Below are 55,128 nucleotides of genomic sequence, written 5' to 3'. Positions count from 1 at the left end.
TCATGCCCAGGTCGTCGGCGACGGCCTTCAGGGTGACCGAGTCCGGCCCGCCCGCCAAAAGGCGCGCGCGCGCGCAGGCCAGAACCTCCAGGCGGGCTTCTTCAGGGGTGCGACGACGGCGACGAACGCGCTCTATTGACATTGTTGTTAGTTACATCCATGTAGATAGCACTGGTTAAGCTCAGCGCCCGGAGAGAGCAAGTGACGGCTGAACTGATGATGGACGACGCCCTGGTCGACGCGCGCCCCCGCAGCGACAGTCTGGGGCGGCCCCGGCGGATCGAAATCGGCCGGGCCTTTCGCGCCCTGCGCCGCCTGATCGCGAACAAGGAAGACACCACCCAGGTGTTCGAGATCATGAACGCCCTGGCCGGAAACTCGGTGCGGCGCGGCTATATGCGCATGTTGGAGACGCCCGAGGGCGCGCGCCAGGCCTTCAAGATGGTCGAGCTGGCGGACCGGCTGCACGACCGCCCCTGGCTGGAATCCATGCCCGCCGGCTCGGTGGGCCGCGCCTATCTGGACTTCATCGACGAACGCAATCTGTCGGCCTACGGCCTGGCGAACGAGAGCCGCAAGGTGGCCGACAGCGACATAGAGGCGGCCCACCCCTACGCCTGGTACGCCCGGCGTCTGCGCGACATCCATGATCTGTGGCACGTTCTGGCGGGCTATCGCACGGATGCGCTGGGCGAGGCCTGCGTGGTCGCCCTGTCCCTGCCCCAGACGGGCAGCAAGGGCTTCGGTCTGATCGCCATCGGCGCCGCCGTCGAAATGACCAAGGCCCGCACCGGCTATCCCTGCGCCCGCGCCGTCTTCGAGGCCTGGCGCCGGGGGCGCAAGGCGGCCTGGCTGCCGGCCCTGGATTATGAGGCCCTGATGTCCGAGCCGCTGGATCAGGCGCGGGCGCGGCTGGGCTTGGGAGGGCCGACCCTCTACGACCGCATCCCGGTCGAGGTCCGCAACCGCCTGCTGGTCCGGGGCTGATGCGTCGCCCGACCTGGCCCGCCGCCTTGACCCTGGCCGGCGCGACCCTGATCGGCGGCGTCGCGGCCGCCGCCCCGGCCTCGGCCCAAGACAGTCCGCTGCTGGGGCGGTGGCGCACCGCCGCCCAGGGCGGGGTGGTCGAAATCCACCGCTGCGGCGCCGCCCTGTGCGGCCGAGTGGTGGACGCCGCCCCCCTGCGCCGCAATCCCGATCAGACCGATGTGCGCAACCGCGACCCGGACTTGCGGAGCCGGCCGCTCAGGGGCCTGCGCGTTCTGGACGGATTCACCGGCGGCCCCACGACCTGGTCCGGCGGCCCCCTCTATGATCCGGACAGCGGCCAGCGCGCGTCGCGCGGAACCCTGACCCTGGTCGAGAACGATCGTCTGTCCGTGCGGGGCTGTATCGCCCCCCTTCTGTGCCGCACCCAGACCTGGACCCGGCTGCGTTAGATCAGCCTGCCCGCTCCGCCATCGCCCGTCCCGCCGCCCGTCCGGTGAACAGACAGCCGCCCAGGAAGGTGCCCTCCAGGGCGTTGTAGCCATGGGCGCCGCCCCCGCCGAACCCCGCCGCCTCGCCCGCAGCATAGAGACCCTCCAACACCGATCCGTCGCCCCGCAACACCCGGCTGTCCAAATCCGTCTGCACCCCGCCCAGGCTCTTGCGCGTCAGGACGCTCAGCTTGACGCCGATCAGGGGGCCGGCGGCCGGGTCCAGCAGACGGTGCGGCCGGGCCACCCGCGCTAGCCGGTCGCCCAGATAGCGACGGGCGTTGTGGACGCCCTGGATCTGCAGATCCTTGGCGAAGGGATTGGCGATCTGGGCGTCGCGCGCCTCCACCACCCGCCGCACCGCCTCCGTCTTCAAAAGGGGCGTCGGGGTCAGGGCGTTCATGCCCGCGACCAGGGTCTCCAGCTCCTGGGCCACCACGAAGTCCGCCCCCTTGGCCTTGAAGGCCTCGACCTCGGGCGAGGCGCCCTTGCCCAGCCGCGTCTTCAGCACCCGCAGCCAGTCGCCCGAGGTGATGTCGCCGTTCTGCTCCGAGCCTGAGAGGGCGAACTCCTTTTCGATGATCGACTGGGTCAGGATGAACCAGGAATGGTCGTGCTCAGCCAAGTCCGGCGTGGTGCGCAGATAGCGCAGGGTGGACAGGGTGTCATAGCCCGGCAGGGCGGGGAAAGGCAGCCGCCGCCCCAGGGCGTCCAGCCACAGGGACGAGGGGCCGGGCAGGATGCGGATGCCGTGTCCGGGCCAGATCGGGTTCCAGTTCCGCAGACCCTCGACATAGTGCCACATCCGGTCGCGGTTCACGAGCCGGGCGCCCGCCGCCTCGGCGATGTCCAACCCCCGTCCGTCGACATAGGCGGGCACGCCCGTGACCATCGTCCGCGGCGGCCGTCCCAGCCGTTTGGGCCAGAAGCGGCGCACCTTGTCGTGGTTCCCGCCGATGCCGCCGGTGGCGATCAGGACCGACGGCGCCCGCAGGGTGAAATCGCCCACGACCTCGCGGCTGGAGGCCGCGCCCCGCGGAGCCTCGCTGGGCGCCAGGCGGACGCCCGACACGCCGGTCACACGGCCCGCCTCGACGATCAGCTGATCCACCCGACTGCGGAAATGGAAGGTCAGCCGACCCTGGGCCTGGGCCTCCAGGGCGCGGGCGGCGAATGGGCCGCTGACGCCCGTGCCCGTGCCCCAGGCCACATGGAAGCGCGGGACGGAGTTGCCGTGCCCCTCGGCCCGGCCGTCGCCCCGCTCGGCCCAGCCCACCATGGGCGTCAGCCGGATTCCGTGTCGCCGCAGCCAGTCGCGCTTTTCGCCGGCGGCGAACTCGACATAGGCCCGGCCCCAGCGGGCGGCCCATTCGTCCTCGGCCAGGGCGCCGTCCAGCCGGTCCCAGCCGGCGCTGCCGCGCCAGTCGGACCAGGCCAGGTCGAAACTGTCGCGCACCCCCAGACGCCGCTGTTCGGGACTGTCGACCAGAAACAGGCCGCCGAAGGACCAATAGGCCTGGCCGCCCAGATTGGCGGCGTTCTCCTGATCCACCACCGCCACCTTGCGCCCGGCCTGGACCAGTTCGTTCGCAGCGACCAGTCCAGCCAGCCCCGCCCCGACGATTATGGCGTCGCAGTCCATCGCGCCCTCTCCCGATCCGCGCCCTCAGCCCTCGCCGAAAGTCCGAAATCACACCGTCTGCGGATGGCCGTCAACCGACACAATTGTCAATAGGTATTGACATGAGAGTGAGTAGTGCGAAGCTGGCGACAACCGCCGGTGGCCCCGCCCCGCCGAGCGGAAACATCAGGCGGGAGGAAACGCACATCAGGACGCCGTCTCCGGTCGGCGTGCTCAGGGAGGATCACATGGTTTCAGCCGTCCGCACTCGCGCGCGCCTTGCGCTCTCGGTCTCCGTCACAGCCCTGCTGATGGCTGGAGCCCCCGCCTTGGCCCAGACGACGCCGCCCGCAGCCCCAGCGCCGCAGGCAGGTCAGACCTCGCCCGCCGTGGTGGACGACATCATCGTGACCGCCCAGAAGCGCGAACAGTCGGTTCAGGACGTGCCTATCGCCGTCTCGGCCCTGTCGGCCGAGGCCCTGGCGTCGCGGCAGATTGAAGGGGGCTCGGAACTGCTGCGCGCCGTGCCGAACGTGGCCTTCTCCAAATCCAACTTCAGCATGTACAACTTCTCGATCCGCGGGATCGGGACCAAGGCGGTGTCCGCCTCCAGCGACCCGGCCGTGGCCGTCAGCTTCAACAACACTCCCCTGATCCGCAACCGGCTGTTCGAGCAGGAATATCTGGACGTCGCTCGGGTCGAGGTGCTGCGCGGGCCGCAGGGTACGCTTTACGGCCGCAACGCCACCGGCGGGGTCGTCAACATGTTCCCCGAACTGCCCAAGTTCCGGTCGGAGGGCTTCGCGGCCGGGGAACTGGGCAACTATGACAGCCGGCGCGGCCAGGCCATGCTCAACGTCCCCTTCGGCGACACCTTCGCCGTGCGCGGCGCCTTCGGCTTCACCCAGCGCGACGGCTTCGACTACAACAGCTTCAACGACACCCATGTGAACGACCGCGACCTGTTCACCACCCGTCTGTCGGCCCGGTGGGAGCCGACGGCGCGGTTCCGCGCCAATGCGATCTGGGAGCATTTCGAGGAAGACGACCACCGCTCCCGCACCGGCAAACAGCTGTGCACCACCGATCCGGGCCCGACCCAGGTCGGTTCGGCGACGATCACCACCCCTTACAATCAAGATCAGTTGAGCCAGGGCTGTCTGCCGGGTTCACTGTATTCCGACGCCGCCTATGGGGCGCCCAACGGTGGTTCCTTCGGGCCGATCCGGCTGCTGTCCGGTTTCTTCAGCCTGGGCGGCTTCGACGCAAACGGCGCCAGCGTCTATCCGATCCCACAGGGCTTCGACCCCTATGAGGGCGTCGTGCAGTCGCGAGACCTGCGTGAGATCGCCACCAACTACGATCCCGTCTTCCGGGCCGAGAACGACGTCGTCCAGGTCAATCTCGAATTCGACCTGACCGACACCCTGACCCTGTTCTCACAGACCGCCTACGCCAAGGACGACTATTATGCGTCGCAGGACTATGCGCGCTACGTCTCCAACCCCGCCTTCTCGGACAGCAGCCAGGTGTTCGATTTCTTCGGCGACCTGATTCCGTCGCCGGCCGCGCCCGGCGGCGTCTACACCGATCCGCAACTGGGGCCGTCAAACCGGATCCTGTCGGCCGACATCAGCCAGTCCGACAATCGACAATGGTATCAGGAGTTCCGCCTTCAGTCCGACATGGCGGGCGATTTCAACTTCAGCCTCGGCGCCAACTATTTGGACTTCAAGTCGCAGGACGATTACTACGTTTTCAACAACACCTTCTCCTACCTCGCCGAATATTTCTACAACTTCGAGCTGGGTCCGGACGGAAGTTCGCAAACCGTACCCTGCGATGACGATCGCGTGTTCGAATGCGTCTATGTCGACCCCAATCCGCTGAGCGAAATCAACGGCGAAGGTCACAACTATTTCCGCAGCAAGAACGTCGTCCACACCCGCTCCTGGGCCGTCTTCGGCGAGGGCTATTGGGACCTGACGCCGGAACTGCGGCTGACGACCGGCCTGCGCTATACCGAGGACCGCAAGGACACGACACCCTATCCCAGCCAGCTGCTGCTGGGCGCGCCGCTCGGCGGCGGGTCCGGTCCGGGGTCGGGCGGATTCGTGCGTCGGGGCTATTACGCCCTGCCGGACATCGAACAGAAGTGGGAGGCGGTCACCGGCCGGATCGTGCTGGATTGGACACCCGATCTGTCCTTCACCGACGACACCCTGGTCTACGCCTCCTTCTCCCGCGGCTATAAGGGCGGCGGCACCAACCCGCCTCGCCTGGAGCTGGACCCCAAGGTCGTCCAGTATCAGCCCCTGGCCAGCACCTTTGAGCCCGAATACGTCAACGCCTTCGAAATCGGCGCCAAGAATACGCTGATGGACGGGGCGCTGCGGCTGAACGCGACCGGCTTCTACTATGACTACAAAGACTATCAGGTCTCCCAGATCGTCGATCGCATCTCATTGAATGAGAATTTCGACGCTGAAATCTGGGGTCTGGAGCTTGAAGCGGTCTACCGGCCGACGCCCAGTTTCCAGATCGACGGCAATCTCGGCTATCTGAAGTCCCGCATCGCCGACGGCGAGCGGTCCATCAACGTCATGGACCGCACCCAAGGCGACCCCGACTGGATCACCATCCGTCCCTGGATCCAGGTGCCGTCGAACTGCATCGCCCCGCGCGCCTACGCTGAGACCATCCTCAACAGCGCTTTCGGACCCGATGCGGCCAATCTGGCGCTGAGCGCCCTGTGCGCCGGCTCGTCGCGGTTCGGCACCTTCAACCCCAACTTCGAGTCCATCCTTCCCTTCTGGGCCCTCTACGGCTTCACCTATGATCCCCTGACCGAGGCGCCGAACGGCGGGCGGGGTTTCGAGGCCGACCTGGGCGGCAATGAACTTCCTAACTCGCCCAACTGGACCGCCAACATCGGGGCCCAGTACAGCTGGTTCCTGGGCGATTGGGACCTGACCCTGCGCGGCGACTATTATCGCCAGGGCGAGAGCTTCTTCCGCGTCTACAACACTGAATACGACCGGCTGGAGGGCTGGGACAATCTGAACCTCTCGGTGTCCCTGACCAATGAGGCGCGAGGCCTGAAGCTCCAGGCCTATGTCAAGAACGTCTTCGACGATGCGCCCATCGTCGACGCCTTCACCAACTCGGACGACACTGGGCTGACGACCAACGTCTTCACCCTGGACCCGCGGCTGTTCGCCGTGCGGCTGACCAAGTCGTTCTGAGGTTGACGACAGGCCGGTCTTCCCGGCCGCCCTGTGAGGCCGTCCCCGGCGTCGAGAGACGCCGATCGGACGGCCTTATGTCGTTTTATATCATTGAAAAATATACGTATTTCTCCTTGACTCCAACCTACCTTCCGCGTTGTAAGTACATCGCCCCTAGCGGGTGAACACACGCTCAACGGGTCCAACCAAGGACCCATTCAAAGGGAGGACTACCATGATCAAGACGCTTTCCATCGCCGCTGCGGCGCTCGCTTCCGTCGCCGTCGCTTCCCCCAGCTTCGCCCAATCCTTCTCGCCCAGTTCGGGCAGCGTATCCGGATCGGGTTCTGTGACCCTGTCGCAAACGATCAGCGTCACCTGCAACGTCTCCATCACCGCAAGCCCGCTGAGCGCGACCAGCGCGCCCATTCCGACGCGCAGCATCTCGCCCGGCGGCATCGCCTGCTTGGCCGTTGCGCCGTCCGGCGCCTGGAGCGCGGCCGTGGTGCCGGGATCGACCACCTCGATCGCACTGACCATCGGCGCCAACACCGTGGCCAACGATCCCTGCTACGGCACCGTGGTGGTCGCCTGGAACAATGCGACCAGCACGGCGACCTTCAACAACAACGTCCTGCCCCCCGTGAACCCCGGCGGTCGCAACTGCACCATCGTCAGCGGCTCGATCCGTATTCCGGGTCTGCAAATCCTCTAGGTACGGCTGGTGCCCGGATCCTAAACCTGAAAAAGCCTGGCCGGACGTCCGCGACGCCCGGCCTTTTTTCTTTCCGCGCGGCCCGGCTCGCCCCTAGTTTGTCCCTGTGATCTCCCTCTGTCTCACGCTCGCCGGGTTCGGCGCCGCCGTCCAGGCGACGCCGGCAGCGCCGCAGGCCGCCCCGCCTGCGGTGACCGTCCTGCCCGACGTGGAGGTGGCGGCCCGGCGCGGCGCGACGCGCGCCCCGCCCCAGTATGAATATGACGCCGCGCGGATCGACGCCCTGGCCGGCGGCAGCGTCAGCGAGGTGCTGGGCCAGGCCGTACGTCAGTTCAGCCCCGGCCAGCCGCCCGTGGTCATCATCAACGGCGTCCGCATGCCGGACCCCTCCGTCTTTCTGGACCTGCCGCCCGACGCCCTGGAAAGGCTGGAGGTCCTGCCGGCCGGTTCGGCGGCGGAGTACGGCGGCTCGCCGTCAGGCCGGGTCTTCAACCTGGTCCTTCAGCGCAGTTTCGCCAGTCGCGACGGCGCCATGACGGCTGCGACCCCGACCGCCGGGGGCTTTCGCGAGCTTTCCGCCACGGCGCGCCAGTCCCGGCTTCAGGACCGCAACGTCACCAACCTGACCCTGGCCCTGCGCGACGCCTCGGCCCTGCGGGCGGACGATCGCCCGGCCTATCTGCGTGACCACCCCGACAGCGGAGGCGTCAGCCTGACGCCCGAGAGCCGGTTCCTTTCGGCCAACGCCGCCTTCAACCGCAGCCTGGGCGACTGGGCCGCCAGCCTGAACGCCTCAGCGAGCCAGACCTCCAGCCGATCGACCACGCGGGACGCCGACGGCCTGACGGTTCTCTCCACCGACACCCGCCGTTGGGAGGTGCGCAGCGGCCTCAGCGGTTCAGTTCTCGACTGGACCGCCCAGGTCAATCTCCTCGCTACGGCCGATGTCGTCGAGGCCGAAGGCCCGACGCCTTCCCAGACCGACCTGATGAGCTGGAGCGGCGCGGTCGCCCTGAACCGCAGCCTGCCGGGCCTGGGCGCCGGCCCGATCGCCGTCAATCTGTCCGCCGATGCGAACCGGAACCGAACCCGGACGGAGGCTGTGGGAGAGGCGGACCGGCGCGCCACGACGGGCTCCGCCTGGCAGGGGCAGATCACCGTCCCTCTGTCCCAGCCTGCGCCGCCGCCCGGTCTCGAGGGCGAGGCGAAGACCCTGAAAATCGGGGGCCTGAGCCTGGGCGGACTGTCCGTCAGCCTGGGCGCCGGCGGCCGCGACACCGACGCCGGGGGCGGAAGCAGTCTGGACCTCGGCGCCGCCTGGCAGCCGCGCGACCAGATCAGCCTCAGCGCCAGTTGGAACCGCACCCTGACCGCGCCCAGCGACCTGGACCGCTTCGCCCCGCAGCGCCAGGGCCCGAACGCCGTCGTCTATGACTTCCGCACCGGTGAGGCGGTCGAGGTCCAGACCCTGGTCGGCGGAAATCCCGACCTGACCGTCGCCCGGTCCGAAGGCGCGGCTCTCAACCTGTCGCTGGGCCCCTTCACCCCTTGGAGCGTCGGCTTCAACCAGGGTCTGTCCCTGGCCCGCGCGCGCGACGGGATTTCGTCGACTCTTCAGCCGACGCCACAGACCGAGGCCGCCTATCCCGACCGGTTCCTGCGCGATGCGTCGGGCCGTCTCGTTCGGATCGACCTGCGCCCCTTCAACGCCACGGCTTCAGAGACCCGGTCTCTGACCACCAGTCTGAGCCTGAACCCGCCGGTCGATCCCAGCCAGGCCTCCGCCGCGACCTGGACGGTCAGCCTGTTTCACACCTGGCGGCTGACCGACCGGACCGAGCTGGGCCGGGGCCTGCCGGTCCTGGATCGTCTGGCCGGTGACGGCGGCGGCGTGTCCGGCCAGGACCTGGGATGGACGCTCAGCCGGATGAAGGGGCCGCTGAAGATCGACGTCACCGGCCGGTGGACGGCGGGCTATCGCAGCCGGGCGACCATCGGTGAAGACGGCCCGGCCGACCTGCGGATCAGCGACTTCGCCCGCCTGGACCTGAAGGCGACCTATCGCCTCTTCCGGGACGTGTCCGGGCGACGGGCGGAAGGGGCGCGGCTGGAGCTGTCGATCCAGAACCTGACCGACGAACGCCCCTCCGCCCGCCTCGCCGACGGCGCCCCCGCCCCCGGCTACGGGCGCGACAGCCGCGACCCCGTCGGCCGCCGCATCGAGATCACCTTGGGCAAGCGGTTCTAGATGTGCAGGCCCAACAGCGAGAGCCTGCATGTCGATGTCTATGAACACCCGCCCGGATAGCACGCCCGCCAGCAGCCCTTGACCGAAAGCTCGGGCATAGGGCCGAATCCAGCGCATTCAGCGCCTGGGGCCAGGGTGTCGGCCATCATTGGGCCTCCAGCGCGTCCAGCCGTCCGCGCAGCATCTGCAGCATGGCCGAGAAGTCGCGGCCGCCGTGGCCCAGGCCGTCGAACAGGGCGTAGAGGGCCTCGGCCTGGGCGCCCAGGGGGGTGGAGGCGCCGGACTTGGCCGCCGCGTCCTGGGCCAGTTTCAGATCCTTCAGCATCATGGCGGTGGCGAATCCGCCCTGATAGCCGCGGTTCGACGGGGCGGCGGGTACGGGGCCGGGCCAGGGATAATAGCTGGTCACGCTCCAGCACTGGCCCGAGGATTTGGAGGCGATCTCGAAGAAGCGCTCCGGGTCCAGACCCAGTTTTTCGGCCAGGGCGATCGCCTCGCACGCGCCCAGCATGGATATGCCCAGGAGCATGTTGTTGCAGATCTTGGCCGCCTGGCCCGCGCCGTGATCGCCGGCGCGGATGGTGATCCGGCTCATCGCCTCCAGCGCCGCCTCGACCCGGGCGAAATCGCCCTCGTCGCAGCCGACCATGAAGGCCAGGGTTCCCGCATCGGCCGCCGCCGTCCCGCCCGACACCGGCGCGTCGGCGAAGGCGTAGCCGGCCGCCTTGGCCAGGCCCGCCACCTTGCGCGCCGTCTCCACGTCGATGGTGGAGCAGTCCAGCAGCAGGGCGCTGGACGGCGCCGCCCCGATGATCTGTTCGGCATAGACCTTATGCACATGGGGGCCAGCGGGCAGCATGGTGATCACCACCTCGGCGTCGCGCACGGCCTCGGCGACCGAAGCCGCAGGCGTGCAGCCGGCGGCGGCGGCCCTGTCCAGGGCCGCCTGCGACAGGTCGAAGGCGGCGACGGCGTGGCCGGCCTTGGCCTGATTGGCGGCCATGCCGCCCCCCATATTGCCCAGGCCGATGAAGGCGATCTTGGTCATGGTCTCTCTCCCTATTGTCGCCCGCTCATCCCCGCGAAAGCGGGGGACGCGGTCAGGCCAGCGGCGTCCATTTTTCGTTGTCCGGCAAGGGCGCGAACAGGGCGTCCAGCGTCGCCTCGGTAACGCCCGACAGGTCCGCAGGGGACCAGCGGGGCGCATTGTCCTTGTCGACGATCACCGCGCGGACACCCTCCTGGAAGTCGTGGGTCCGCACCATCCGGGCGCCCAGGGCGTATTCCATCGCCATATTGTCGGCGAAGGCGGTCAGCCTCGCACCGGTGCGGATCTGGCGCAGCGAGACCTTCAACGACTGGGGCGACTTGGTCTTCAGGACCGCCAGCTGAGCCAGGGCCCAGTCCGAACCGTCCGCCTCCAGGGCTGCGAAGATCTCTTCGACCGTGTCGAAGGCGAACAGCCGGTCGATGGCTTCGCGCTCGAACGCGAAGCCCGGCGGAATCGGCATGTCGTGCTTGCCCACGGCCTCGATCGGCTCGCCGCCGTTCACTATGTCCGCCTTCAGCGCCTCAATCTGATCGGACGGAACATAGTGGGTGTGGATGCCCAGTTCGATCGTCTGTTGCGCCTTCAGCCGCGCCCCCGTCAGCGCCAGCCAGACGCCCGTCTGGCCCGGCAGGCGCGGCAGGAACCAGCCGCCGCCGACGTCCGGGAACAGGCCGATGCCCGTCTCGGGCATGGCGTAGGTGGTCCGCTCGGTGGCGATACGGATGGCGGCGGGTTCCGATATGCCGACGCCGCCGCCCATGACGATCCCGTCCACGATCGCCGTGATCGGCTTGGGATAGTCGAACATCAGATGGTTCAGCCGGTATTCCGCCAGGAAGAAGGCCCTGGCCTCCGACGCATCGCCCGCCCCGCTCTCGGCGAGCGTGCGGATGTCGCCCCCGGCGCAGAAGCCGCGCTCGCCGGCATGGTCGATCAGCACCGACGTGACCGCCGCATCGTCGCGCCAGGCCAGCAGGGCCTGGGTCATGACCTCGCACATCGGCCGGTTCAGCGCGTGGATCGCCTTGGGCCGGTTCAGGGTGATGCGGCCCACGCCGTTCTCGATGCGGGCGATGATTTCGGCTTCGGTGGTCATTCTCGGCTCAATCCCGCAAATCAAAAACATCGACGCCGACGGCGCGGCAGGCGTCCAACAAGGCAGCGTCTCGGGAGGCCAGCGCCCCCCCATTGCCCAAGGCATGAAGCAGATAGGCGGTGTCGAACAGGCTGAGTCCGTGCGTCACGGACGGACCGATCAGGGCCAACGTCGCCTCGCTGTCCCTGGGAGGCGTCACGCGAATGTCCAGCTGACCCAGCTTCTCGCGCAACGGGTCAAGATCGGCGCGGCCTCGCCCCACCCGCAATGAGATGAAGTTGCCGATCTCCCACGCGAACACATCCGGCGCCGTCCGATAAATCGCCTCGTCCAGCAGCAATCGATCCGCCGCCCGTGTGCGCTGTTCGGCGAACAGCCAGCTGATCGCGCAGGAGGCGTCAATCGTGACGGTCTTCATCGCGGATCACTTTTTTAAGCTCGTCCCAGCTCATCTCCGCCAGGGTCGAGTCTATGGGTTGGGCGTCGCGCCAGGCGATGATCTCCTCGGCTATGGCGCGGCGTTCTTCCGGCGACCGGGTCCGGCGCTGCGGCGACGCCGGCACGATCTTGACCGCCGCCCGCCCCCGTCGCGTGACCAGCACCTCTTCGCCCGTCCGCTCCACCTCGGCGATCAAGCTGGTGAACGAGGTCTTGGCTTCCAGCACTCCGATCTCACGCATGGCTCCGCCTCCTGACCATTATGGTCAGAACATAAACCGTCCAAGGGGCTGGAGCCATAGGCGGCGTCATGACCGCCCCATCTCCCGCGCGATGATCACCCGCATGATCTCATTGGTCCCTTCCAGGATGCGGTGGACCCGCAGATCCCGCACGATCCGTTCCAGCGGATAGTCCTTCAGATAGCCGTAGCCGCCGTGCAGTTGCAGGGCCTCGTCGGCGATGTGGAAACAGGCGTCGGTGGCCATTCGCTTGGCCATGGCGCACCATTTGGTCTTTTCCGGATGGTCGGCGTCGATGGCCCAGGCGCCGCGCAGCACCATCAGCCGCGCCGCCTCCAGGTCGGTCGCCATGTCGGCCAGGCGGAACTGCAACGCCTGGAACTCGCCGATCGGCCGACCGAACTGTTTGCGGGTGGCGACATAGTCCTGCGCCGTCTCCAGCGCCAGCCGCGCCCCGCCCAGGGAACAGGCGGCGATGTTCAGCCGCCCGCCGTCCAGACCGGCCATGGCGTAGCGGAAGCCCGCCCCCTCCTCGCCCAGCAGATTGGCGACGGGCACGCGGCAGTCGTCGAACTGGACGATGGCGGTCGGCTGGGCGTTCCAGCCCATTTTCCGCTCCTGGGCCCCGAACGACAGGCCGGGCGTCCCGGCCTCGACGACCAGGGCGCTGATCCCCTTGGGGCCTTCGCCGCCGGTGCGGACCATGACGACATAGAGGTCGCTGGTCCCCGCGCCCGAGATGAAGGCCTTTGAGCCGTTCAGCACATAGTGGTCGCCGTCGCGCACCGCCGTGGTCCGCAGCGCCGCCGCGTCGGAGCCGGAGCCCGGCTCGGTCAGGCAGTACGAAGCGATCTTCTCCATCCCGACCAGCGACGGCACGAACCGCGCGCGCAGAGCGTCCGACCCGAACCGGTCGATCATCCAGGTCGCCATATTGTGGATCGAGATGAAGGCCGCCGTCGCCACATCGCCGCGCGACAGCTCCTCGAAGATCAGCGCCGCCTCGACCCGGCCGAGCGCCATGCCGCCGTGCTCCTCGGCCGTATAGATGCCGCAGAAGCCCATCTCGGCCGCCTGTTTCATCACTTCGACGGGGAACTGCTTCTCCTCGTCCCAGCGGGCCGAATGGGGCGCCAGCTCGGCCTCGGCGAAGGCGCGCGCCGCGTCCTGGATGGCGCGTTGGTCGTCGGTAAGGGCGAAGTCCATCTATCGTCACTCCCCGCCCCGACCCCGTCACCCTCGGGCTTGACCCGAGGATCGGAGGCGGGCGCGTCTGTTCATCCGCGTCGGCGCACAAGCGCGGACAATCCGGCCCTCGGGTCAAGCCCGAGGGTGACGGCGGCGAAGGGTCAGCGCATCGTCGGAATGACGAACGAACTGTCCGAATGCTCCAGGGCGCTGTCGGGCCAGCGGGCGGTCACGGTCTTGGTCTTGGTCCAGAAGCGGACCCCTTCCATGCCGTGCTGGTTGATGTCGCCGAAGGCCGAACGCTTCCAGCCGCCGAAGGTGTGATAGGCGACCGGCACCGGGATAGGCACGTTTATCCCGACCATGCCGACATTGACCCGGGCGGCGAAGTCGCGGGCTGCGCGGCCGTTCTGGGTGAAGATGGCGACGCCGTTGCCGTACTGGTGGTTCGACGGCAGGGCCAGGGCCTCCTCGAAGGTTTCGGCGCGGACGATCTGGAGCACCGGGCCGAAGATCTCCTCCTGATAGGACGACATCTCGGGCTTCACATGGTCGAACAGGGACGGGCCGATGAAATAGCCCTTCTCATGCCCCTGCAGGCTGAAGTCGCGACCGTCGACGACCAGTTCGGCGCCTTCCTGGACGCCCTTCTCGATCCAGCCGGCGACGCGCTCGCGGTGCTGGGCCGTGACGACGGGACCGTAGTGGGCGCCGGCGTCGGTCGAGACGCCGACCCGCAGCGAGGGGATTTCGGCGACCATCCGTTCACGGAGTTCGTCCGCCGTCTTCTTGCCGACCGGCACGACCACCGGCAGGGCCATGCAGCGCTCGCCGGCCGAGCCATAGGCCGCGCCCGCCAGATCCTTGATCACCTGATCCATGTCGGCGTCAGGCAGGACGATCCCGTGGTTCTTGGCCCCGCCCATGGCCTGGACCCGCTTATGGTTGGCCGCGCCTGTCTGATAGACATAGTGGGCGATGTCGGACGAGCCGACGAAGCTGACGGCGTGGACCAGGGGATGGGTCAGGATGGCGTCGACCGCGGTCTTGTCGCCATGCACCACGTTCAGCACGCCGTTGGGCGCCCCGGCCTCCAGCATCAGTTCGGCCAGCCGCACCGGCACCGACGGATCGCGTTCGGACGGCTTCAGCACGAAGGTGTTGCCAACCGCGATCGCCACGCCGAACATCCACATCGGGATCATGGCCGGGAAGTTGAACGGGGTGATGCCCGCCACCACGCCCAGCGGCTGGCGCATCGAATAGACGTCGATGCCGGGCCCGGCCCCTTGGGTGTATTCGCCCTTCAGCGCATGGGGGATGCCGCAGGCGAACTCGATCACCTCAAGCCCGCGCTGGATGTCGCCCTTGGAGTCGGCGATGACCTTGCCGTGCTCGCTGGACAGCAGTTCGGCCAGTTCGTTCATGTTCGCCTCGACCAGGCGTTTGAAGTCGAACATGACCCGGGCGCGACGCTGGGGATTGGTGCTGGACCAGCCCTCGAAAGCGTTCTGGGCCGCCTGGACGGCGCGATCGACCTCGCCGGCCGTGGCCAGCTGGACCCGCGCCTGAACCGCCCCCGTATTGGGATCGAACACCTCGCCGAACCGGCCCGAGGCGCCCGCGAAAACGGCGCCGTCGATGAAATGGTTGATGTCGCGCATGAGCGTTCCTGCCTTTTTTATCTTGCCCAGCCCTAGACTGTTCATCTACAGACTTGAACTGCGTTTTTGCGTGTTTGAAATTGCATTTCCGCATGTTCGATTGGGACGATCTCCGAGTGTTCCTCGCCGCAGCCCGCAGCGGCTCCCTTTCGACAGCGTCCATCCGGCTCGGGATCGACGCGGCGACCGTGGGCCGCCGGATCGCGAGGCTGGAGTCGGCCCTGAAGGCCACCTTGCTCGTGAGGTCCAAAAGCGGCCTTCGGCTGACCGCCGCCGGCGCCTACCTCCTCGAAACGGGCGCCCAGGCCGAGGTGGCGATGGAAGCTGCGGCGAGCGTCGGCCATCCCGATCGCATCGCGGGCACCGTGCGGATCAGCGCCGCCGAGGGATTCGGCGCCACCATCCTGGCGCCTGCCCTTTCCGGGCTTCGCCGACAACATCCCCATCTCCGGATAGAACTGGCGGCCAGTTCGGGCTTTCTCTCTCCCAGCCGTCGCGAGGTGGATATGGCCGTCACCCTGAGCGCGCCCGACAGCGCTCGCCTGGTCGTGGAGCCGCTGACGCCCTATCAGCTCGGGCTCTACGCCTCGCCGGAGTATCTCGAGCGACACCCGACGCCCGACGACGCCAATGACCTGACCGGGCACGACATCGTCGGCTATGTCGAGGATCTGATCTATGCGCCGGAGCTCAGGTATCTCGATGAGGTTTCACCGGGTTTGAAGCCCGTCCTTTCCTCTTCATCCATCCGCGCCCAGAGGGAAATCATCGCCGGGAACGGGGGAATCGGCGTCCTGCCCTGCTTCATGGCGACCGGCCTCCAACGCGTGCTGCCAGACCTCTGGATAGAGCGTCGTTTCTGGCTGAGCACCCACAGGGAGGTCCACGGCAGTGCACGGATCAAGGCTGTTCACGCCTGGATAAAGGACATCTGCGACATGCACCGCACACGACTGTCTCCCCACGAGCGTCGCGGGTCCGATCAGGACCGTCCGGCTCGACAGGGATCGAAGCGGCGCTGACGGCCGCTGCCCCGCGGCCTCTTCAGTCGATGAACCGCCAACGCCCGAGGAGAGGGGGCGCGCGCCGTCCAGGCACTGGGATCGCCGAGCCGATTCCGCATAATGAACGGCTGCGCCGCCACGGAACCTCGCTAAGCGCGGCCAATGCGGCCCTCGGCCTCAGTCGCCCACCGCCGCGCATCATCGCGTTTGAGGACGGTCTCGCCTATATAGCGACCCTTCCTCCTGACCTGGACCCGCGATGTTCCGGACGGGAGCTTCGAATACCTCGCCATTTTCGTGTGCGCCCTGCGTGCGCTGAGATGTCGAAAAGCCGGAAACAACGTCGCAAACCGGCGCAAGATCGAGCGCACAGTCTGTCAACCAAAGTTTTGATATTACTGAACAATGTCTATAACCCAAGCGCGTAGGCTGTCCGTGGCCCCGATGATGGACTGGACCGACCGGCATTGCCGGGCGTTTCACCGCGCCCTCAGCGCGCGGGCCCTGCTCTATACGGAGATGGTGACGGCGCCGGCGGTGCTGCATGGGGATCGGGATCATCTGCTGGGGTTCGATGCGGTCGAACATCCGGTCGCCCTGCAACTGGGCGGGTCCGATCCTGAAGAACTGGCCCAGGCGGCCAGGATCGGCGAAGCCTACGGCTATGACGAAATCAATCTGAACGTCGGCTGTCCCTCGGACCGGGTTCAGTCGGGCCGGTTCGGCGCCTGTCTGATGCGCGAGCCGGCGCTGGTCGCCGACTGTATGGCGGCGATCCGGGAGGCCGTGTCCGTGCCCGCCACGGTCAAATGCCGGATCGGCGTCGACGACCAGGACCCCCAGGTCAGCCTGTTCGCCACCGTGGACGCCTGCGCCGCCGTCGGGATCGAGGTCTTCATCGTCCATGCGCGCAAGGCCTGGCTTCAGGGCCTGTCGCCCAAGGAGAACCGGGACGTGCCGCCCCTGGATTATGGACTGGTGCGCCGGCTGAAGCGCGAGCGGCCCCAGCTGAACATTTCGATCAACGGCGGGATCGCCGATCTGGATCAGGCCGAGGCCCTGCTGGACGACACCGACGGGGTGCGGCTGGACGGGGTGATGCTGGGCCGGGCCGCCTATCATGAGCCGGCCCTCCTGGGTCAGGCGGATCGGCGCCTGTTCGGGGCCGAGACGGTCGACGTCGACGCCTTTGCGGCCCTGGACCGTTATCGCCCCTATATGGCGGCCCGGCTGGCGGAGGGGGTGCGGCTGGCGGCCATGACGCGCCACATGCTGGGGCTGATGCACGGACGGCCGGGCGCGCGGGCCTTCCGCCGCATCCTGACGGTCGAGGCCATCCGGCCGGGCGCTGGGCTGGAGGTTCTGGACCGCGCCGCCGAGGCGGTGCGCGAGGCCGAGGCGCGGCGCGACGCGGCGGCCTGACGCCCAGCCGGGACGGGAACCGTCCGGGTCGCCGCGCCTTTCAGCGTCGAACCCTTTTCGCGACCGGAGTCCGCCATGAAGCTCATCGCCCTCGCCGCCGCCGCGGCCGCCCTCCTGCCCGCCGCCCAGGCCGCAGCCCAGACGCCCGTTTCCAGTGCGGAGCGGGGCCGGTTCGCCCTGGGCGCCCAGGTCGGCACGCCGGGCGCCGGGCTTCAGGCCCAGTTCGCCGTGAACGACTATCTGGTGCTGCGCGGCGGCTATGACGCGCTTCAGTGGGACCGCGACGACACCTATGACGGCATCGACTATGAGGCCGACATCGACTTCAAGTCGCCGGGCGCCTTCGTGGATCTGCACCCGTTCAAGAACCCCTTCTTCGTCTCGGCCGGCGCCTATTTCGGCACGCGCAAGGTCGATCTGAACGCCACCCCGACCGAGCCGGTCAATATCGGCGGCCTGGTCTTCACGCCTGAGCAGGTCGGAACCCTGACCGGCCGCATCGACCTGGAAAGCACCGCCCCCTTCGTCGGCCTGGGGTTCGACAACACCTTCACCCATGACGGGCGCTGGGGCCTGCGGCTGCTGGCCGGCGCGGCCTTCGGCGATGCGCCCCAGGTCGATCTGAACGCCTCGGGCGGGACCCTGTCCGACCAGCCGGCCTTCCAGGATCGTCTGGCGGAAGAGGAGCGTGAGATTCAGGCCGACGCCGACGACTACAAGGTCCTGCCCGTCGTGCAGATCGGGCTCAACTACCGGTTCTGATGGTGAAGGCGCCCCGCGCCTGCTAAGGGCGCGGCATGTTCGGCCTGCCCCTGTCTGAAATCGCCCTGCTGGTTCTGGCCCTGATCGGGGCGGGGCTGTTCGGCGGGATCATCGCCGGCCTGTTCGGGGTGGGCGGCGGCACGGTTCTGGTGCCGGTGCTGTTCTACGCCTTCACTGTCCTGGGCGTGGGCGGCGAGGGCGATCTGCACACCGCCATCGGCACCTCGCTGGCGACCATCGTGGTCACGGCCCTGCGGTCCCTGGCCGCCCACCGCAAGCACGGGGCCGTGGACGAACAGGTGCTGCGGACCTGGACGCCCTGGGTGGCCCTGGGCGCCGTGGCGGGGGCGGCCATCGCCGGCGTGACCTCCATGGAGGGGCTGGCCCTGGTCTACGGCGTCCTGCTGATCCTGGTGGCGGCCCAGATGGGCCTGCTGCCCGAACGCTACGTGCTGAGGAATGACATGCCCACGGGATGGACCCGAGGCGTCCTGGGAAGCCTGATCGGCCTGTTCTCGGCCATGATGGGCGTGGGGGGCGGCAGTCTGGGCGGCATGACGATGACCCTGTTCGGCCGGCCGATCCACCAGGCGGTGGCGACGGCCTCGGGCTTCGGGGTCGCGATCGGAGCGGCGGCGGCGGCCGGCTTCGTCGTCTTCGGCTGGGACGCGCCGGGCCGCCCGCCCCTGTCGCTCGGCTATGTCAATCTGCCCGCCGCCGTGATCATGGGGACGATGACGTCCCTGTCGGCGCCGCTGGGCGCGCGGCTGGCGCACCGGCTGGATCGGCGCGTCCTGAAAAAAGCCTTTGCAGTCTATCTGTTGGCGACAGCCCTATCGGTCGTCATCAAGGCGTTTTGAGCCGCGCCCCTTTCTGGCCACAAGTCCCGGCGACAAAACGCGCGCCGGCGGCGTTGGGAGCCGGCGCCTCTATGAGCAAATCGGATGATCGGCGCCTCCGCTGCCTTCGCCTTGTTGTGGACCGCTCTGTCCTCGGTTTCGAGCGAGCCAGTCCCTTACAATGTCGCTGTCGCGGCGGATGCAGCCAGGGTTGAAACCCCGGCGGACGACATCGGTTCCCCCGATCTGGAGGCTGCGGCCCTGACCGAGGAACAGGCCGAGCTGATGGCCGGCGATCCCGACTGGCGCGCCTCAGCCCGGCTCTATCATGCGGGCGGCGGCGGGGCGACGGGCAATGATTCCCTGGGTTGCCGTCCCATCGCCATGCGCACCGTGGCGGTCGATCCGCGCGTCATTCCGCGTCGCACCAAGCTCTTCATCCGCGAAACCGTGGGCATGCGTCTGGCCGACGGTTCGATCCATGACGGCTATTGGTACGCCTCGGACACCGGCGGGGCGATCAAGGGTGAGAAGATCGACCTCTATACCGGAAGCGGCCGCGGCTCGATGGCCCAGGCGCGCCGTCTGAACATGCGGACCCTGACCATCGCCGACGCCGGTCGTTTCGACGGCTGCCCCCCGGCCTGGGAAAGCGCCGGCCGCTAAATCACCGTCCAGACGTGAAAAACGCCGGCTCCGTCAGGGGCCGGCGTTTTCATGTGCGGGATCTGCGAAGGCTCAGTCCAGTTCGCTGACCTTCAGCGTCGACTGGACCATGTCGTCCCCATAGGTGCCGACCCAGATGTCATAGCGGCCGCTCTGCGGATTGGTGATCTGGACCTTGGGGTTCAGACTGCCGCCGCTGTCGTCGTCGCAGTACCAGCGGCCGTTCGGCGTATTGATCAACAGGGTGGTGTCTTCCGACGCCTCGACCAGGAAGGTCAGGTCCAGATTTCCCGCCTCGAAGAAGACCTGATAGTCGGGCGCCGCGCTGACCGAACCTTCACAGCCCGCCTTGGCGTTGGCGGCCGGGACCGAGCCGCCGGCCAGGATCGACTTTTCGTGGGGATCGGGGGTGAAGCCGGTGCGCAGGCGCACCGAGCCGTAGTTCGGCTCCTTATCCGTATCGGGGCTTTCGCCGCCGCCGCTGCTGGAGCCGCCCAGTTCGCTGACCTCCAGCGTCGCCTGGACCATCTTGTCATTATAGGTGCCCAGCCAGATGTCGTAGCGGCCGCTCTGCGGATCGGAGATCAGCACCTGAGGGTTCAGATCGCCGCCGCTGTCATCGTCGCACAGCCACTGACCGTCGGGCGTATTGATCAGAAGCGTGGTGTCTTCCGAGGCCGTGGCCCGGACGGTCAGGTCCAGTTCGCCGGCCTCATAGGTCAGTTGCAGATCCGGCGCGGCGCTGACCGAACCTTCGCAGCCCGAACGCGCGGCCGAGGCGGCCACGGAACCGCCGGCCAGGATGGACTTGGTCCAGGGATCGGGGGTGAAGCCGCTTTCCAGCTCCACCTCCCCATAGTTGGGCGACAGGGTGAAGTCCGGCCGGCCGCCCGACTTCTGGGCCAGGGCGACGCCCGGCGTGAGCATGAGGGCGGCGACGGCCGCGGCGGCGATGCGTTTCATGAAGCGTTTCCCCTTCCCTGCGGCCTCCCGCCGCACCTTCTGCATAACCCATTTTCCAGAAAGGCGCAGCTTCCGAAACCCAGGGCGCGCGGTCAGAATTTGCGTTTGCCGGACACCGTCTCGAAGAACAGGCGGAAGTCGCCCATCAGGCTCCACAGCGGATATTTGAAGGTGGCAGGCTTGTTCTTCTCGAAGAAGAAATGTCCGACCCAGGCGAAGCCGTAGCCGACCAGGGGCATGGCCAGAAGCCACCAGGGATTCAGGGTCACGACGAAGGCGAGAAGGGCCAGGATCACCAGTCCGGTGCCCACGACGTGGATGCGCCGACAGGTCCGGTTGGAATGCTCATGGATGTAATAGGGGTAGAAGGCCTCGAACGAGGCGTATCGGCCCTGGGGTTCGGACGGCGTGCTCATGGGCGAAGGGTGCGCCTCCGTCCAGAATCAATCAAGTCTCAGCCCTTGGGCTTGCCCTTGAAGCCGTCCTTCTTGAACCCGTCCTTCTTGAAGCCCGGCTTGGCCTTGAACGGCTTCTTGGCGAAGGGCTTGTCGCCCGCCGCATTCGACCGCGGATTGGCGGCGCCGTCGGTCTTGGGCGCCCAGGGCTTCTTCTTGAACGGCGGACGGGCGTCGCCCTCTCCGCCTTCGGCACGCTTGTAGGGCGTCTTCTTGAAGGGGCGGTCGCCGTCCTCGCGCGGCTTGCCGGCGAAGCGCGACGCCTTCATCGACCCCGGCGTGGGCGCCTCCGACGGCGTGATCTTCACCTCTTCCTTCGAAGCGGCGACCGCTTCGCGGAAGGCCTTTTCATGGGTCTTGGCGATCTCGAACCGGGTCTCTTCGGGGAAGGTGCGGATCGAGCCGATCTGGGGCTTGGAAATGCCGCCGATGCGGCAGATCAGGGGGATCAACCATTTGGGGTCGGCGTTCTTGTTACGGCCCACGTCCAGGCGGAACCAGACCACCTCATCGGCGCCCAGGCGTTCGCCCGGCCAGGGCTGGGCGGCGGTCCCGTCGTCGGTGCGGGCGGCGCGGTCGCGTTTGGCCGGCCCGCGATCAGCGCCTGGATCGGACAGTTCTTCCGGCGCCGGCTGTTCCTTGCGCAACAGGCGCACCAGGGCGGCGGCGATCTCGTCGGGCGTGCGCTCGGCGATCATCCGTTTGGCGACGATCATGTCCTCGTCCGACACCTCGGCCTCGAAATGCGACGGCGACAGCAGACGGTCCTCATCGGCCTTGCGGATCTCGTCGAAGGTCGGGGCGCCGGACCAGACGGCCTCGATCCCCGCCTCGTCCATCAGACGCTCGGCCTTGCGGCGACGCGAGTGGGGCACCAGCATGACCGAGACGCCCTTCTTGCCCGCCCGGCCCGTCCGGCCCGAACGGTGCAGCAGGCCGGCGCGGTTCATCGGCAGTTCGGCGTGGATGACCAGGCCCAGGTCGGGCAGGTCCAGACCCCGCGCGGCGACGTCGGTGGCGACGCAGACGCGGGCGCGGCCGTCCCGCAGCGACTGAAGCGCGTCGGTCCGCTCGCGCTGGCCCATTTCGCCCGACAGGCTGACCGAGGAGAAGCCGCGTTCCAGCAGCGACGATTGCAGATGCCGCACGCTGTCGCGCGTGGAGCAGAAGACCATGGCCCGCGGCGCCTCGAACCAGCGCAGGGTGTTGACCACCGCATGTTCGATCTCATTGGGCGCGATGCGATAGGCCCTGTATTCGATGTCGGCGTGCTGGCGCGACTTGTCGGTCGCGTCGATCCGCACCGCATCCTTCTGGTAGCGCTTGGCCAGGGTCACGATCTCGCGCGCCAGGGTGGCCGAGAACAGCAGGGTGCGGCGGCCTTCCGGCGCCTGGTCCAGAATGTGCTCCAGGTCCTCGCGGAAGCCCATGTCCAGCATCTCGTCGGCCTCGTCGAGCACCGCGACCTTCAGCTCGGACAGGTCCAGATTGCCCCGGTCGATATGGTCCTTCAGACGGCCGGGCGTGCCGACGACGATGTGGACGCCGAAGCTTAAGGCACGCGCTTCACGGCGCGCGTCCATGCCGCCGACGCAGGTGGCGATCTTGGCGCCGGAGTCGGCGTACAGCCATTGCAGCTCGGCGGCGACCTGCATGGCCAGCTCCCGCGTGGGCGCGATGGCCAGGCACAGGGGCGCGCCGCCGGGGCCGAACTGGGGACTGTCGCCCAGCAGGGTCGGCGCCGCCGCCAGGCCGAAGGCCACCGTCTTGCCCGATCCGGTCTGGGCCGAGACCAGCAGGTCGCGGTCCGCATGGCCCTCTTCCAGCACGGCGGCCTGAACCGGGGTCGGTTCGGCATAGCCCTTGTTGATCAGAGCGCGGTCGAGCGCGGGGTGAACGGCGGGAAAGGGCATCGGCTACCTGGAATGACGGACGAGGCGGTCGTCGAAACGACCGCGCCCGGCCGAGGACAGACCTCAGGCCGGGCGAATGATGGGCGCTCTATACACGGATAAAGGCTGAAGCGGGGCGGAAAACGCCGTTCACCCTGTTCCTTCAGGCGACGTTGACCTGAGGGCGACAGTCTGGCGATCAAACCCGCCTCGTTCGGAGCCTGTCATGCAAGCGCTTTCCATCGCCGCCGCCGGAATGACCAGCGCCCAGATGCGGTTCGAAAACAGCGCGCGCCGCACTGCGACCGCGCCGCTCGACAACCTCGCCGAGGAAACCGTCGAACGCCTCCAGGCCAAGACCGCCTTCAGCGCCAACGCCGCCGTGGTCCGCACCGCCGACGAAATGACGGCGACCCTGCTGGACATCCTGGCCTGAGCCGCGTCGCCGCTTAGAACTCTTCCCAGCCGTCGGCTTCGGGCGCAGCCTTGGGCGCCAGGGCCGCGCCGCCGCGCCCCAGGGTCTTCAAGGCCGCCGCCATATGGGGCGTAGACGCCCGCGCCGAAGCCGGAGCCGACGCCGCCGGACGTTGCGCCGCGGATTTGGCGGGCGAAGCCTGACCCACGGTCCCGACCTTGAACCGGGCCGCAGAGGCTTGCAGGGACTGGGCCTCCTGATCCAAGGCGTGGCTGGCGGCGGTCGACTGTTCGACCATGGCCGCATTCTGCTGGGTGACCTGGTCCATCTGGTTCACGGCCGTATTCACCTGGGCCAGGCCGATGGCCTGTTCCTGGGCCGAGGCGGCGATTTCCGACACCAGACCGTCGATCTCGGCCACCCGGTCGACGATCCGTTGCAGGGCCTCGCCGGTCTGTCCGACCAAGGTCACGCCGGTGCCCACCTGGCTGGTGGAGGTCGAGATCAGGGTCTTGATCTCTTTCGCCGCCTCCGCCGACCGCTGGGCCAGGGCCCGGACCTCGGAGGCCACGACGGCGAAGCCGCGACCGGCCTCGCCCGCCCGGGCCGCCTCGACCCCGGCGTTCAGAGCCAGAAGATTGGTCTGGAAGGCGATCTCGTCGATGACGCCGATGATCTGGCTGATCTGGCTGGACGAGGACTCGATCGCCTGCATGGCTTCGACCGCGTCGCGGACGATGACGCCCGACGTCTCGGCGTCGCCCTTGGCGGCGTCGACGACGTCAGCGGCCTGGCGCGCGCCCGCGGCGGTCTTGTTCACCGTGGCGGTGATCTCGTCCAGGGCGGCCGCCGTCTCTTCCAGAGAGGCGGCCTGCTGTTCGGTGCGGCGCGACAGGTCGTCGGCGGCCTGGGAAATCTCGGCCGCGCCCGAACGGATGCCCGCCACATTGCCCAGGACGACGCTCATGGCCTGTTGCAGCTGGGCGATGGCGGCGTTGAAGTCGGACTTGAGCTGGGCGGCCTTGGGCGCGAACTCGGTTTCGATCCGATAGGTCAGGTCGCCGTTGGACATGGCCGAAAGCCCCTCGGCCAGGGCCGTAAGCGCGATCCGATCCTCCTCGGCGATCCGGGCCTTTTCGGCTTCATTGGCGCGATGTTCGGCCTCGCTGACCGCCCGCTGCGACTGGGCCTCGGCTTCCAGCCGGGCCTTTTCGACGGCGTTGTCGCGGAAGGTGCCGACGGCCGCGGCCATCCGGCCGATCTCGTCGCCACGCTCCTGGGCCGGGATGGAGACCTTCAGATCGCCGCCGGCCAGCTGGGCCATGGCGCGGGTCATGGCGACGATCGGCTGGCTGAGCGCCCGGACCAGCCAGACCGTCATGGCGGCGGCGACCAGCAGGGCCAGGATCCCGCCGACGACCAGGGCCGCATAGCCCCGTCCGAAAGCCGCCTTCTTGGCGGCGCTTCTCTGACTCAGCACCGCATCGGCGGCCTGATCGACAGCGGTGACGGCGGCGCGAATGTCCTTCAGGTCCGCCGTCTGCAACAGCCGCGCTTCGGCCTGGAGCCGGGTCGCCGGATCGGCGGCCTGGGCCATCAGCCCCTGCGACTGCTGGTGAAAGGCGTCGCTGGCGGCCTTCAGCGCCTGATGCTGGGCGGCGTAGACATGATCGGCGTCGCTGGCGTCCAGGGCCTGGGCCGCCTGGTCGAAGGCGGCCTTGCGCGCCAGATAGTCCCGTCGCGCCGTCTCCTGGCCCGTCGCCACATAGGCGCGCAGGGCGTTTTGCTGTTCGACGGCGGCGGCCAGGGTCAGAGTGGCCGCCTCGCTGATCTGATAGGCGGACCGTTCGGCCGTGTCCGACCGTTGCAGCGTCACCAGGCTGAACAGGACGACCAGGGTCGCCACGCCGCACGCGCTCATCATCGCCCCGAGCGCGATCATCAGCTTGATGGATATGGACAAGGACTTGAACACGACCGGCTCCGAAAGCGGTTAACCCGTCGCAACTACCGGACAAGCCTTACCAAACCTTCTAAGGCGACGCTTCCAATCCGACCTTTTCTGGTAGGTGGAAATACCCAGTGAACTGTTCGAAGACCGCCCGGTCGCCGACGATCCTCAGCCCGCCTTCGGCCTCAAGCGCCGCCGTCGGAACCTTGCCGTAAACGGCCGCCGCGACCCGTTCGGGGCGGGTGGTCAGGACCACGGCGGCGTCGTCGATCGGCCCCCGCCGCGCGTCCAGACCGCCGTCCCGGATCTCAACCCGGAAGGTCTCGTCTTCAAAGACGAAGCCCAGGACCAGGGCGGCGTCGCCGGCCAGGGCGGGATCGAACATGGTCTTGAACGACAGCATGATCGAGACGGCGCTGATCGGCAGGGTCGGATCATGCTGGGGCGAGCGCGCCGCCCAGCGCCCCAGGACGATGAAGACCGGCTCGATCTCCAGCCCCCAGTCGGTCAGCTCATAGACCTGGACCGAGGCGGGCGGCGGCAGTTTGCGACGCCGCAGAACTCCCGACGCCTCCAGCCCCTCCAGCCTCTGGGTCAGGACATTGGCCGATATGCCGTGCAGATCCTTCTTCAGATCGCCGAACCGGCGCGGGCCCAGCATCAGCTCGCGCACGACCAGCAGGGCCCAGCGTTCGCCGATCAGGTCCAGCCCATGGGCGGCCCCACAGGCGTCATGATAACGGCGCCCCGGCTTTGCAGTTACTTTTTCTAACTTCATTATTGACTATTCTAACTATCAAAGGCACGGTTCGCAAAGAGGGAGAGGACCGCCGCATGACCCAACTGATCTTCATCAACCTGCCCGTCGCCGACCTTGACCGTTCGGTCGCCTTTTATGAAGCCGTCGGGGCGACGAAAAACCCGATGTTCAGCGATGAGACGGCCGCCTGCATGGTCCTGTCGGACGTGATCAACGTCATGCTGCTGACCCACGACAAGTGGCGCAGCTTCACCGACCGGGCCATTCCCGACGCCCAGGTCTCGGCCCAGATGCTGCTGTGCCTGTCGCGCGAGGACAAGGCGGCGGTGGATGCGACGGTCGCCCAGGCCGCCGGCGCCGGGGGTCTGCCCGACCCGAACAGCCCCCAGGATTACGGCTTCATGTACGGCCGCAGCTACGCCGATCCCGACGGCCATATCTGGGAGGTCATGTGGATGGACCCCACAGCCGTCGCCGCCGGGCCCGAGGCCTTCGCCGCCCATGACCTGACGCCGGCCTGAGGCGGAGATCGTCATGTCCGAGATTTTCGAACTCCGCATCAGCCGCCTGATCAGGGCCGCGCCGGAAACGGTCTGGAACGTCTATACGCAACGCACCGCCGAATGGTTCTGCCCCCGCCCCTGGACCACGCCGGTGGTGGACTGGGACCTGCGCGTCGGCGGCCGGGCCAATGTCGAAATGGCCTCGCCCGAGGGGGAGCGTCATCCCTATTCCGGCGTCTTCCTGGAGGTGGTTCCGGGCCGCAGACTGGTCTCGACCGGCGCCTTCACCGAGGGCTGGGTTCCCCAGGCCGGCGAGATGAACTTCGTCCGCATCGACACCTTCGAGGCCGAGGACGATGCGACCCTCTACACCGCCGTCGCCCGCCATTGGGACGAAAAGGCCATGTCGGCGCACCGAGCCATGGGCTTCGAACAGGGCTGGGCCGCCGTCGCCGATCAACTGGCCGAACTGGCCGAACTGGCCGAAGGAGCGGCGTGATGGCCGACAAGATCGTTCCCTGCCTGTGGTTCGACGGCGAGGCGGAAGCCGCCACCGCCTTCTATGTGTCGCTTCTGCCCGACAGCCGTATCACCGCCGTCAACCGCTCGCCGGTCGACACGCCGTCCGGCCCGGCCGGTTCGGTCCTGACGGTGCAGTTCGTCCTGGCGGGCCGTGAGTATCTGGCCCTGAACGGAGGGCCGAACTTCCGTTTCACCGAGGCCGTCTCCTTCATGGTGATGACCGAGGATCAGGCCGAAACCGACCGGCTGTGGGACGCCCTGACCGCTGACGGCGGCCGCGAGAACGCCTGCGGCTGGTTGAAGGACCGTTGGGGCCTGTCGTGGCAGATAACGCCTCGGCGCTTGGTGGAACTGACGACCGACCCCGATCCCGCCCGCGCCAAGGCCGCCATGCAGGCCATGATGGAGATGATCAAGATCGACGTCGCGGCCCTGGAACGCGCCGTCGCCGACCTCTGAACCCTCAGCAAAGGACGACCCCATGACCTATGTGACCGGCTTCCTGACCCCCGTGAAATCCGAGGACAAGGCGCGCTACGTCAAGTCCGCCCAGGCCTCCTGGCCCCTGTTTCAGAAATACGGCGCCCTGTCCCAGGTCGAGACCTGGGGCGAGGACGTGCCCGACGGCAAGCTGACCAGCTTTCCCATGGCCGTAAAGCTGGAGCCGGGCGAGGTGGTGGTCTTCTCCTGGGTCACCTGGCCCGACCGCGCCACCGCCGACGCCTGCTGGGCGCAGATGGAGACCGACCCCGGCTTCGCCGAGATGGACATGCCCTTCGACGGCAAGCGGATGATGTGGGGCGGTTTCGAAACCATCTTCCAGTCATAGGGGCTCAGCGGCGCGCCGCCTTCAGGGCCGCCGTCAGGACCTTGCGGCGTTTTGCATGGGTCCGCTCCCGCTCGGCCTGTTCGTCCTCCAAGGCCTTCAGCCGATCCGCCAGATCCGCCATCGCCTGCTGATGTTCGGCGTCCAGGGTCTCAAGCTCGGCTTCCAGCCGCTGGATCTTGGCGCGCCGGGCCTTGGAAGGACCGGCGGCCTTCTTCGGTCCGGCCGCCTTCTTGATCTTGCCGACGTCGATGGCCAGGCCGCGTTCGATCACCTCGCCTGGAGCGGCTACGGCCGCCTCATAGTCGGGGCCGCCGCTCAGTTCGCTGGCCAGGCCCGTGGCGAACAGATCCTGTTTGGAGCCCCAGGCCTCCAGCGCCTTGGGCCGCGAGCTGACCGCGACCGTGAAGGCGTGAAACCCGTCCGACCAGGTGAAGACCTTCAACCGTTTCGCCATGCGCCTCTCCCGGCCGACGGCCCCACTCGGCGCCGCCTCAGCGGCAGAAACGTGTGTCGGTCGCTTCCAGATGCAGATGGTCGAAATGGACGGCGTTGTAGTCTGGGCTCAGCACTGTTCCGAAGATGCGGCAGGCGTCGTCGCGGATACGGCGCAGGAATCGGGCCTCGGGCGCGTCGCCGCTCCAATCCTTCGTCACCGTGATCCGCCGCCCGTCCCTCAGCCGCACCCCGGCGAAGTCCAGGGCGGCCGCCTGGGCGTGGGCGCTGATCCGGCTGGAGCCCACGCCGTTGTTCACATTGCGACAGGCGTAGGCGCCCATATGGTCGATCTGGACCACGTCCGACCCCAGGATCTCGCGCGCCGCCGGTTCCAGCGACTGACGCCGCCAGACGCTCAGCGCCAGGGCGGTCTGGCAGGTCATCTCGACGTCGCCGGGCGCCATCCGCGCCACCGTCCCCAGGTCCGGCCCCAGCACCCCGCCCTGTCTCAGGCCGCAGACGGCCGAGTTCTGCCGATCCGGCACGGGGCTGAACCGCACCCGCGCCGCGGTCAGCTGGGCCATGCACCGCTCCAGCTCAGAGCCTTCGCGCACCACCGCCGCCTGGGTGCCCCCGTCGATCGGCCGGTCGATCAGCCCCCCGACGAGAGGCGCCGCCGTCTGGCCCGGATAGGGCGACGGCCGCAAGGGCTCCGGCGCGCGCCGGACGCAGCCGGCCAAGACCAGCAGGACCGAAAGGCCGGCGCAAAGGCGCATCAGACGAGGCGACGAGGACATGGCTCCGGTCCTAGCCGATTCCCGCCGGGTCCGCCGGTCACGAGGCGGAGAGCCGCCTATCGCCGCTCTTCCGACACGCCCTTGGCCCGACAACGGTCGGAACAGAACCGCACCCGATCCCAGTCCCGCGCCCATTTCTTGCGCCAGACGAACGGCAGGCCGCAGGCGGCGCAGACCTTCTGCGGCAGATCGGCCTTGGCCGGCGCCGTGCCCAGATTGACGTGTTTGCGGCCCATCCGGTCCTCTATTCAAAAACGGCGGGCGAGGGACCGCGCCGCCATTGTTGCGAAACACTCTCAAACTTGCTACAGGACGCTCGTCGCCTCGGCGGCCGTAAGCGTCTCACGTCAGGCAACGCATCCATCCCGGTCTTCGGCCGGGGCCGGTTCGTCCGGCGGATGCCCGCGCCGAAGACCTGATTTAAAGAGAGACGCAACCATGCACCCTCATCCCGCCGTCGTCCGGTTCCGACGCCTGCCCGCGCGTTACGCCGGTCTCGTCATGCCGCTGATCCTGTCGCTGATCATGACCTTCGTGGTCTCGGCCATCGCCACCGCTCGAACCCTGGGCGTCGTCCCGGCCTTTCCCGCCGCCTGGATGCAGGCCTGGGGCCTATCCTGGCTGATCGCCTTCCCGGTCCTGCTGCTGATCCTGCCCCTGGTCCGGCGCATCGTCGCCGCCCTGGTCGAGCCCGCCCGCTGAACGAAGAAGGGGCGGCCCTTTCGGCGCCGCCCCTGATCGTCTTCAGCTGTCCAGGAAGGACCGCAGCTTGCGCGACCGGCTGGGGTGTTTCAGCTTGCGCAGGGCCTTGGCCTCGATCTGACGGATCCGTTCGCGCGTCACCGAGAACTGCTGGCCGACTTCTTCCAGCGTATGGTCGGTGTTCATGCCGATGCCGAAGCGCATGCGCAGCACCCGTTCCTCGCGCGGCGTCAGCGACGCCAGGACGCGGGTGGTGGTCTCGCGCAGGTTCGACTGGATGGCGGCGTCGATCGGCAGGACGGCGTTCTTGTCCTCGATGAAGTCGCCCAGGTGCGAATCCTCTTCGTCCCCGATGGGGGTCTCCAGGCTGATCGGCTCCTTGGCGATCTTCAGGACCTTGCGCACCTTCTCCAGCGGCATGGCCAGCTTCTCGGCCAGCTCCTCCGGGGTCGGCTCGCGGCCGATCTCGTGCAGCATCTGGCGGCTGGTGCGGACGATCTTGTTGATCGTCTCGATCATGTGCACCGGGATGCGGATGGTGCGCGCCTGGTCGGCGATCGAGCGGGTGATCGCCTGACGGATCCACCAGGTGGCGTAGGTCGAGAACTTGTAGCCGCGGCGGTATTCGAACTTGTCGACCGCCTTCATCAGGCCGATGTTGCCCTCTTGGATCAGGTCCAGGAACTGCAGGCCGCGGTTGGTGTATTTCTTGGCGATGGAGATGACGAGGCGCAGGTTGGCCTCGACCATTTCCTTCTTGGCTTGCCGCGCTTCGCGTTCGCCCTTCTGCACCGTCTGGACGATGCGGCGATAGTCGTCGATCGGCAGGCCGGCCTCCAGGGCCACGGCGGCGACGTCGGCGCGGATGGTCGCGATCTGGCCGGCTTCGTTCTCGCTGAACTTGGTCCAGCGCACGCCCTGGTCCTTGATCCGGTCGGTCCAGGTCGGGTCCAGTTCGGAGCCGAAATAGGCCTTCAGGAACTCAGGCCGCGAAATGCCGTAGCTGTCGGCCAGACGCAGCAGACGGCCTTCCAGACCAATCAGGCGCTTGTTGATCGCATACAGCTGCTCGACCAGGGCCTCGATGCGGTTGTTGTTCAACTTCATCGTCTTCAGACGATCCGAAATGGTCGTCGTCAGGGTCTGGTAGGTCTTTTCGTCCTTGGCGCTCAGGGTCTCGCCCTTCAGCCGGGCCTGGACCAGCTTGTCCTGCAACGCACGGAAGGCGCCGAAGTCGGCGGCGATGGCGTTCAGAACCTCCATCACCCCGTCGCGCAGCTCGGCCTCCAGAGCCGAGATCGACATGCCGCCGCCGTCGTCAAAGTCGTCGTCGTCCTCGTCGTCGGACTCCGGCTTATCCTCAGCAGCTTGTTTTTCTTCGACGTCTTCCTCCTCTTCGCCTTCAGCCGGGGCGGCGCCCGGCAGGGATGAAGGGTTTAGCACGCCGTAGGTGGCGTCCAGGTCGATGACCTCGCGCAGCAGGATGCGGTTGTTCTCCAGCTCGTCGCGCCAGACCATGATGGCCTCGAAGGTCAGGGCGCTTTCGCACAGACCCGAGATCATGGCGTCGCGGCCGGCCTCGATCCGCTTGGCGATGGCGATCTCGCCCTCGCGGCTCAAGAGTTCGACCGAACCCATCTCGCGCAGATACATCCGCACTGGGTCGTCGGTGCGGTCATAGGCGGCCTTGGCGGGGGTCTCGGACACGCCGGTGGAGGCGGCGGCGGCGACGTCGGTGGACTGCTGCTCCTGCGCGTCCTCCTCGGCCTCGACGACGTTGACGCCCATTTCCGACAGCATGGCCAGGGTGTCTTCGATGGCGTCCGGGGTGACTTCCTCGGACGGCAGGACCTTGTTCAGCTCCTCCATCGTCACATAGCCGCGCGCCTTGGCCTGTTTGATGAATTTCTTGACGCCGGCGTCGGTCAGATCGAGCAGGGGCCCGTCGGTCGTAACCTCGGCGTCCTGCGTCTCGGTCTGTGCATTCATAGTCAGTCTGTCTCCGGCCGGAGGGGTGATCAGTCCACCCCGGCGAAAATACAATGCCTGGCGAGGCGTAAGGTTACGCGCCCGCGCTGTCTTCCCAAATCGTCCCGGCTTTGGTCGCACGGCGAAGCGCATCCCGCGCAGCTGCCGCCGACGGAACCCCCTCATCCCGCCCCGACGCCTCTCGCGCCGGGACCGAGGCGTCGTCAAACGCCTGCGACCATCGGACCCTTGCCTCGGCGAGGGGCGCATTTGCGGCCAGGAATGGCGCGCCGGACTTCGCCGCCGCCTTCTCGACCTCGCGCACTAAGGCGTCATGATCCGATTGCGCCAGATGGCGTCGCAAGCGGGCGGAGTCAAGGCCGCCCTAGGGCTCGCGCAACCAGTTTTCGACGCGCAGACCCGGAACGCGGGAAAACTCCCGCTCATTGTCGGTGACGAGGATGCAGTCCAGCGCCAAGGCGTGGGCGGCGATCAGCAGGTCGTTGGCGCCGATCAAGCGGCCCGAACGCTGAAGTTCCGCGCGAACCTCCCCATAGAGGCGATCCGCCGGGGCGTCCCAGGCCTTCACCGCCAATCCTGACAGCACGCGTTCCAACTGCATCGCAATCCTGGGAGAACCGGATTTGCAAGCCCCGAAGCGGAGTTCCGCCACGGCGATCAGACTGACGCAGACGCCCACGGGGCCCAGAAGGGCCAGTCGCTGACCGACGGGGCCGATCGGATCATACATCAGGTCCGACACCGCGTTGGTGTCCAGCATATAGCCGCTCAAAGATCCACCGGTTCAGGCGGTTGATCATCGAAGGGGTCGAGACGCTCATCAATCGGCTGCAGAGTCGCGAGCACCGCCAGAAGACGGGCGGAAGACCCCATCGACGGCCCGGCCTTCTCGATGATCAGCCGCTCCCCGTCCTGACGCACCACCGCGTCCGCCGGAACGGCGACGCCGCTCGGCAGGTGGACGACCTGATGGTCGCCTTCGCGGGTGATCCTGACGGGTTGGGAGCCATCCATGGGGCGAGACTACTCCAGATCGTCAAACCCGCCAATCGGCGCGGCTCAAACCAGGGTCGCCCAGAAGTCGGGGGCCGCGAACGAGCGGGTGATGGCGTCCCGCTCGGCCTTCAGCCGGATCAGAGCCTCGATGCCCGTCCCCTGGCCCAGGTCCTGTTTCGCCGTCTCTATGGCGCGCGACAGGGCGGCGAGATGGGTCATCAGGCCGAACACCTTCAGCCATTGGGCGCGCGCCTCGGCCACGGGGAGATCGGACGACAGGAAGGAGGCGCCGGACTTGGACGCCGCCTTCTCGATCTCTTTCAACAGCGGATCAAAGCCGGAGTCACGCAGCCGATGCCGCACCACGGCTGCGTCCGACGCCTGACCCGACAGCCGCAGCCGCACCAGCTCCTGGGCCAACCCCTCCAGGGCTGCGTCGCCAAATCCCTGGACGCTGACTTCTTCCAGATGATCGTCCAGCCGCTCGATGTCGTCGATGGCGGCATAGGCCAGGGCCGCCGCCACCGGACTGACGGCGCGGAACAGCGACTGCATGGCCTGGGCCCCCTCGACCGTCTGGCCCAGCTTCGGCGGCGGGCCGAAACGGCCCCGCCCCTGCCCCGGCGTCCAGGGCGCCCGCGGAGGGTTGCGGGGAAACAGGGCGTCGAACCGATCGAACAGATCGCGGCGATACTGTTCGGCCAGATCCCTGTCCTGAATGGCGCCGGCCGCCGCCCGCAGCCGCGCCTTGAAGCCGGCCTTGCGCTCGGGCGTGTCCAGCGGCTCCACATCCTGTTCGCGGCGGAACAGGACCTCGGCGAAACCATGGGTCTCGGCCAGGGCCTGGCGCAGGGCCGGCGCCCCCTTGTCGCGCAGGATGTCGTCGGGGTCCTGGCCTCCGCCGAGGAGGGCGAAACGGAACGACCGCCCCGGCTTCAGCAGCGGCAACGACCGCTCGATGGCGCGATAGGCGGCCCGCAGGCCCGCCGCATCCCCGTCGAAACAGAGCACCGGCTCATGGCTGACACGCCACAGCCGCTCCATCTGTTCTTCGGTCAGGGCCGTGCCCATGGGCGCCACGGCCGGCAGGCCCGCGCGCTGGCAGGCGATGACGTCCATATAGCCCTCGACCACGATGATCGGCTGGTCGTTCCGGCTCTCGGCCCCCAGAATGCGCCGCGCCTCAGGCAGGCCGTAGAGGGTGGAGCCCTTGTGAAACAGCGGGCTTTCCGGCCCGTTCAGATATTTGGCCCGGTCGTCGGGGTTCATGGCCCGGCCGCCGAAGCTGACGATCCGCCCGCGCGCGTCCAGAATGGGGAAGATCAACCGGTCGCGGAACCGGTCATAGGGCTGGCCGCCGCTGTCCGGCGCGATCAGCAGCCCGGCCTCGACCAGTTCGGCCGGCCGCGCCCCGCGCTGGACCAGGGCCTGTTTCAGCCCCTCGCGGTCATTGGGCGCATAGCCCAGGCCGAACCGCTCCCACTGATCCTCGGGCAGGCCGCGCTTCTCAAGATATTCGCGCGCCGCCTTGCCCGGCGTGCGGCGCAGATTGGCGGCGAACCATTTCTGGGCCAGGTCCATCCACTCGGACAGGCCTAAGCGCTTCTGCTCGCGCTCGGCCTCCTTGGGGTCTTCGGCCGGCAGTTGCATGCCCGCCTCGCCCGCCAGCCGCTGCACCGCTTCGACGAAGCTCAGCCGCTCGGTCTCCTGCAGGAAGGAGATGATGTCGCCGTGTTTGCCGGACGAGAAGTCGTGGAAGAAGCCCTTGTCGTCATTGACGAAGAAGGACGGCGACTTCTCCTTCGAAAAGGGCGACAGGCCGACATACTCGCGGCCCTGCCGCTTGAGCTTCACCGTCCGCCCGATCACGTCGGACGGCCGAAGGCGGGCCTTCAGTTCATCGATGAATCTTTCGTCGAAACGCACACGACGATCCATAAGCCTTGCGACAGGTTCCGTCGATGTTCGGGACGATCAGGCGGTTCGTCCGGGCATCCCCCGATAGCCGAACGAACCGCCGCATCGCAGAAGGCGTAAGCCGCAGCGTCCCCCAACGCCTTGGCTAACGAAGTCCTAACGCCTCGCGGACCTTCATCTGACGTTCGACGGCGTCGGCTGTCGAGAGGCCGGCGACCGGCGTGATGCGGATCATGGCCGGACTGTGTCTTTCGCGTCGCAACGGCTTTTCAGCGGCGAGGTCCAAAGGGCACCACCTTATTGGCCGTATCGTGCCCGATATCAGCGGAGCCCAGGTAGTCTATGCCCGATCTCAGGCACCAGTATCGAACGATCTCCTCCGGAGTCTGGCCGAAATCAGGATCGTTTGGCGTGACATCGGAAACACGCCCCAGGCGAATTCCAGCCACGCTTCTGATAGAAGCCTGACCCGTCAAGTGAAACATCATCCGGTCGATCCGATAGGCGGCCTCCGACACCTCCTCCAGCATCAGGACATGGCCGGTCAGATCCGGCTCCAGCGCCGTGCCGACGAGCTGGTCGATGATGGTCAGGTTGAAGGCGACGGCGGGACGCGGGTCGGCGGCCAGGGACGGCTCGATCCAGTCCGTCCGGCCCGTGGTCAGCCAGGCCAGGGCGCCTTTAGCCGTCACATCGTCCCGCACCGAATCCGAAGCCATCGGCCCATGGGCCAGATGTTCGAATCCGGCCCGGTACATGCCAGCCAACAGACTGCCCGCGTCGGAATAGCCCAGATAGCGCTTCTTGCGCGCCACCGCGTTCAGCCGGGGGATCACCGCCTCGGCGATGCGGCAAGAGCCATAGCCGCCGCGGGCGAACCAGACGGCGTCGATGCGCGGATCATTGGCGAACTCGATAAGGGCCTCGGCCCGCGCCCGGTCGTCCCCCGCGAAGTGACCGTGCTTCAAGAAGCAGGCGGGGTGGAAGACCACAGCCACGTCGCGATCCGGGTGATGTTCGGCCATCCACTGTTCGACGGCCTCGGCCCGCTCCTTTGAAAAGCGGGAACTGGCGCAGACCACGCCGATCTTGAAGGTGTTTGCGTTCACGCCCGTCTTCTTCGTCGAAATTGCGATCCGCCTCTGGCGGATCGGCCCGATCCCCTGTTCTAAGGGGGCATGAACCAAGACGCCTCCTATTTCTTCTGCGGCATCGGCGGGTCGGGCATGCTGCCCCTGGCCCTGATCGTCCAGGCCCAGGGCGGCCGGATCGAGGGCTCGGACCGGGCGCTGGACCAGGGCCGCACGCCCGAGAAGTTCGACTGGCTGCGCGCCCACGGCGTGACCCTGCACCCTCAGGACGGATCGGGCGTCACCCGGCCCGATCAGATCGTGGTCGCCACCGGCGCGGTCGAGGACACGGTGCCCGACATCGGCGCGGCCCGCCGCGTCGGGGCGGCGATCAAGACCCGGCCCGAACTGCTCAGCGAGCTGTTCAACGCCGCCCCGACCTCGATCGGGGTGGCGGGCACCAGCGGCAAGTCCACCATCACCGGCATGATCGCCTGGATCCTGCACCAGACCGGCCGCGATCCGACCGTCATGAACGGGGCGGTGATGAAGAATTTCGCCGACGCCGACCATCCGTTCGCCAGCGCCCTGATCGGCGGGTCGGATCTGTTCGTGTCCGAGGTCGATGAATCGGACGGCTCGATCGCCCGTTACGTCCCGACCGTGGCGGTCGTCTCCAACATCTCGCTTGACCACAAGTTGATGGAGGAGCTGCGCGACCTGTTCGGCGGCTTCGTCCAGCGGGCGGCCACGGCGGTGCTGAACCTGGACAATCCCGAGACGGCGGCCCTGGCGCAGGAACTCGCGCCCGGAAAGGCGATCACCTTCGCCCTGGGCGAAGAGGCGGCCGACCTGTCCGCCCACGACCTTCAGCCCCAGCCGACCGGCATGCGGTTCCGCCTGATCGAGGGCTGGAGCGAGTTCGACGTCACGCTGAACGTGCCCGGCGCCCACAATGTCGCCAATGCGCTTGCGGCGCTCGGCGCGGTCAAGGCCCTGGGCGTCTCGACGGCCGAGGCGGTCAAGGCCCTGGAAAGCTTCGCCGGCATTCGGCGGCGAATGGAGGTGGTCGGGACCGTCAACGCCGTCACCGTCATCGACGACTTCGCCCACAACCCCGACAAGATCGCCGCCACCCTGAAGACGCTGCACGCCTTCGACGGGCGTCTGCTGATCCTGTTCCAGCCCCACGGCTTCGGCCCCTTAAAGCTGATGCGGCGGGAGTTCATCGACGGTTTCGTCGGCCTGATGCGCGAAGACGACGTCCTGTTGATGCCCGAGCCGGTCTATTACGGCGGAACCACCGACCGCAGCGTCGGCAGCGAGGCCATCGCTGAAGGGGTGCGCGAGGCCGGCCGCCAGGCCGAGGCCCTGCCCGACCGTGCGGCCTGCGGAGACCGCATCGTCGAAATGGCCCGGCCCGGCGACCGCGTCCTGGTCATGGGAGCGCGCGACGACACCCTGTCCAGCTTCGCCGCCGATCTGCTGGAGCGGCTGGGCGCGCGCTGAAGCCTGACGTTCGGAGCCAAGGCGCCGCTTCGGACGTTGGCGGAAGATGAGCGTCGCCGCCCTGATCGATCTGAGCCGAGAACGCGCCTATCTGCGCGACCTGGGCCGCGCGTTCGGGGGCGCCCTGGTGTTCAGCATCCCGCTGCTGATGACGATGGAGATGTGGGAGCAGGGCGTGGCCATGGACCGGGGCCGGCTGCTGGCCTTCATCGTCGCCGGCCTGCCCCTGCTTTACGGCCTTGCCTATTATGCGGGCTTCTCCGACCGGCGGGGGCTGGTGAACGATCTGATGGACACGGCCGTCGCCCTGGCGGTCGGCTTCCTGACCGCCGGCGTGCTGTTGAGCCTGTTCGGCGTGGTCCGATGGGGCGATCCCCCGCGTGAAGCCCTGGGCAGGATTGCGCTTCAGGCCGTTCCGGGCGCCATGGGCGCCCTGCTGGCCCGGCGCCAGTTAAGCGGCGACGCGGACGGCGGCGAGACCCAGGAGGATCAGGCCTCCTATGTCGGGGAGCTGTTTCTGATGGCGGCCGGCGCCCTGTTCTTCGCCCTGAACGTCGCCCCCACCGAGGAAATGATCCTGATCGCCTACAAGGCCGGCGCCCTCAACGTCCTGGGGCTGATGGGCGTGTCGATCCTGCTGCTGCACCTCATCGTCTTTCGCGCGGGCTTCGCCGGTCAGGAAGAGGCGGATCGACCGGCCCACGCCTTCTTCCACTTCACCCTGCCCGGCTACGCCATCGCCCTGGGGGTCAGCCTGTTCGCCCTGTTCGTCTTTGGGCGGATCGAAGGGCATTCTCTGGCCGGGGTGGTCCAGGCGACGGCGGTCCTGGGCTTTCCCGCCGCGATCGGCGCGGCCGCCGCCCGTCTGCTGGTCTGATCCGATGAACCGAGCCACGCGCCGAAAAACCGCCCCGCCCCGCCCGCTTTTGCAGACCGCCATGGCCGCTCTGGGCGGGGTGGTGACCCTGGCCGCCGTCGGGGTGATCGTGTGGGAGGCCGTGCAACCCGCCGCCCCGGCGACCCTGAGCGCGCGGATCGAGAGGGTCGAGACCACCGCCCACGGCCATGTGGCCGAGATCAAGGTGGTCAATGACGGCGACGAAACCGCCGCCGGGGTCGATGTCGAGGCCGTGGCAGGCGACCAGACCGCGACCGCCACCCTGGACTATGTGCCCGGCCGCGGCCATGCGACCGCCTATATGCGGTTCGACGCCGATCCGCGCGCGGCGGTGGTGACGGTCAAGGGCTGGTCGGCGCCCTGAAGGGCTCAGATCAGCAGCAGGGGCAGGGTCTGAAACACCACCCCGACGCCGCCGATGAAACAGCCGCCGACGCCGATGGCCGGCTCGAATCCCCGACGGGTCTTCAGGATCAACAGGGCGAGCCCCGCCTCGCCCGCCAGACAGGCCAGGCTGAATCCCCCGCCGATCAGGCGCCACAGGGGCGCCTCGGCCGTCGCCACCACGTCCGCCGTGGACGAGATCAGATAGACGCCCAGGAAATGGGCTGCCCAGATCAGCAGCCCGCCCGTCAGGATCAGCCAGCGTCCGATGTCAGCCTCCCGGGAACAGATGGGTCAACAGGGCGGCGGCCGCCCCTTGCGCGGCGGAAAAACCGATGAACAGGGCGATCAGCTGATAGGTCGCCGGCCTCCGGGCCGACAGCAGGCCGAACACCCAGCGCATCAGGGCGAAGACCGCCATGATGGCGCAGATGGCCGCGAACAGCCCCTGCCAGGCGATCAGGGCGAAGACGGTCGCCCCCTGGCCGCTGGCCTGGGGACGCAGGCCCGCCCCCCACCAGGCGGACGCCTCGACCGCCCAGCCCGCCCCGATCGCCAAGCCCGCCAGCAGCATCAGGACGGCGGCGATCACCCCGCTGCGCGGCCGGTCCAGCGCCAGGACCCTCAGCGCGGCCCAGGCCAGCAGCGCCGCCGCCGCGCAAAGGCCGACGACCTGGATCAGAGACCCCGTCTCCGGCGGCGCCTGCCACAGATCGGGACGACGGCTCCACAGGAAGACGTAGGAGAAGCCGGCCATCACCGCGACCATGCCGGCGACGATCAGGGTGATGACCATGGCCCACCAGCCGTGGCTGGTCGGGCCCGAGACATAGGTCGGCAGGCGCACGCCCGCCCCAACGTCCACCACAGCCGCCCCGCCCTCGCGCCGGTCCGGCCGGTCCGGCCGGTCCAGCTTCCAGCACCATTTGAGGATGCAATAGACGGCCAGAATTCCACTGATCACCGAAGCCAGATAGGCCTGGATGGTCAGGATCAGGAAAAAGCCCGCCGTAAACACCGCCCCCCAGACGTGCCAGCTGGAGGGCCGGGGGATTTGCAGCAGATACTGGGGTTCGGCGTTCAGCGGGCTGGTGACGATGGTCTCGCGCTCGCCGCGCGGGGCGCCGGGCAGGAAATAGCGGCCGGCCTTGACGTCCTCGGCCAGACCCTTCTGTTCCCAGCCGGGATAGAGGCTCTTGATCACCGGGATCGACCGTAGCGAATAGAGGCCGGCCGGCAGCCACTCCAGCCCCGGCCCGTTGAAGACATTGCCCGCCTCGCGCCGACCGAAGGGGCGGAAGTTGCGGATCATGTCCACCACCCAGATCAGCACCGCCAGGCCGAACAGGAAGGCGCCGACGGTCGAGATCATATTGGGCAGGTCCCAGCCCCGATCCGGCAGATAGGTGTAGACCCGCCGCGGCATCCCCATCAGTCCGGTCAGATGCATGGGCAGGAAGGTCACGTTGTGACCGACGAACATCAGCCAGAACACCCACCTGCCCCACCGCTCGCTCAGCGGCCGGGCGCTGGACATGGGCGTCCAATAGTAGATGGCGGCGAACAGCGGGAACACCATGCCGCCGATCAGGACGTAGTGCAGATGGGCGACGATGAAATAGCTGTCGTGGGCCTGCCAGTCGAAGGGGACCATGGCGACCATCACCCCCGTCAGGCCGCCCATGACGAAGATGACCAGCCCCCCGACGGCGAACAGGCCGGGCGTGTTGAACCGCATCTTCCCCGCCGCCAGGGTGGCGATCCAGGCGAAGACCTGAACCCCCGCCGGCACGCTGACGGCCATGGAGGCGGCGCTGAAATAGTTGATCGAGATCTGAGGCATGCCGGTGGCGAACATGTGGTGCGCCCAGACGCCGAAGCTGATGAAGCCCGTCGCCAGCATGGCCAGGACCACCAGCCTGTGTCCCACCAGCCGGGTCTGGGCCACGGCCGGGATGATGGTGGACATGGCGCCCGCCGCCGGCAGGAAGATGATGTAGACCTCCGGGTGGCCGAAGAACCAGAACAGGTGCTGCCACAGCATCGGATCGCCGCCCCGCGCGGCGTCGAAGAAGGGCCAGCCCAGCGCCCGCTCCAACTCCAGCAGCAGGGTCGACAGGATGATCGACGGGAAGGCGATGATGATCATACAGGCGAAGATCAGCATGGCCCAGGCGAAGATCGGCAGCTTGTCCAGGGTCATGCCGGGCGCCCGCGTCTTCAGAACCCCGACGATGATCTCGATGGCGCCGGCGATGGCCGAAATCTCGATGAAGCCGATGCCCAGGAGCCAGAAGTCGGCGTTGATCCCCGGCGAATAGGCCATGGAGGTCAGGGGCGGATACATGAACCAGCCCCCGTTCGGCGCCAGGCCGAAGAAGAGGGAGCAGAAGAAACACAATCCACCGATCAGATAGGCCCAGAAGGCGTAGGCGCTGAGACGCGGGAACGGCAGGTCGCGCGCCCCCAGCATCTGGGGCAGCAGCAGCACCCCCAGGGCCTCGACCGCCGGCACGGCGAACAGGAACATCATCACCGTGCCGTGCATGGTGAAGATCTGATTGTAGGTCTCCTGGGCCAAGAAGCCCGTCATCGGCAGGGCCAGCTGGGTCCGCATCAACAGGGCCAGAACCCCGGCCAGCACGAAGAACAGCATGGCCGCGCCGACGTAATAGACGCCGATATAGTTGTTGTTGATCGCCGTGACCCATTCCCACGGCTTTCGCGGCGCGCACCAGACCTGTTCCAGCTGCTCCAGCTCGCCCTCGGGGCGGGGGTCGCGGCTCGGCAAGCGTTTATAGAGTTCGGGATCGAACCCGGTTTCCGAACTCATTTCAGACTGTCCAGATAGGCCGAGACGGCGCGCAGGTCCTGGCCCGTAAGGACCGGATAGGAGGGCATGCGGTTGCCGGGCTTGATCCCTTGGCTGTCCGAAATCCAGCCCGCCAGAGTGCCCTGATTGTTCGGCAATATGCCCGCCCCGATCGTCTGGCGGGAGCCGACATGGGTCAGGTCGGGACCGGCCAAACCATTGGCCTCGGTTCCCCGAATGGTGTGGCAGGCGCCGCAGCCGGAGGCGACGAAGACGTCGCGGCCGCGCGCGATCATTGCGGCGGTCGGCGCGGCCGCATCCAGGGCTACGGCCGGCCCGGCCTGACGCGCGCGCCAGGCGGCGAATTCCTGGGGCGTATGGGCCACCACGACCAGCCCCATCAGCGCATGGGGCCCGCCGCAGTATTCGGCGCACTGGCCGCCGTAGGTTCCCGGCTGATCGGCCTGCAGCCGCATGAAGTTGCGCCGGCCGGGGATCATGTCGGTCTTGCCGCCCAGGCGCGGAACCCAGAAGCTGTGGATCACGTCGGCGCTTTCCAGCTCGAACACCACGGGCTGACCGGCGGGGATATGGACCTCATTGGCGTCCTGAAGGATTTCGCGCCCCTGGTCGTCCAGATAGGCGACCCGCCACCACCACATCTCGCCGGTGACGCGGACCCGCATCTCGCCAGGTCGCGGCGCCTCGGCGACCCGCGCGGTCGTGGTCAGGCCGTAGATCAGAAGGCCGGTCAGAACCACGATCGGAAAGGCCAGGCCGCCAATCCAGACCAGACGCTCGCCGCTGACCCGCCGCTTCCACCGCCGGGGGCCGAACAGGGCGATCCCCAGGGCGATCAGCACCACGGTCATCACCACCGCCGCCATGACGAACAGCACCCAGGCCACCACCTCGATCGGCCCGGCGAAGGGGCCGGCCGGGTCCAGCACAGGCGGGGGCCAGCCCGCGGTTCCCGGCGTCGGTTCAGTCGTCATCGAGCGTATACAGATAGGCCGCGACGTCGCGGGCTTGGGCGTGGTTCAGGGGCATGGGGGGCATGGCGGTTCCGGGATCCAGGGACGGCGCGTCGATCAGCCAGCGGGTCAGGACGCCGGGCTGGTTCGGCAGGCGCCCGGCGATGAAGGGGCGCGCCCCGAAGCCCGCCAGGTCGCCGCCGCTGCGGCCTTCGGGCCAGGCGACGCCGGGAATCGTGTGGCAGGCGGCGCAACCGACGGCCTCGATGACCGCCAGGCCGCGCGCCGGATCGCCCTGGGCCACCGGCCGGGGCTGATCCGCCTTGTCGACGCAGGCGCTGAGGCCCGCCGAGGCGAGCGCGAGCAGAGCCGCGGCGGCGGTCCGCCCTGCCTCGCCCTGTCCGCCCCATCTCATCGCCGCCCGGTCCCCCGCCCTGAATCGCCTCGGGCCAGGCCTCGAAAGCTTCACCAGACCAATCCCCCCAGGACGAGGAAGTTCCCCGGCTGCGACATGGCGTCTCCGTCGGGCGGCGCCTTCGGAACCGGGGCCGTAGGCGGGGGTTGGATGCAGGTGCGCGCGCCCCTTGCCCCTCTGATGCTCCTGATGCTGCTGGCCGGATGCGAGGCGGCGGCGACCGACACCGACCGCGTTCTTTCGGCCAATGGCGAAGTCATCGCCCTCAGCGGCGGCGCCGGCGGTGCGGCCAACGCCTGTTTCACCTGTCACGGCCTGGACGGCGGCGGCGACGGGGCCGCCGCGCCGCGCCTGGCGGGCCTGGACATCGGCTATCTGCAGAAACAGATGGAGGACTACGCCTCGGGCCTCAGGGCCGACGACCAGATGACGCGCATCGCCAAGGCCTTGGATCAGAGAAGCCGACGCGAGGTGGCGGCCTATTACGCCGCCCTGCCGATCCCGCCGACGGAACGGAACGCCGCCGCCCCTGCGCCGTCGGTCTATCTGAGAGGCGATCCTGCGCGCGGCGTGGTGGCCTGCGCCGCCTGTCACGGCTTGAACGGCGAAGGAACCGGCCTGGGCGGCAATCCTCAGATCGCGGGCCAGCCCTACCCCTATCTGGTCGAACAGATGGAGCGGTGGAAGTCGGGCGAACGCCGCAACGATCCGCGCGGCGTCATGGCCGCCGCCGTCAAACCGCTTTCGGACCCAGAAGTCCGCGCCATAGGGCTTTGGCTGTCCGCGCAACCTGCTTCTCCAGCGCCCGCCAGCGCCTCTGCCACCGGGTCCGCTTCCGTCGACGCAGCGGCACGACCGGCAGCATCGCGTGAAACACGTCGTCCCGATCGATCAGATGGTGCTTGAGGGCGGCCCCGGCGTGGATGGGGATCATCAGCAGCAGGGTGACCACCAGCCCCCAATGCATCCATTCCGCCGCCGCCTCGATCGCCCATAGCTGGCTGTTAGACAGGTCCTGGAACGGCAGCAGGGGCCAGGGGATGAAGCCCAGCGTCTCCAGTTCGCGCGTCCGGTCCGTCGCCGAGATCATGGCCCAGCCCGACAGGGGCAGGCCGAACAGGCAGATGTAGAAGACATAGTGGGTGACGTGGGCGGCCCAGCTCTCCCACCCCGGCTTGTCGGCGTCATTGATCAGGTCGGGCGCCAGCAGCCGCCAGGACAGGCGGCCGATCACAAGGATCAGCATCAGGACGCCCACGGCGAAATGCAGATCATAGGCGGCCAGCATCTGACCGCCGACCGGCTGACGCCCCATCCACCAGCCCCAGCCCAGCTGAAAGATCACCAGGGCGGCCATGACCCAGTGAAACAGGATGCCGACCGGCGAATATCGGCCTTCGTCATGGTGGCCCGCCGCCCATTCCAGCAGTTGGGTGAAGAGTTTCTCGATCACGCCGGACGCACCCCGGCCTCGGCGGGAAGGTCCGGCCCCAGCATCCGGCCCAGCCGCCACAGGGCCGCCAGCAGATAGAGGCCCGCCGCCGGCGCCCACATGATCAGCCCCGCCGCCTGCTGGTCCTCCAGCGGGGTCAGGCCCCAGGCCAGGGTCGTATAGGCGTGGGGCGCATAGACGGCCTGGCCGGCGAAGGTCAGGACCGCGCCCAAGAGCCCCATCGCCAGCATGGCCGCCAACAGGCCGACCACCGCCGCAGGCGCGCTGGCCGCCCGCGCCGCCGCCCAGAACCAGACGGCGGAGGCCAGAAGGCTGAGCTGCATGATCCAATAGACCAGGTCGCTCGACAGGGCGGCGCCATAGGCGGCGGGCGCATGCCACACCCACAGCACTGCCGCCTGGACGAAGGTCGCCAGGGCCAGAGACCCGTGTCGCCGTCTCGGCAGCATCTCGGCCAGCAGGGGGGCGGCGACCGTGACCAGCAGGACGTGATGCACGGTCCGGGCCGAAAACAGGGCGGAGCTGAGGGCGCACAGGGGCGAGACGAAGCTGACGCCCAGCACGGCCATGGCGGCCAGGCCCAGGCTCCGCGACCGACCGTGCGTCCGCATCAGGATCAGGGCCGTGGCCCCGGCCATAATCAGAAGCAGGACGGGGTCCAGGTTCCAGCGCCAGTCGCCGGCGGCGGGCGCGGGGCCGCAATAGGGCGCCCAGCCCGAAACGGGGGTCGGGGTCGGGTTCATCGGTATGGTCTGGTCGGCCGCATGCGCCCCGCCCTTGCTGCAAGCTTCACATCGGAAAGGTGCGACAGGCCGCCCGGTTCCGCGCGGAAACGGTCGCAGGCCTGCGGCGTTAGGTCACCGAACCCGAGGCGAGGAGACGATCATGGCCGCACGACCCACCTGGCAGGGGCATTTGAAACTGTCCTTGGTGACCTGTCCGGTCGCCCTCTACACCGCCACCGCCTCCAACGCCCACGTCAGCTTCCACCTGATCAATCCCGAGACCAACAACCGCATCCGCATGGTGCCGACCGACCCCGACACCGGCCCGATCGAACGGTCGGATCTGGTCAAGGGCTATGAGGTGGCCAAGGACGAATATGTCCTGTTCGACGACGCCGACTTCGACAAGGTCAAGCTGGAGACCACCCGAACCATCTGTATCGACAGCTTCGTGGACGAGGACGAGATCGACCGTCTGTACTGGGACGACCCCTTCTATGTCGTGCCGGAAAAGGGCGTGGGGGCCGAGGCCTTCGCCGTCATCCGCGACGCGATGAAGTCGGCGGGCAAGATCGCGATTGGGACCCTGGTCCTGCGCGGGCGGGAACGGCAGCTGGCCCTGGAGGTGCGCGGCAAGGGGCTGGTGGCCTATTCCCTGCGGGCGCATGACGAGGTGCGGCCCGCCGAGGACTATTTCGACGACATTCCCTCGGTCAAGGCGGACAAGGACATGGTCGAGATCGCCAGCCGGATCATCGCCCAGAAGGAGACGGACTTCGACCCGACCGACTTCAAGGACCGCTATGACGAGGCCCTGCGCGAGATGGTCAAGGCCAAGCAGAAGGGCGGCAAGTCGGTGGTCGAGGCGCCCGAGCCCGACGACACCAATGTGATCGACCTGATGGAGGCTCTGCGCAACAGCCTCAAGGGCTCTGCGACCGACGCCAAGCCCAAGAAGAAGGCTGCCGCCAAGAAGAAGCCGACGACGCGCAAGACGGCGGCTTGAGGCGGCGAGCGGGGATGGGTGCTAGTGAATAGTGCTAGTGAGCAAGAGGCGGTCTGGGCGCGGACTAGCGGACAATTCCACTGCTCATGCCTTGCTCACCAGCACTAGCACTATTCACCAGCACTATTCACCACCACCGTTCTTAAAGCCCCATCGCCTTCAGCACGGGCCGCAAGCTGACCTCGCCGGCCCTGAAGTCCTTCCACGGATCGGGCTTCTTCAGCAGGGCCGGGGCGTCGTGCAGGGTGAAGGCCTTGGGGTCCAGGCCCGCCTTGACCTGCCCCCAGGACAGGGGGAAGGCGATGCCCGCGCCCGGCCGCGCCCGCACCGACCAGGGGGCGACCGCCGTCGCCATCCGGCCGTTCCTCAGATAGTCGATGAAGATCTTTCCGCCGCGCGCCTTCTTGGCCAGGGTGGTGGTGAACCGGTCGGGATCGGCGCGTCGCAGCTCTTCGGCCACGGCCTTGGCGAAGGCCTTGCATCGGTCCCATTCGATCCGGCTGCGGCCGTCGGAACGGATCGGAACCACGACATGCAGCCCCTTGCCGCCGGTCGTCTTGACGAAGGGGTTCAGCCCCTTGGCCTCCAGCGTCTTTCGCACCGTCTTGGCCGCCGCGATGACCGCTTCGAAATCCAACCCCTCGTCGGGATCGAAGTCGAAGGTGACCTGTTCGGGCGTCTCCGGATCGCCGGGCCGACAGCCCCAGGGGTGCAGCTCCAGCCCGCCTGACTGGGCGACGGCGACCAGCCCCCCGACGTCGATCACGGCGACATAGGGTTTGCGCTCATGCACGTCGATCAGCTTCAGCCGCGGGTTCGACCCCGGCATGGCGTGGCGCTGGAAAAAGGTCTCGCCCTCGATCCCGTCGGGGGCGCGGATGATCGACACCGGTCGGTCGGCGACATGGGGCAGGATCCGTTCGGCCGCCTGTTCATAGTAGCGGGCCAGGTCCGTCTTGGTGATCGCCGGGCGGCCGCCGGCGGCGGGCCACAGAACCTTGTCGGGGCTGGACAGGGTGACGCCGGCGACGACCACCTTGTCCTTGCCGGTTCGGCGCGGCGCGAGCGCGGCCTTCTCCGCCTGTTTCGGCGACGGCGATTGCGGATCATCGACCACCTCCTGAGCCTGCTTGTCCTCGCGCAGCCCCTTGAAGGCCGCATGACGCAGCGAGCCGCCTTCGGTCAGACCGCCGTGTTCCAGCTCGGCCACCAGCACCGGCCGCACCCAGTGAATGTCCTTGCCGCCGCGCGGCGCCCCCTTGCCGACGAAGGGCGAGGCCTCGGCCGCCGCCCCCTTCAAGGCCGGCAGCAGGGTCTTCAGCAGCGGGGCGGAATAGCCGGTCCCGACGCGGCCGAGGTAGCGCAGCCCCCCCTCCTCCTCCGCCACGCCGACCAGCAGGGAGCGAAAGCGCGTTCCGCCCTCCGACGACCAGCCGCCGATGACGACCTCGTCCCGCCCCCGGCATTTGGACTTGACCCAGGTCGAGGACCGGCCCGGCTGATAGGGGGCGTTCAGCGTCTTGGAGATCACCCCCTCCAGATCCATCCGGCAGGCGCTGTCCAGCACCGCCTGGCCGGTGGAGGCGAAGTGATCGACATAGCGCACCCTCCCCCGCGCCTTGGCCGGAATCCGGTCGATCAGGGCCTGGAGCCGCGCCTTGCGGTGCGACAGGGGCAGGGCCGTCAGATCGTCCCGCCCCTCCTTCAGCAGGTCGAAGGCGAAATAGACCAGGTCCTGGGTCTTTCCGTCGGCGATGGCGGCCTGAAGGGCGGAAAAGTCCGGCGTGTGGTCCTCGGTCAGGGCGCACAGTTCGCCGTCCACCACCCCGTCGGGCCACTGGGCCGCATCGGCCGCCAGTTCGGGAAAGCGGTCGGTCCAGTCATGGCCTCGACGGGTGTAGAGGCGCGCCTGCCCGCCGCCGACGGCGATCTGGATGCGATAGCCGTCGAACTTGATCTCATGCACCCAGCCGGCGCCCCCGGGCGGATGGTCCGCCACCTTGCACAGCTGGATCGGCTGGAAGGCGGGCGGCTGGGCCAGGTCGGCTTCGCGCGGCTTGGCCTTGGGCGGCTTGGGCCCCTTGCGCGCCACGGGGCGAGAGGCGGTCCATTGGGTCTTGCCCTCGGCGATCTCGGCCAGGCTGCGGCCGCTGGCGACGGAGGCGTCGATCTCCATATTGGCGTCGCCCTCGCCGGGCACGGCCGCCTCGTCCTTCTCCTTGATCAGCAGCCAGTTGTTGCGTTTGGACGGCTTGCCGCGATCGGACTTCAGCCGCACCAGGGCCCAGCCGCCGCTCAGCCGCTCGCCGTGCAGGATCATCTTCAGCGAGCCGCGCTTCAGCGCCGCCTCTATGTCGGGCTCCTGCGGCTCCCATTCGCCCCGGTCCCACAGCTGGACGGTCCCGGCGCCGTAGTTGCCGGACGGAATGGTCCCCTCGAACGTCCCATAGGCCAGGGGGTGGTCCTCCACCTCCACCGCCAGTCGTTTGACGGACGGATCGCGCGACGGCGCCTTGGTGACGGCCCAGGACTTCAGGACCCCGTCATGTTCGATGCGGAAGTCGTAGTGCAGCCGGGTGGCCGCATGGCGCTGGATCAGATAGGTCAGCCGGCCCTTGCGTCCGGCCTTGGTCTTTCCCGCCGGTTCGGGGGTGCGGGTGAAGTCGCGCTTGGCCCGATAGGCTTCCAATCCGTTCGCCATGTCGCCGCCTCGCCCGTCTTCGTCCCTGGTCGGACGACAACGTGCATGGGGCGAATTCGATCACCCGGCTCTCCGGCGACCGTCAGACGGTTTCGTTGGCCGAAGCGGCGGCTTGCAAGGCGCCCCATCCCGACAGAAGAAGGACGCAGACGTCGTCGGCCCAGGGCGCGCCCTCTTCAGACACCGACAGGGCCATCTGAAGCAGGGCCGAGACCATGCCGGCCCTGTCGCAGCCGTCCGGCATGACAGGGCTCAGATCGCGCTCTTCGACCTCATCGGCCAGCCAGGCCGCCACGCCATACGGCGGCCAGGAGGCGTCTGCGGCCGGGATCTCAAGCTGCGGCGATCGCATCGAAAGCCTCGTCGGCGGGACGGCTGCGGTCCGGCGGCAGCAGATTGTCCAGGTCCAGCAGGCTGAGCATGGCGCCGTCCACCGCGAAGATTCCGGCGACGACCCCACCCTGGCCATGGCCCATGTCCGGCGTCGCCTGGCGGTCGGCGTCGTCCAGTTGGACGATGTCGGACACTCCCTCGACCAGCAGGCCCACGGTCCGCCCGCCGCAGTTGGCGACCATGATGGCGTGACGCGCTGAGGGTTCAGTCGTCGGCAGGCCCAGGCGCGCGGCCAGGTCGATGATCGGCAGGACGCTGCCGCGCAGATTGACCACCCCCTTCATATAATGGGGCGACTGGGGCACGGGCGTCGCGGGGGTCCAGCCCCGGATCTCCAGCACCGAGGTGATGTCGATGCAGAAGGCTTGGTCCCCGACCCGGAAACCGACCATCTCACGACGGCCGGAGCCGGCGCGGTTGACGGAAAAGGCGTCGGTTTGAGTATGCGCCATGGACATCAGAAGGCCTCCCATTCGGAGTGAACGGCGGCCTGTCGGCCTCCGCCTGCGGCGAGTTTCAGTCGGGGCGCAGGGCGGTCGGCCGCGAAGGCGGCGATCCGGCCATGGGCCTCTTGCAGCGGCGCAGGTCGGCTGGAGCCGCCGTCCTGGCTGGTGGTGAACCGGCCGACCAGCTGGGCCAGTTCGGCGGCCTCGCGGCTCAGGGCCACGCTGGCGGCCGTCGACTCCTCGACCATGGCCGCATTCTGCTGGGTCACCTGGTCCATTTCATTGACGGCGGTGTTGACCTCGGCCAGGCCGACCGCCTGTTCCTGGGTCGATCCGCGAATCTCGCTCATCAGCTGAGTGACTTCGACGATCCGACCGGCGATGCCGGTCAGGGCCTCGCCGGTTTCACGCACCAGGACGACGCCGGATTTGACCTGGGTGCCGCTGGCGGAGATCAGGGTCTTGATCTCCTTGGCCGAGTCCGCCGACCGCTGAGCCAGGGCCCGCACCTCTGAGGCCACGACCGCAAAGCCCCGCCCGGCCTCGCCGGCGCGCGCCGCCTCGACTCCGGCGTTAAGCGCCAGAAGGTTGGTCTGGAAGGCGATCTCGTCGATGACGCCGATAATCTGACTGATCTGGTCGGACGAGCGTTCGATCTCGCCCATGGCGTCCACCGCCCGTTGGACCACGGCGCCGCCCGTTTCGGCCTGGGCGCGGGTCTGGCTGACCACCTTGTCGGCCTCCTGGGCGTTCTCGGCCGTCCGGCGGACGGTGGCCGTAATCTGATCCAGGGCGGCCGCCGTCTCTTCCAGGCTGGCCGCCTGACGTTCAGTGCGACGGGACAGATCTTCGGCCGCTGAACTGATTTCCTTGGCGCCGGACTGCATGGTCTCGGCGTTGCCGCCGATGACGGCGATCGCCTGGTCCAGCGCCGCCATGGCGCGGTTGAAGTTCTCGCGCAGAGCGGCGTACTCGCCCGGAAAATCCTCTTCGATCCGATAGGACAGATCGCCCGAGGCCATGGCCGACAGGCCCTGGCCCGTATTTCGCACCACCATGGCCTGAACGGCCGCCGCCTGACGATCAGCCTCGGCGCGGCGTTCGCGCTCCTCTTCGACGGCGGTGACGTCAATGGCGAACTTGACCACCTTATAGGGCTTGCCGTTCACGTCGAAGATCGGATTGTACGACGCCTCGATCACCGCCCGCTTGCCGTTCTTGCCGTAACGGACGAACTTGTCGGCGACGAATTCCCCGGCGTTCAGCCGTTTCCAGAACTCGGCATAGGCCGGCGAGCGGGCCTCGGCCGGATCGACGAACATCCGGTGATGCCGGCCTTTGATCTCGGACAGTTCATAGCCGAGCACCGCAAGGAAGTTGGCGTTGGCGTCGAGCACCACGCCGTCGAGATCGAACTCAATCACCGCCTGGGACAAATGAACGGCCGCGACGATGGCGCGAAGCTCCAAGAGCTCCTCGCTTTCCGCCTGCGGTCGATTGAACAGCTTACGCATTCGGGTGGCTTTCTCTTCTTTGCCGCCTTTTCCCAGACCCACATTACCGCTTCGCTATACGATGCTTCGCGCCCGAAGCTTTTACAACCTTGGTCGATGCCGCTATGCCACTACCAGTTTAACTTCGTTTGTAAGTAAAAGTACTAGTATCCCCGAAAAGCACAGCGATGTTGGGTTCAGATAAACATTCCGTACACTTTCCAGTAATGAGTGAGCACTAACGCTGCAGCCAAAGGGCGACGAACGCCCGCAGCATCGAGAGCGGATATGTGGGCCAAGGGGAAAAAGCCGGCGAGCGGCATGCTGGAAACGGCTGTAGAGGCTCTTCGCACCAACATCATGTTGGCCGACAAGGACCTGAACATCACCTATCTGAACCCGGCGGTTCGCAATCTTCTGCAAGAGGCGGAAGCCGAGCTACGGTCAGACCTGCCCAACTTCAGCGTTGATCGGCTGGTCGGCTCCAACATCGACGTCTTCCACAAGAACCCGGCCCACCAGCGGCGGATGCTGGCGACTTTGAGCGAACCCCATTCGGCCACCATCCGGGTCGGGGGTCGCGCCTTCGACCTGTTGGTCACGCCGCTGAAACAGGGCGGCAAGGCCGCCGGTTTCGTCGTGGAATGGGCGGACGCCCGCTATCGGCTCGCCAGCGAGGACTATGCGGCCCAGATCGAGGCCATCGGCCGATCTCAGGCCATGATCGAATTCACCCTGGACGGGACCATCGTCAACGCCAACCGCCTGTTCCTGGACGCCATGGGCTATCAGTTAGAAGAGATCGTCGGGCGCAAGCACGCCATCTTCGCCGAGCCGGCCTATCGCGACAGTCCTGAGTACAGCCAGTTCTGGGCCGCCCTGTCGTCCGGCCAGTTCCAGTCCGGCGAGTTCCGGCGCGTCCGCAAGGACGGCGGGGCCGTCATCATCCAGGGCTCCTACAACCCCATCGTCAATCCGGACGGCAAGGTGGCCAAGGTGGTCAAGGTCGCCGTGGACGTGACCCGTCGAGTCGAGGCGGTGGAACAGATCGGCGACGCCCTGACCGCCCTGGCCCAGGGCGACCTGGAGCGCCGCATCACCACGGCCTTCATCCCGGAACTGGACAAGCTGAGAACCGACTTCAACGCGGCCGTCGACGCCTTGCAGGCGACGATGAAAAGCGTCGGCGAGACGGCGGGCGCCATCCGTTCCGGCGCCGACGAGATCGGCGTGGCCTCCGACGACCTGTCGCGCCGCACCGAACAGCAGGCCGCCAGTCTGGAGGAGACCGCCGCGGCTCTGGATCAGCTGACCGCCACCGTCCAACGCAGCGCCGCCAACGCCCAGCAGGCCGCGACCGTCGCCGCCGGGGCGCGCGGCGACGCCGAACGGTCCGGCGCCGTCATGGAAGAAGCGATCGGCGCCATGGCCGAGATCGAGCGCTCCTCTGGCGAAATCAACCAGATCATCGGCGTCATCGACGAAATCGCCTTCCAGACCAATCTTCTGGCCCTGAACGCCGGGGTCGAGGCGGCGCGCGCGGGCGAGGCCGGCCGCGGCTTTGCGGTCGTGGCGTCTGAGGTCCGAGCCCTGGCCCAGCGGTCGGCTGAGGCGGCGAAAGAGATCAAGGGCCTGATCGCCGGCAGCACCAGTCAGGTGGGCAAGGGGGTGAAACTGGTCGGCGAAACCAGCCAGGCCCTGGCCGTCATCGTGGACCGGGTCGCCGAGATCGACGGCCTGATCACCGAAATCGCCACCTCGGCGCGCGAACAGTCGACCGGCCTGGCCGAGGTCAACACCGCCGTGAACCAGATGGACCAGGTCACCCAGCAGAATGCGGCGATGGTGGAGGAGTCGACAGCCGCCTCCCATTCGCTTCGCCAGGAGACCGAGAACCTCGCCTCGATGATCGGGCGGTTCCGCCTGGGCGCCGGATCAAACTTGCTCGCCGCCGCCCCGCTCGCCGCCGCTCGCCCCGCCTCGCCGCCCCGTCCCGCGCCGGTGAAGCTGGCCGCCGTCGCCGGCCGTCAGACCGCCGCCGCCCAGAGCGTCGAGGCGGACTGGGAAGAGTTCTAGAACCCGATCGTTCGGCCGGCGCCGCGCAGCGGTTCCGGCCAAAGCGTCAGTCAAGCGCTCGCTTGGATTTTCAGCCGATCAGGCCCTGGGACCGGACGCAGCGGGCGGGCGTCGACGCGGGGCGGGCTTGAGCTTGCGCCCCTCCTGCTCAGACAGCCGTTCGACCGCCGCGCCGATCTTTTCGAGCGTTCTCTGGGTCACGGCCAAGTCTTCGGCGCCGACAGACTCGAGAATCTGCTCCTGAACGCAGGACAGGCACTTAGACCAGACGTCATGGGCCGACCGTCCCTCGGCGGTGATCTGCAATAGATGCGCCCGTCGGTCGCCGATCAGGGTCTGACGGCTCACCAATCCCGCCGACAGCAGGGCGGCCGTGCGGGTGGACATGACCGCCTCTGACACAGCCAAAAGGTCGGCGGCCTCGCGCTGGGTCAGGCCGGCAGGCCGGTTCTGCAACAGCGTCAGCACGGCCAACTGGCCGACGCCGAAGCCGGCTTCGGCCAAAACCTCGTCCAGGTGGGCGGCCCACCGCCGCGCCAGGATCGCAACCGTCAGCCCCAGGGTGTTGCCGGCGTCGCCCTTGCCGCCGTGGCCGCAGTTCGCGTCCGGGCGGTGACCTGCGCAGGTCGCAGGATCGCCACAGCCGAGGGGTCGATTTTCTGGCGCGGCGAGTCGGGCGCCGTCGTGCATGTCAGGTTTCCTCCTAGCCTGACAGTTTCACCCAAAGACCCTGCACGCAATAAGGATTTTCCCGAGTGGGCGGGGTATGTAATCGTCAACAGACTGTCGGACCAAGTTAAGGCTGTCGTGGGAAAAGCCCGGCCACGCCTGAATGATGGGCGATCGGCAAGACCCTGTCCCAGGTTAAAGCCGCCACCGCAAGGCCGCGCAACATGACGGTGTCACCACAGGCGCCGCTCATGAGGCGCTATAAAAATAACAGACTAGGCATCCCGCAGAACCTGGATAACCTTCAGCGGTCAGGGTCAGCGTGTTGGGTCAATCGCGCAGTCGCTTGTCCCCCGGTCGCCATTGCAGTCGCCGCGCTCGTCTACGACACTCAATGCACCCTCGCGGCTGCCTGGCGTCTCATACGAGGCGAGATAGGCGACGAGACCCTGGATTTCCTGAACGGTCGCTGTTGGCGTGGTCGGAGCGACCGGGACCGCCGTGATCGTCAAGCTGTTGCCGATGAAGGTGAGTTGGTAGTTCGCCGAGGCCGCAAGGCTTCCCTGGGTGATGGCGTAGGCGCCTGGCGCCTCGCCTGGGGACCGTGTAAGCGCGCCGGTCAGCGCATCGCCGGTTACAAGACTGCCGGTAGTGACGGCGTAGGTTAGCGCGGGATCCGGCGCGCCCTGGGTTTTGGAAACCGCGTCGGCGGACACGGTGATCGACCGTCGAAGGATGGTCGCAAGAGTCGATGCGGGCACGGTGAGAGTATAGTTGCCAGCATCGGCGCCGGTCAGGCCGACGCCGCTGACCGTCACGGTCTTTCCGGTTCCGGCGTTGGCGTCGGTGAAGGCGAAGGATCCGGCGGTGGCGCCGACGCTGTCACCGCCGAGCACGCCGTTCAATGTCACCGTTCCCGCGGCCGCCGTCGTGCCGTCATAGGTCTTGTTAGACGCAGACACATTGGCGGTGATCGCACGCTGAAGGATGTCGGCCAGGGCCGTAGCGGGGATGGTCACGGTGTAGTTGCCCGCATCCGCCCCCGTCAGACCGACGCCGCTGACCGTCACCGTCTTGCCGGTTGCGGCGTTGCGGTCGGCGAAGGTCCAGGTTCCCGCCGTCGTGCCGACCGTATCGCCGCTGACGACGCCCGACAGGGCGACCGAGCCGGAACCGGCGGTCGTGCCGTCATAGGTCTTGTTCGAGGCGGTCAGGGTGACGGTCAGACTGCGCTGAAGAATGTCGGCCAGGGCCGTGGCGGGAATGGTTACGGTGTAGTTGCCCGCATCCGCCCCCGTCAGACCGACGCCGCTCACC

At 67.8% G+C, this 55,128-nt stretch carries 54 protein-coding genes and 1 pseudogene (1 of these 55 cut by a window edge); 22 read left to right on the top strand and 33 right to left on the bottom strand.

The annotated features are described in order from the left end of the window. On the bottom strand, positions 1 to 142 hold the 5' end (the start) of the coding sequence (locus AC1RKE_RS14825) for a TetR/AcrR family transcriptional regulator (RefSeq protein ID WP_182714134.1). Its footprint begins 473 nt before the window's first position; the window shows 142 of its 615 coding nt (coding positions 1-142); it begins with the start codon at positions 140 to 142; the stop codon falls past the left edge of the window. Between the two features lie 59 nt (positions 143 to 201). Here AC1RKE_RS14825 and AC1RKE_RS14820 point away from each other — a divergent pair, with 59 nt between their 5' ends. Beyond that, positions 202 to 987 carry a Coq4 family protein gene (locus tag AC1RKE_RS14820; RefSeq protein WP_348684970.1) on the top strand — a complete coding sequence of 262 codons (786 nt, stop codon included), beginning with the start codon at positions 202 to 204 and terminating at the stop codon, positions 985 to 987. Continuing rightward, positions 987 to 1,439, top strand: coding sequence for a DUF2147 domain-containing protein (locus AC1RKE_RS14815; RefSeq protein ID WP_348684972.1), 453 nt, complete (start codon positions 987 to 989; stop codon positions 1,437 to 1,439). The genes AC1RKE_RS14820 and AC1RKE_RS14815 overlap by 1 nt, the downstream gene beginning before the upstream one ends. 1 nt (position 1,440) lies before the next feature. Here AC1RKE_RS14815 and AC1RKE_RS14810 read toward each other — a convergent pair whose 3' ends face one another. Then, positions 1,441 to 3,120: an FAD-binding dehydrogenase gene (locus AC1RKE_RS14810; RefSeq protein ID WP_395942033.1), complete on the bottom strand. Its 1,680-nt coding sequence runs from the start codon at positions 3,118 to 3,120 to the stop codon at positions 1,441 to 1,443. 227 nt (positions 3,121 to 3,347) lie between these two features. Between AC1RKE_RS14810 and AC1RKE_RS14805 the strand changes: the two genes are divergently transcribed. From AC1RKE_RS14805 to AC1RKE_RS14795, 3 genes are all read left to right on the top strand, one after another. Further along, on the top strand, positions 3,348 to 6,344 hold the full coding sequence (locus AC1RKE_RS14805; RefSeq protein WP_182714137.1) for a TonB-dependent receptor: 2,997 nt from the start codon (positions 3,348 to 3,350) through the stop codon (positions 6,342 to 6,344). 217 nt (positions 6,345 to 6,561) lie between these two features. Next, entirely contained in the window at positions 6,562 to 7,041 is a 480-nt protein-coding gene (locus AC1RKE_RS14800; protein ID WP_152949565.1) for a PraA/PraB family alkane oxidation protein activator, read from the top strand. 106 nt (positions 7,042 to 7,147) lie between these two features. Beyond that, a complete protein-coding gene (locus AC1RKE_RS14795) occupies positions 7,148 to 9,289 on the top strand; it encodes a TonB-dependent receptor plug domain-containing protein (RefSeq protein ID WP_348684198.1) in 2,142 nt (713 codons plus the stop codon). A 145-nt stretch (positions 9,290 to 9,434) separates the two neighbouring features. Here the strand turns inward: AC1RKE_RS14795 and mmsB are convergent, their stop codons facing one another. From mmsB to AC1RKE_RS14765, 6 genes are all read right to left on the bottom strand, one after another. Continuing rightward, a complete protein-coding gene (gene mmsB, locus AC1RKE_RS14790) occupies positions 9,435 to 10,337 on the bottom strand; it encodes a 3-hydroxyisobutyrate dehydrogenase (protein WP_348684200.1) in 903 nt (300 codons plus the stop codon). Positions 10,338 to 10,389: 52 nt separating this feature from the next. Continuing rightward, on the bottom strand, positions 10,390 to 11,436 hold the full coding sequence (locus AC1RKE_RS14785; protein ID WP_348684202.1) for an enoyl-CoA hydratase/isomerase family protein: 1,047 nt from the start codon (positions 11,434 to 11,436) through the stop codon (positions 10,390 to 10,392). A gap of 7 nt (positions 11,437 to 11,443) precedes the next feature. Further along, the gene (locus tag AC1RKE_RS14780) at positions 11,444 to 11,854 is read right to left on the bottom strand and encodes a type II toxin-antitoxin system VapC family toxin (protein WP_182714145.1); all 411 of its coding nucleotides are present in this window, start codon (positions 11,852 to 11,854) and stop codon (positions 11,444 to 11,446) included. Continuing rightward, complete coding sequence (locus AC1RKE_RS14775) at positions 11,835 to 12,116, bottom strand: type II toxin-antitoxin system Phd/YefM family antitoxin (protein ID WP_182714146.1); 282 nt, start codon at positions 12,114 to 12,116, stop codon at positions 11,835 to 11,837. The genes AC1RKE_RS14780 and AC1RKE_RS14775 overlap by 20 nt, the downstream gene beginning before the upstream one ends. Positions 12,117 to 12,182: 66 nt before the next feature. Then, positions 12,183 to 13,322, bottom strand: a complete 1,140-nt coding sequence (locus AC1RKE_RS14770; RefSeq protein ID WP_182714147.1) for an isobutyryl-CoA dehydrogenase — start codon at positions 13,320 to 13,322, stop codon at positions 12,183 to 12,185. 143 nt (positions 13,323 to 13,465) lie between these two features. Further along, entirely contained in the window at positions 13,466 to 14,968 is a 1,503-nt protein-coding gene (locus tag AC1RKE_RS14765) for a CoA-acylating methylmalonate-semialdehyde dehydrogenase (protein WP_348684623.1), read from the bottom strand. Between the two features lie 92 nt (positions 14,969 to 15,060). On the opposite strand from AC1RKE_RS14765, the gene AC1RKE_RS14760 reads away from it, so the two are divergent. The 5 genes from AC1RKE_RS14760 to AC1RKE_RS14740 all read left to right on the top strand — a co-directional run bounded on the left by AC1RKE_RS14760 (position 15,061) and on the right by AC1RKE_RS14740 (position 19,661). Further along, positions 15,061 to 15,990, top strand: a complete 930-nt coding sequence (locus tag AC1RKE_RS14760; RefSeq protein ID WP_191555178.1) for a LysR family transcriptional regulator — start codon at positions 15,061 to 15,063, stop codon at positions 15,988 to 15,990. 387 nt (positions 15,991 to 16,377) lie between these two features. Then, positions 16,378 to 17,394 (top strand): tRNA dihydrouridine(20/20a) synthase DusA, encoded by a 1,017-nt coding sequence (gene dusA, locus AC1RKE_RS14755; protein ID WP_191558200.1) that lies wholly within the window; start codon positions 16,378 to 16,380, stop codon positions 17,392 to 17,394. A gap of 75 nt (positions 17,395 to 17,469) precedes the next feature. After that, positions 17,470 to 18,156 (top strand): hypothetical protein, encoded by a 687-nt coding sequence (locus tag AC1RKE_RS14750; protein ID WP_183217981.1) that lies wholly within the window; start codon positions 17,470 to 17,472, stop codon positions 18,154 to 18,156. A gap of 35 nt (positions 18,157 to 18,191) precedes the next feature. After that, entirely contained in the window at positions 18,192 to 19,016 is an 825-nt protein-coding gene (locus AC1RKE_RS14745; protein WP_191558198.1) for a sulfite exporter TauE/SafE family protein, read from the top strand. Between the two features lie 84 nt (positions 19,017 to 19,100). Then, positions 19,101 to 19,661, top strand: a complete 561-nt coding sequence (locus AC1RKE_RS14740; RefSeq protein ID WP_348684707.1) for a 3D domain-containing protein — start codon at positions 19,101 to 19,103, stop codon at positions 19,659 to 19,661. A 72-nt stretch (positions 19,662 to 19,733) separates the two neighbouring features. On the opposite strand, the gene AC1RKE_RS14735 is transcribed toward AC1RKE_RS14740, so the two are convergent. The 3 genes from AC1RKE_RS14735 to AC1RKE_RS14725 all read right to left on the bottom strand — a co-directional run bounded on the left by AC1RKE_RS14735 (position 19,734) and on the right by AC1RKE_RS14725 (position 22,992). Further along, on the bottom strand, positions 19,734 to 20,624 hold the full coding sequence (locus AC1RKE_RS14735; RefSeq protein ID WP_348684705.1) for a hypothetical protein: 891 nt from the start codon (positions 20,622 to 20,624) through the stop codon (positions 19,734 to 19,736). Between the two features lie 92 nt (positions 20,625 to 20,716). Beyond that, a complete protein-coding gene (locus tag AC1RKE_RS14730; RefSeq protein WP_201463768.1) occupies positions 20,717 to 21,040 on the bottom strand; it encodes an Mpo1-like protein in 324 nt (107 codons plus the stop codon). Positions 21,041 to 21,078: 38 nt separating this feature from the next. Then, positions 21,079 to 22,992 (bottom strand): DEAD/DEAH box helicase, encoded by a 1,914-nt coding sequence (locus tag AC1RKE_RS14725; protein WP_348684704.1) that lies wholly within the window; start codon positions 22,990 to 22,992, stop codon positions 21,079 to 21,081. A 205-nt stretch (positions 22,993 to 23,197) separates the two neighbouring features. On the opposite strand from AC1RKE_RS14725, the gene AC1RKE_RS14720 reads away from it, so the two are divergent. Next, on the top strand, positions 23,198 to 23,407 hold the full coding sequence (locus AC1RKE_RS14720) for a flagellar basal body rod C-terminal domain-containing protein (protein WP_182714154.1): 210 nt from the start codon (positions 23,198 to 23,200) through the stop codon (positions 23,405 to 23,407). A gap of 13 nt (positions 23,408 to 23,420) precedes the next feature. On the opposite strand, the gene AC1RKE_RS14715 is transcribed toward AC1RKE_RS14720, so the two are convergent. Together AC1RKE_RS14715 and AC1RKE_RS14710 are read right to left on the bottom strand one after the other, a co-directional pair. Further along, positions 23,421 to 25,328 carry a methyl-accepting chemotaxis protein gene (locus AC1RKE_RS14715; RefSeq protein WP_395942035.1) on the bottom strand — a complete coding sequence of 636 codons (1,908 nt, stop codon included), beginning with the start codon at positions 25,326 to 25,328 and terminating at the stop codon, positions 23,421 to 23,423. 91 nt (positions 25,329 to 25,419) lie between these two features. Continuing rightward, positions 25,420 to 26,115, bottom strand: coding sequence for a winged helix-turn-helix transcriptional regulator (locus tag AC1RKE_RS14710; RefSeq protein ID WP_183217967.1), 696 nt, complete (start codon positions 26,113 to 26,115; stop codon positions 25,420 to 25,422). Positions 26,116 to 26,171: 56 nt separating this feature from the next. Between AC1RKE_RS14710 and AC1RKE_RS14705 the strand changes: the two genes are divergently transcribed. From AC1RKE_RS14705 to AC1RKE_RS14690, 4 genes are read left to right on the top strand one after another with little or no spacing between them, the layout of a single operon-like run. Then, positions 26,172 to 26,618, top strand: a complete 447-nt coding sequence (locus AC1RKE_RS14705; RefSeq protein WP_228185176.1) for a VOC family protein — start codon at positions 26,172 to 26,174, stop codon at positions 26,616 to 26,618. A 13-nt stretch (positions 26,619 to 26,631) separates the two neighbouring features. Continuing rightward, complete coding sequence (locus AC1RKE_RS14700) at positions 26,632 to 27,099, top strand: SRPBCC family protein (protein WP_152949552.1); 468 nt, start codon at positions 26,632 to 26,634, stop codon at positions 27,097 to 27,099. Further along, entirely contained in the window at positions 27,099 to 27,581 is a 483-nt protein-coding gene (locus AC1RKE_RS14695) for a VOC family protein (RefSeq protein WP_152949551.1), read from the top strand. Before AC1RKE_RS14700 ends, AC1RKE_RS14695 begins: the two co-directional genes overlap by 1 nt. Before the next feature lie 22 nt (positions 27,582 to 27,603). Beyond that, positions 27,604 to 27,951, top strand: a complete 348-nt coding sequence (locus AC1RKE_RS14690) for a DUF1428 domain-containing protein (RefSeq protein WP_054764796.1) — start codon at positions 27,604 to 27,606, stop codon at positions 27,949 to 27,951. 4 nt (positions 27,952 to 27,955) lie between these two features. On the opposite strand, the gene AC1RKE_RS14685 is transcribed toward AC1RKE_RS14690, so the two are convergent. The 3 genes from AC1RKE_RS14685 to AC1RKE_RS14675 are packed head-to-tail and all read right to left on the bottom strand — an operon-like array spanning position 27,956 to position 29,419. Continuing rightward, positions 27,956 to 28,405 carry a hypothetical protein gene (locus tag AC1RKE_RS14685; protein ID WP_348684536.1) on the bottom strand — a complete coding sequence of 150 codons (450 nt, stop codon included), beginning with the start codon at positions 28,403 to 28,405 and terminating at the stop codon, positions 27,956 to 27,958. A gap of 37 nt (positions 28,406 to 28,442) precedes the next feature. Continuing rightward, complete coding sequence (locus tag AC1RKE_RS14680; RefSeq protein ID WP_191558190.1) at positions 28,443 to 29,183, bottom strand: extensin-like domain-containing protein; 741 nt, start codon at positions 29,181 to 29,183, stop codon at positions 28,443 to 28,445. A 56-nt stretch (positions 29,184 to 29,239) separates the two neighbouring features. Continuing rightward, entirely contained in the window at positions 29,240 to 29,419 is a 180-nt protein-coding gene (locus tag AC1RKE_RS14675) for a DUF2256 domain-containing protein (protein WP_152949548.1), read from the bottom strand. A 202-nt stretch (positions 29,420 to 29,621) separates the two neighbouring features. Between AC1RKE_RS14675 and AC1RKE_RS14670 the strand changes: the two genes are divergently transcribed. Then, positions 29,622 to 29,885 (top strand): DUF2798 domain-containing protein, encoded by a 264-nt coding sequence (locus tag AC1RKE_RS14670; protein ID WP_348684535.1) that lies wholly within the window; start codon positions 29,622 to 29,624, stop codon positions 29,883 to 29,885. A 42-nt stretch (positions 29,886 to 29,927) separates the two neighbouring features. On the opposite strand, the gene rpoD is transcribed toward AC1RKE_RS14670, so the two are convergent. From rpoD to AC1RKE_RS14645, 5 genes are all read right to left on the bottom strand, one after another. Next, positions 29,928 to 31,874 carry an RNA polymerase sigma factor RpoD gene (gene rpoD / locus AC1RKE_RS14665; protein ID WP_348684534.1) on the bottom strand — a complete coding sequence of 649 codons (1,947 nt, stop codon included), beginning with the start codon at positions 31,872 to 31,874 and terminating at the stop codon, positions 29,928 to 29,930. A 364-nt stretch (positions 31,875 to 32,238) separates the two neighbouring features. Continuing rightward, positions 32,239 to 32,634 carry a type II toxin-antitoxin system VapC family toxin gene (locus AC1RKE_RS14660; RefSeq protein ID WP_228185165.1) on the bottom strand — a complete coding sequence of 132 codons (396 nt, stop codon included), beginning with the start codon at positions 32,632 to 32,634 and terminating at the stop codon, positions 32,239 to 32,241. Between the two features lie 8 nt (positions 32,635 to 32,642). Further along, the gene (locus tag AC1RKE_RS14655) at positions 32,643 to 32,888 is read right to left on the bottom strand and encodes a hypothetical protein (protein ID WP_228185164.1); all 246 of its coding nucleotides are present in this window, start codon (positions 32,886 to 32,888) and stop codon (positions 32,643 to 32,645) included. A gap of 45 nt (positions 32,889 to 32,933) precedes the next feature. Further along, positions 32,934 to 34,796, bottom strand: a complete 1,863-nt coding sequence (gene dnaG / locus AC1RKE_RS14650) for a DNA primase (protein WP_492897344.1) — start codon at positions 34,794 to 34,796, stop codon at positions 32,934 to 32,936. 260 nt (positions 34,797 to 35,056) lie between these two features. Beyond that, positions 35,057 to 35,896: an LD-carboxypeptidase gene (locus AC1RKE_RS14645; protein ID WP_152949542.1), complete on the bottom strand. Its 840-nt coding sequence runs from the start codon at positions 35,894 to 35,896 to the stop codon at positions 35,057 to 35,059. 69 nt (positions 35,897 to 35,965) lie between these two features. Between AC1RKE_RS14645 and AC1RKE_RS14640 the strand changes: the two genes are divergently transcribed. From AC1RKE_RS14640 to AC1RKE_RS14630, 3 genes are read left to right on the top strand one after another with little or no spacing between them, the layout of a single operon-like run. After that, entirely contained in the window at positions 35,966 to 37,366 is a 1,401-nt protein-coding gene (locus AC1RKE_RS14640) for a UDP-N-acetylmuramate--L-alanine ligase (protein ID WP_395942345.1), read from the top strand. A 46-nt stretch (positions 37,367 to 37,412) separates the two neighbouring features. Beyond that, complete coding sequence (locus AC1RKE_RS14635) at positions 37,413 to 38,243, top strand: TIGR02587 family membrane protein (RefSeq protein ID WP_395942346.1); 831 nt, start codon at positions 37,413 to 37,415, stop codon at positions 38,241 to 38,243. Positions 38,244 to 38,247: 4 nt separating this feature from the next. Then, positions 38,248 to 38,628, top strand: a complete 381-nt coding sequence (locus tag AC1RKE_RS14630) for a hypothetical protein (protein WP_224764355.1) — start codon at positions 38,248 to 38,250, stop codon at positions 38,626 to 38,628. A 5-nt stretch (positions 38,629 to 38,633) separates the two neighbouring features. Here the strand turns inward: AC1RKE_RS14630 and AC1RKE_RS14625 are convergent, their stop codons facing one another. From AC1RKE_RS14625 to AC1RKE_RS14610, 4 genes are all read right to left on the bottom strand, one after another. Next, entirely contained in the window at positions 38,634 to 38,828 is a 195-nt protein-coding gene (locus AC1RKE_RS14625) for a hypothetical protein (RefSeq protein ID WP_224764354.1), read from the bottom strand. 91 nt (positions 38,829 to 38,919) lie between these two features. Further along, entirely contained in the window at positions 38,920 to 41,481 is a 2,562-nt protein-coding gene (locus tag AC1RKE_RS14620) for a cbb3-type cytochrome c oxidase subunit I (protein WP_395942347.1), read from the bottom strand. Next, a complete protein-coding gene (coxB, locus tag AC1RKE_RS14615) occupies positions 41,478 to 42,455 on the bottom strand; it encodes a cytochrome c oxidase subunit II (protein WP_348683500.1) in 978 nt (325 codons plus the stop codon). The genes AC1RKE_RS14620 and coxB overlap by 4 nt, the downstream gene beginning before the upstream one ends. Continuing rightward, positions 42,445 to 42,849, bottom strand: coding sequence for a c-type cytochrome (locus tag AC1RKE_RS14610; protein WP_348683501.1), 405 nt, complete (start codon positions 42,847 to 42,849; stop codon positions 42,445 to 42,447). Before AC1RKE_RS14610 ends, coxB begins: the two co-directional genes overlap by 11 nt. Positions 42,850 to 42,945: 96 nt before the next feature. Here AC1RKE_RS14610 and AC1RKE_RS14605 point away from each other — a divergent pair. Continuing rightward, positions 42,946 to 43,533 (top strand): annotated as a pseudogene (locus AC1RKE_RS14605) (c-type cytochrome); the annotation flags it as partial. Positions 43,534 to 43,582: 49 nt separating this feature from the next. Here the strand turns inward: AC1RKE_RS14605 and AC1RKE_RS14600 are convergent. Both AC1RKE_RS14600 and AC1RKE_RS14595 read right to left on the bottom strand, forming a co-directional pair. Next, entirely contained in the window at positions 43,583 to 44,302 is a 720-nt protein-coding gene (locus tag AC1RKE_RS14600; RefSeq protein ID WP_348683502.1) for a cytochrome b, read from the bottom strand. Then, positions 44,299 to 45,045 (bottom strand): cytochrome c oxidase assembly protein, encoded by a 747-nt coding sequence (locus tag AC1RKE_RS14595; RefSeq protein WP_348683503.1) that lies wholly within the window; start codon positions 45,043 to 45,045, stop codon positions 44,299 to 44,301. Before AC1RKE_RS14595 ends, AC1RKE_RS14600 begins: the two co-directional genes overlap by 4 nt. Before the next feature lie 142 nt (positions 45,046 to 45,187). Between AC1RKE_RS14595 and ku the strand changes: the two genes are divergently transcribed. After that, complete coding sequence (ku, locus tag AC1RKE_RS14590; RefSeq protein WP_333896359.1) at positions 45,188 to 46,033, top strand: non-homologous end joining protein Ku; 846 nt, start codon at positions 45,188 to 45,190, stop codon at positions 46,031 to 46,033. A 142-nt stretch (positions 46,034 to 46,175) separates the two neighbouring features. Here the strand turns inward: ku and ligD are convergent, their stop codons facing one another. The 4 genes from ligD to AC1RKE_RS14570 all read right to left on the bottom strand — a co-directional run bounded on the left by ligD (position 46,176) and on the right by AC1RKE_RS14570 (position 51,087). Continuing rightward, the gene (gene ligD, locus AC1RKE_RS14585) at positions 46,176 to 48,734 is read right to left on the bottom strand and encodes a DNA ligase D (RefSeq protein WP_348683504.1); all 2,559 of its coding nucleotides are present in this window, start codon (positions 48,732 to 48,734) and stop codon (positions 46,176 to 46,178) included. Between the two features lie 82 nt (positions 48,735 to 48,816). Then, complete coding sequence (locus AC1RKE_RS14580) at positions 48,817 to 49,086, bottom strand: hypothetical protein (protein WP_201463751.1); 270 nt, start codon at positions 49,084 to 49,086, stop codon at positions 48,817 to 48,819. Further along, positions 49,067 to 49,579 carry a chemotaxis protein CheW gene (locus AC1RKE_RS14575; protein WP_348683505.1) on the bottom strand — a complete coding sequence of 171 codons (513 nt, stop codon included), beginning with the start codon at positions 49,577 to 49,579 and terminating at the stop codon, positions 49,067 to 49,069. The genes AC1RKE_RS14580 and AC1RKE_RS14575 overlap by 20 nt, the downstream gene beginning before the upstream one ends. Before the next feature lie 5 nt (positions 49,580 to 49,584). Continuing rightward, a complete protein-coding gene (locus AC1RKE_RS14570; RefSeq protein ID WP_348683506.1) occupies positions 49,585 to 51,087 on the bottom strand; it encodes a methyl-accepting chemotaxis protein in 1,503 nt (500 codons plus the stop codon). 300 nt (positions 51,088 to 51,387) lie between these two features. Between AC1RKE_RS14570 and AC1RKE_RS14565 the strand changes: the two genes are divergently transcribed. Continuing rightward, positions 51,388 to 53,142, top strand: coding sequence for a methyl-accepting chemotaxis protein (locus tag AC1RKE_RS14565; RefSeq protein ID WP_224762151.1), 1,755 nt, complete (start codon positions 51,388 to 51,390; stop codon positions 53,140 to 53,142). A 78-nt stretch (positions 53,143 to 53,220) separates the two neighbouring features. Here AC1RKE_RS14565 and AC1RKE_RS14560 read toward each other — a convergent pair whose 3' ends face one another. Next, positions 53,221 to 53,832 (bottom strand): MarR family winged helix-turn-helix transcriptional regulator, encoded by a 612-nt coding sequence (locus AC1RKE_RS14560; protein ID WP_348683507.1) that lies wholly within the window; start codon positions 53,830 to 53,832, stop codon positions 53,221 to 53,223. A gap of 296 nt (positions 53,833 to 54,128) precedes the next feature. Continuing rightward, positions 54,129 to 55,128, bottom strand: a 1,000-nt coding sequence (locus AC1RKE_RS14555; protein ID WP_492897337.1) for a YDG domain-containing protein, incomplete at its 5' end; no start/stop codon positions are given.

It is taken from the genome of Brevundimonas sp. GW822-FHT03E11, from assembly GCF_058801445.1.
Note: the sequence above shows the minus strand (reverse complement) of the source record. Positions and strands in the feature narration are given on the sequence as shown.

Bases quoted from the DNA above. Each gene is read 5' to 3' on its own strand.
- AC1RKE_RS14815 (WP_348684972.1), top strand. From the start codon at position 987: ATGCGTCGCCCGACCTGGCCCGCCGCCTTGACCCTGGCCGGCGCGACC.
- AC1RKE_RS14810 (WP_395942033.1), bottom strand. From the start codon at position 3,120: ATGGACTGCGACGCCATAATCGTCGGGGCGGGGCTGGCTGGACTGGTC.
- AC1RKE_RS14805 (WP_182714137.1), top strand. From the start codon at position 3,348: ATGGTTTCAGCCGTCCGCACTCGCGCGCGCCTTGCGCTCTCGGTCTCC.
- AC1RKE_RS14800 (WP_152949565.1), top strand. From the start codon at position 6,562: ATGATCAAGACGCTTTCCATCGCCGCTGCGGCGCTCGCTTCCGTCGCC.
- mmsB (WP_348684200.1), bottom strand. From the start codon at position 10,337: ATGACCAAGATCGCCTTCATCGGCCTGGGCAATATGGGGGGCGGCATG.
- AC1RKE_RS14785 (WP_348684202.1), bottom strand. From the start codon at position 11,436: ATGACCACCGAAGCCGAAATCATCGCCCGCATCGAGAACGGCGTGGGC.
- AC1RKE_RS14780 (WP_182714145.1), bottom strand. From the start codon at position 11,854: ATGAAGACCGTCACGATTGACGCCTCCTGCGCGATCAGCTGGCTGTTC.
- AC1RKE_RS14775 (WP_182714146.1), bottom strand. From the start codon at position 12,116: ATGCGTGAGATCGGAGTGCTGGAAGCCAAGACCTCGTTCACCAGCTTG.
- AC1RKE_RS14770 (WP_182714147.1), bottom strand. From the start codon at position 13,322: ATGGACTTCGCCCTTACCGACGACCAACGCGCCATCCAGGACGCGGCG.
- AC1RKE_RS14765 (WP_348684623.1), bottom strand. From the start codon at position 14,968: ATGCGCGACATCAACCATTTCATCGACGGCGCCGTTTTCGCGGGCGCC.
- AC1RKE_RS14760 (WP_191555178.1), top strand. From the start codon at position 15,061: ATGTTCGATTGGGACGATCTCCGAGTGTTCCTCGCCGCAGCCCGCAGC.
- dusA (WP_191558200.1), top strand. From the start codon at position 16,378: ATGTCTATAACCCAAGCGCGTAGGCTGTCCGTGGCCCCGATGATGGAC.
- AC1RKE_RS14750 (WP_183217981.1), top strand. From the start codon at position 17,470: ATGAAGCTCATCGCCCTCGCCGCCGCCGCGGCCGCCCTCCTGCCCGCC.
- AC1RKE_RS14745 (WP_191558198.1), top strand. From the start codon at position 18,192: ATGTTCGGCCTGCCCCTGTCTGAAATCGCCCTGCTGGTTCTGGCCCTG.
- AC1RKE_RS14740 (WP_348684707.1), top strand. From the start codon at position 19,101: ATGATCGGCGCCTCCGCTGCCTTCGCCTTGTTGTGGACCGCTCTGTCC.
- AC1RKE_RS14735 (WP_348684705.1), bottom strand. From the start codon at position 20,624: ATGAAACGCATCGCCGCCGCGGCCGTCGCCGCCCTCATGCTCACGCCG.
- AC1RKE_RS14730 (WP_201463768.1), bottom strand. From the start codon at position 21,040: ATGAGCACGCCGTCCGAACCCCAGGGCCGATACGCCTCGTTCGAGGCC.
- AC1RKE_RS14725 (WP_348684704.1), bottom strand. From the start codon at position 22,992: ATGCCCTTTCCCGCCGTTCACCCCGCGCTCGACCGCGCTCTGATCAAC.
- AC1RKE_RS14720 (WP_182714154.1), top strand. From the start codon at position 23,198: ATGCAAGCGCTTTCCATCGCCGCCGCCGGAATGACCAGCGCCCAGATG.
- AC1RKE_RS14715 (WP_395942035.1), bottom strand. From the start codon at position 25,328: ATGATCGCGCTCGGGGCGATGATGAGCGCGTGCGGCGTGGCGACCCTG.
- AC1RKE_RS14710 (WP_183217967.1), bottom strand. From the start codon at position 26,115: ATGAAGTTAGAAAAAGTAACTGCAAAGCCGGGGCGCCGTTATCATGAC.
- AC1RKE_RS14705 (WP_228185176.1), top strand. From the start codon at position 26,172: ATGACCCAACTGATCTTCATCAACCTGCCCGTCGCCGACCTTGACCGT.
- AC1RKE_RS14700 (WP_152949552.1), top strand. From the start codon at position 26,632: ATGTCCGAGATTTTCGAACTCCGCATCAGCCGCCTGATCAGGGCCGCG.
- AC1RKE_RS14695 (WP_152949551.1), top strand. From the start codon at position 27,099: ATGGCCGACAAGATCGTTCCCTGCCTGTGGTTCGACGGCGAGGCGGAA.
- AC1RKE_RS14690 (WP_054764796.1), top strand. From the start codon at position 27,604: ATGACCTATGTGACCGGCTTCCTGACCCCCGTGAAATCCGAGGACAAG.
- AC1RKE_RS14685 (WP_348684536.1), bottom strand. From the start codon at position 28,405: ATGGCGAAACGGTTGAAGGTCTTCACCTGGTCGGACGGGTTTCACGCC.
- AC1RKE_RS14680 (WP_191558190.1), bottom strand. From the start codon at position 29,183: ATGTCCTCGTCGCCTCGTCTGATGCGCCTTTGCGCCGGCCTTTCGGTC.
- AC1RKE_RS14675 (WP_152949548.1), bottom strand. From the start codon at position 29,419: ATGGGCCGCAAACACGTCAATCTGGGCACGGCGCCGGCCAAGGCCGAT.
- AC1RKE_RS14670 (WP_348684535.1), top strand. From the start codon at position 29,622: ATGCACCCTCATCCCGCCGTCGTCCGGTTCCGACGCCTGCCCGCGCGT.
- rpoD (WP_348684534.1), bottom strand. From the start codon at position 31,874: ATGAATGCACAGACCGAGACGCAGGACGCCGAGGTTACGACCGACGGG.
- AC1RKE_RS14660 (WP_228185165.1), bottom strand. From the start codon at position 32,634: ATGCTGGACACCAACGCGGTGTCGGACCTGATGTATGATCCGATCGGC.
- AC1RKE_RS14655 (WP_228185164.1), bottom strand. From the start codon at position 32,888: ATGGATGGCTCCCAACCCGTCAGGATCACCCGCGAAGGCGACCATCAG.
- AC1RKE_RS14640 (WP_395942345.1), top strand. From the start codon at position 35,966: ATGAACCAAGACGCCTCCTATTTCTTCTGCGGCATCGGCGGGTCGGGC.
- AC1RKE_RS14635 (WP_395942346.1), top strand. From the start codon at position 37,413: ATGAGCGTCGCCGCCCTGATCGATCTGAGCCGAGAACGCGCCTATCTG.
- AC1RKE_RS14630 (WP_224764355.1), top strand. From the start codon at position 38,248: ATGAACCGAGCCACGCGCCGAAAAACCGCCCCGCCCCGCCCGCTTTTG.
- AC1RKE_RS14620 (WP_395942347.1), bottom strand. From the start codon at position 41,481: ATGAGTTCGGAAACCGGGTTCGATCCCGAACTCTATAAACGCTTGCCG.
- coxB (WP_348683500.1), bottom strand. From the start codon at position 42,455: ATGACGACTGAACCGACGCCGGGAACCGCGGGCTGGCCCCCGCCTGTG.
- AC1RKE_RS14610 (WP_348683501.1), bottom strand. From the start codon at position 42,849: ATGAGATGGGGCGGACAGGGCGAGGCAGGGCGGACCGCCGCCGCGGCT.
- AC1RKE_RS14595 (WP_348683503.1), bottom strand. From the start codon at position 45,045: ATGAACCCGACCCCGACCCCCGTTTCGGGCTGGGCGCCCTATTGCGGC.
- ku (WP_333896359.1), top strand. From the start codon at position 45,188: ATGGCCGCACGACCCACCTGGCAGGGGCATTTGAAACTGTCCTTGGTG.
- ligD (WP_348683504.1), bottom strand. From the start codon at position 48,734: ATGGCGAACGGATTGGAAGCCTATCGGGCCAAGCGCGACTTCACCCGC.
- AC1RKE_RS14580 (WP_201463751.1), bottom strand. From the start codon at position 49,086: ATGCGATCGCCGCAGCTTGAGATCCCGGCCGCAGACGCCTCCTGGCCG.
- AC1RKE_RS14575 (WP_348683505.1), bottom strand. From the start codon at position 49,579: ATGGCGCATACTCAAACCGACGCCTTTTCCGTCAACCGCGCCGGCTCC.
- AC1RKE_RS14570 (WP_348683506.1), bottom strand. From the start codon at position 51,087: ATGCGTAAGCTGTTCAATCGACCGCAGGCGGAAAGCGAGGAGCTCTTG.
- AC1RKE_RS14565 (WP_224762151.1), top strand. From the start codon at position 51,388: ATGCTGGAAACGGCTGTAGAGGCTCTTCGCACCAACATCATGTTGGCC.
- AC1RKE_RS14560 (WP_348683507.1), bottom strand. From the start codon at position 53,832: ATGCACGACGGCGCCCGACTCGCCGCGCCAGAAAATCGACCCCTCGGC.